The sequence below is a fragment of the Tardiphaga sp. 866_E4_N1_4 genome (genome assembly GCF_052076075.1).
In the GTDB taxonomy this organism is placed as follows: Bacteria; Pseudomonadota; Alphaproteobacteria; order Rhizobiales; family Xanthobacteraceae; genus Tardiphaga; species Tardiphaga robiniae.
This window is the reverse complement of sequence record NZ_CP197242.1, coordinates 4424768-4480710: the sequence shown is the minus strand read 5'-3', so window position 1 is coordinate 4480710 and position 55943 is coordinate 4424768. Positions and strand designations below refer to the sequence as shown.

Sequence of the window (55943 nt, the reverse complement as noted above, 5' to 3'; positions counted from 1 at the left end):
CGCACGTGGATTGGCGAAGGGTGAAACGGACGCGTAATCCGCGTCCGCCTCATTCAGTTTATGGATGAAGGATCACTTTGCCCATGGCCTGACGGCCTGCCAGTACCTTCAACGCATCGGCTGTCTTGGCCAACGGGAAAGTCCTGTCGACATGGGATGAGATCTTCCCTTCGGCGGCCCACTTCACCAGCTTTTCCAGATTGGCGCGGTTCTTCGCGGGATTCTGCCGTACCCAGGCGCCCCAGAATACGCCGCGAATGTCGCAGCCCTTCAGCAGCGCTAGATTAAGCGGCATCTTCGGAATGTCGCCGGCGGCGAAGCCAATCACCAGGAAGCGGCCTTCCCAGGCGATAGCCCGCAGCGAGGCTTCGGCATATTTGCCACCCACCGGATCGAAGATGATGTCGACACCCTTGCCGTCCGTCAGCTTCTTCAGACCTTCCTTCAGATCTTCGGTCGCGTAGTTCAGCCCAATATCCGCGCCGTGCTTCTTGGCGAATTCCAGCTTCTCGTCCGACGACGCGCAGGCGATGACCTTGAGGCCGAGCAGCTTGCCGAGTTCGCAGGCCGCGAGCCCAGTGCCGCCCGCAGCGCCGAGCACGGCCAGCGTCTCGCCGGGCTTCGGGCTGGCGCGGTCTTCCAGCGCATGCAGCGCCGTGCCGTAAGTGATGATCACGCCGGCAGCGCGATCGAAATCGAGATTGTCGGGAATCTTCACGGCGGATGCCGCAGGCACCGCGATCTTTTCACGGGCGCCATTGTGGCCCACAGATGCGACCACACGGTCACCAACCTTGAGGCCGGTCACGCCGCTGCCGATGCTCTCGATCACACCAGCGACTTCCGCAGCCGGCGAGAACGGGAACGGCGGCTTGATCTGGTATTTGCCCTGGATCATCAGGATGTCGAAGAAATTCAGCGCCGCCGCCTTGATGGCGATAACGACCTGACCGTCACCGGCAACGGGATCATCGATATCGGCGAGAACGAGATCATCGGGTTCGCAAAATTGCGAGCAGAGAATGGCTTTCATCTGATCATCTGACCTTCGGCTTGAGACAGTTGAAGGGAGTCATGCCGGATTTGACGGCGCGCTACAATCTGATTCGAGAAAAGGTAATTCCGCCACGCGGCCAACCGAGGAACCGTCCCATGTTCGAAACAACGCTGCTCGCCAACAAGCGCATTCTGGTCACCGGCGGCGGTTCCGGCCTCGGTGCGTCCATGAGTCGCCGCTTTGCGGAGCTGGGTGCCGAGCTCATCATCTGCGGTCGCCGACTTGAACAGCTCGAACAAACTGCAGCACAACTGCGTACCGATCTCAGCGCCAAGGTCAGCACCTTCACCTGCGATATTCGTGACGCAGCGGCGGTCGAGGCGATGATGGAGACAATCTGGCGCGACGGGCCACTCGACGTCCTCGTCAACAATGCCGCGGCCACCTTCATCGCACAGAGCGAGCACCTCTCTGCCCGCGCCGCCGATGCGATCCTCGCACCGACGCTGCACGGCGCCATGTATTGCACCCTTGAAGCCGGACGGCGCTGGATCGCAGGACACCACAAGGGCGTCGTGCTGAGCATCCTCTCGACATCCACGATCACCGGGCGCGCCTTCACGGTGCCATCGGCGATGGCCAAATCTGGAATCCTTGCAATGACGAAGTCGCTCGCGGTGGAGTGGGGACCCAGAGGCATCCGCACCGTCGCGATCGCGCCCGGCCCGTTCCCCACCACCGGCGCGATCGGGCAGCTGCGGCCCGAGGGACGCGACAGCGGCCCTGCGGCGCAGAACCCGCTCGGCCGCGTCGGCGAACACAGCGAGCTCGCAAATCTCGCAAGCTTCCTGATTTCCGATCAGGCCGGCTATATCAATGGCGAGATGGTGGTGCATGATGGGGGCGCACACCTGCGCGCATCTGGCGCAGAGGATCTGCTGCAGTGGAGCGATGCGCAGTGGGCAGCGCAGCGTGCGGCGCGTGCAAAAAACTGAGCAGAAAACTGAGGATGACTCCTGCGCCGTCAGCGCGCAGCAAGGCAAGGACTGCTATCCTTGCGGGAGTCGCGTCTGCCTTTTCAAGAAAGCGATTTGCGGATATGGCAGACATCGTGACGTCAGCGATTCCAGATCGTCTTGGTAAAGCCGTCTTGTTGCGAGCCATCTTCCAGTCACAATGATAGAGGATCGAGACTTGATGTCCGTGCGGCGATTCCTGACAGTTGTGTCGATGAGTATAGCGATGGTCGGTATCTCCGATCTTGCGCAGGCGCAGAGCGCTGCATCGAAAGGCAAGGCCGCCGCACCGAAGGCAGCGCCCACACCGGCAAAGCCAGCAGCCGCGGCGCCTGCTGCAGCGGGTGGCGCCGAGCCCACGCTGGTCGGACAGTTCGGCTCGTGGGGCGCCTACACCGCGACACCGAACGGCAAGAAAGTCTGCTTTGCTCTGGCCAAGCCGGCGTCGTCAAAGACCAATCCGGCGAACCGCCCGCGCGATCCCGCTTACGCCTTCGTCTCGACCCGCCCGGCCGAGAAGGTGACCAACGAAGTCTCGATCATGATCGGCTATCAGTTGAAGCCGGGCTCCGAGTCCACGCTGGAAGTCGGCGGCGCGCGCTATGCGATGTATACGCAGGGCGACGGGCTCTGGATCAAGAATGCCGCCGAAGAAGAGCGCATGGTGGAAGCCCTGCGCAAGGCGGCCGACGTGACCGTGAAGGGCGTCTCCGCCAAGGGCACCGAGACCACCGACACGTTTTCGCTGAAGGGCCTGGCCCAGGCGCTGGACCGGCTGGCGCAGGATTGCCGGCGGTAATTGCCGCCAAACACCGGCTAAATCCTTGTCGCCGTTAATATTGCCGCATTTCGCGCCTTTTCATTCGGGCGCGAAAAGCTTATTTGAGATCGGCCTGTTTAAGGCCTGATTTCCCGCGACATCATAGATCGAACGCCATGACCCCCGTTTCAGCCGAGGCCGGCTCCGCCATCGACGCTTCCCGCGCATTGCCCGCGGGCGAGATGCCGCTGGAGAAGATCGCCACCGAGACCTATGTGCCGCTGGCCAAGCCGTCCCTGATCGGCCTGTCGCGCACGGAAATCGCGGAAAAGCTCGGTTCCATCGGCGTGGCGCCGGCCCAGCGCAAGATGCGGACGCAGCAGATCTGGCACTGGATGTATGTCCGGGGCGTCCAGACCTTCGCCGAAATGTCCAGTATTTCCAAAGGCATGCGCGAAGACCTCGAGAAGCATTTCACGGTGGCACGGCCCGAGGTCGTGGTCGAGCAGATCTCCAATGACGGCACCCGGAAATGGCTGCTGCGGCTGCCTTCAGGTACCGCCGGCGAGAAGGCCCACGAGGTCGAGTGCGTCTATATCCCCGAAACCGACCGCGGCACGCTCTGCGTCTCGTCGCAGGTCGGCTGCACCCTGAACTGCTCGTTCTGCCACACCGGTACCCAGCGGCTGGTGCGCAACCTGACGGCCGGCGAAATCGTCGGCCAGATCATGGTTGCCCGCGACCGCCTCAACGACTGGGCCGACAGGGAAACGCCAGACGGCAACCGCCGCGTCACCAATATCGTGATGATGGGCATGGGCGAGCCGCTCTACAATTTCGATGCGGTGCGCGACGCGCTGCTGATCGTGTCGGACAATGAAGGCATCGGCATTTCGCGACGGCGTATCACTTTGTCGACCTCCGGCGTGGTGCCGAACATCAAGCGCACCGGCGACGAGATCGGCGTGATGCTGGCGATCTCGCTGCATGCAGTACGCGATGAGCTGCGCAACGAGCTGGTGCCGCTCAACAAGAAATATCCACTCGAACAGCTGATGCAGGCCTGCCGCGACTATCCCGGCGCGTCGAACGCGCGGCGCATCACCTTCGAATACGTGATGCTGAAAGGCGTTAACGACTCGCTCGAGGACGCCAAGCTGCTGGTCAAGATGCTCAAGGGCATCCATGCCAAGATCAATCTGATCCCGTTCAATCCGTGGCCCGGCACCCGCTACGAATGTTCCGACTGGGACCAGATCGAGAAGTTCTCCGAATATATCTTCAATGCCGGCTATTCCTCGCCGGTGCGCACGCCGCGCGGCCGCGACATTCTCGCCGCTTGCGGCCAGTTGAAGTCGGAGACCGAGAAACTGTCGGCGCGTGAGCGTCAGGCTTTGCGCGCGATGGCGATGACGGACTGACGATGGCGCTGATCGGCCGCCTGTTCGTTATCTTTCTCGGCTTCTGCGCAGCCTGTCTCGTTGGCGGCGCCATCGTGGTGTTCTCGATCCTGTTTCCGGAACTCAGCGCGCTCGATACCGGCGTCATCGACCCGAACACGATCAACATCCTGCTCGGCTTCGGCTTTATCTTCATCAGCGGCTTTGCGCTGATCCCGGCGATGCTCGTCGTCCTCATCACCGAGGCTTTCTATATTCGCAGCGTCATCGTCTATGCACTCGGCGGCGCGGCAGTCGGTCTCGCCTGCTATCTCGGTCTGATCCCCTACGACCCCGCCACCATGAGCTTCGACGGCATTGTGCGGCGGCACCTCGAAGTGATGACCGGCGCGGGTATCGTTGCCGGACTGATCTACTGGGTGATCGCGGGCCGCAATGCCGGCGCCTGGCGGCAGCCACGGCGCGCACCACCGTAGCCCGATGTCGCGGCCGGCCCCTAGTGCACTGCCTTTCCTTCAACTCCTGCCTCGGTTAAACCGCCCGCCATGAACCGGACCGGACTCCTCATCGCGCTTGGGCTGTTTGCCGCCATTGCCATTATCTTCGGAGTCTGGCCCGACCTCGACCTCAAGCTCGCGGCACTGTTCTACGATCCCGAGACCAGACGCTTCCCCACGACGTCGCTGCCCTACGCGCAGTTCGCCCGCGATGCGGCGATGTGGATCGCATGGGCCTTTGTCGCGCCCTCGATCCTCGCGCTGATCGTGAAGCTGATCTGGCCGAACCGGCCACTGCTGGTGAAGGGCCGCACCATGGCCTTCCTGATCCTCACCATGCTGATGTCGGCCGGGGTCCTGACCAATCTGACCTTCAAGACCTTCTGGGGCCGCCCGCGGCCGGTGATGGTCTCCGAATTCAATGGCCCCTGGCAATACAAGGCCTGGTGGGATCCGACCGGCCAATGCGGCCGCAACTGCTCGTTCTTCTCGGGTGAGGGCGCCACGGCGTTCTGGACCTATGCTCCGGCCGCGCTCGCGCCGCCCTCGGTGCGGCCCTACGCCTATGTGGCAGCGACGGTGTTCGGAATCGCCACCTCGGGCTGGCGGATGGCCTTCGGCGGCCATTTCTTTACCGACGTGACCATCGCCGGCCTCGTGTCGTTCCTGGTTATCTGGTTGATTCACGGATGGATTTACCGCTGGCCCTCGACCCGGATGACGGATGAGGACGTCGATCGCTGGCTGACCAGGATCGCCTGGCCCGGCTATCGCTGGCGGCTGCGCATGATCGGGCGGCAGCCAAAGCCGTCTTTCGTCAACCGGATCACCGAGCAGCACCACGATTGAGCGGCCTCAAGCGGATGCCGCGTTGACGCGCTTTGCCCGGCCGGGCTATCGCTGGCCGCAGAAACTGCCCCGATTGGACGTTCCATGACCACGATCTTGAAGAGCCTGCCCAAGGGCAAAAACGTCGGCATCGCTTTCTCCGGCGGCCTCGACACGTCAGCGGCGCTGCTCTGGATGAAGCAGAAGGGCGCCAAGGTCTTTGCCTACACCGCCAATCTCGGCCAGCCTGACGAAGCTGACTACGACGAGATTCCGCGCAAGGCGATGGAGTTCGGCGCCGAGAAGGCGCGCCTCGTCGATTGCCGCTCGCAACTCGTTCACGAAGGCATTGCCGCGATTCAATCCGGCGCGTTCCATGTCTCGACCGGCGGCATCGCCTATTTCAACACCACGCCGCTCGGGCGCGCCGTCACCGGCACGATGCTGGTCTCGGCCATGAAGGAAGACGGCGTCAATATCTGGGGCGACGGCTCGACCTATAAGGGCAACGATATCGAGCGGTTCTACCGCTACGGACTGCTGACCAATCCGGACCTGAAGATCTACAAGCCCTGGCTCGACGATCAATTCATCGACGAACTGGGCGGCCGCGCCGAAATGTCGGCCTTCATGACCACCCACGGCTTCGCCTACAAGATGTCAGCCGAAAAGGCGTATTCAACCGACAGCAATCTGCTCGGCGCGACGCATGAGGCCAAGGATCTCGAACAGCTCGACAGCGGCATCAAGATCGTCAACCCGATCATGGGCGTGCCGTTCTGGCGCGACGACTGCGCCGTCAAGGCCGAGAAGGTCGTGGTGCGGTTTGTGGATGGCCAGCCCGTTGCGCTAAACGAACAGACCTTCACCGATCCTGTCGCGCTGTTCCTCGAGGCCAATGTGATCGGTGGCCGCCATGGCCTCGGCATGAGTGACCAGATCGAGAACCGCATCATCGAGGCGAAGAGCCGCGGCATCTATGAAGCGCCCGGCATGGCGCTGCTCCACATCGCCTATGAGCGCCTCGTCACCGGTATCCACAACGAAGACACCATCGAGCAATACCGCATCAGCGGTATGCGGCTCGGCCGGCTGCTCTATCAGGGTCGCTGGTTCGATTCCCAGGCCTTGATGCTGCGCGAGACGGCGCAGCGCTGGGTCGCGCGTGCGATCACCGGCGAAGTGACGCTCGAACTGCGCCGCGGCAATGACTACTCGATCCTGAACACCCAGAGCCCCAACCTGACCTACGCGCCGGAGCGGCTGAGCATGGAGAAGGTCGAGGATGCGCCGTTTACCCCCGCAGACCGGATCGGCCAGCTCACCATGCGCAACCTCGACATCACCGATACTCGCGCCAAGCTGGATCTCTATGCGAAGACGGGCCTGCTGTCGGCCGGCGAGGGTTCGAACATTCCGAAGCTGGACAACGACAAGAGCTGAGGGCGCGGCGGAGACGCTCGAACTATAAGATCAAACGGCCGGATGTCGTCGTCACGTCATCCGGCCGTTATATTGGAAGGACATCGCCTCACGCAGGCTCTCGCTCGGGACGTCCACCATGAGAAACACGTCGTTGCTGGCCGCGTTTGCGGCTTTTTTCATGAGCGCGCCAATCTGCGCACAGACGATCTATCCGCTCGACCGCGCTGATATCCTTGCGGGCGCGAAATTCGACTTCAAGGTCGAGTTTCCCGAACTCATTCAGGCCGCCGATATCAAGGTGACGATCAACGGCACCGACCAGACTGCGGCGTTCGGCAAGACCGCGGACTACATCGCGAAGGAAGACGGCAAGGATCAGTCCGCGCTACTGCTGCGCGACGTAACGCTCGACAAAGCCGGGACTTACAAGATCGAAGTCAGCGACGGCGTGCGCAGCCGCGCGGTGATGTGGAACGTCTACGATACCGGCCCGCGCAAGGCGAAGAATGTGATCCTGTTCATCGGCGACGGCATGTCGCTGGCGCACCGCGTCGGCGCCAGAATTCTTTCGAAGGGCATCACCGAAGGCAAGAGCCGCGGCAAGCTCGCGATGGACAACATGCCGCATATGGCGATGGTGGCAACGGCGGGCTCCGACTCCATCATTACCGATTCCGCGAATTCAGCCAGCGCCTATGCCACCGGCCACAAGACCGCAACCAATGCGATGGGCGTCTATGCGGATCGCACCGCGAATGTGTTCGACGATCCGCAGGTCGAAACCATCACCAGCCTCGCGAAGCGCAAGCTCGATCTGGCGATCGGCATTGTCACCAATACCGAGGTCGAGGACGCGACACCCGCCGCGATGATCGCGCATACCCGCCGCCGCGCGGCCTATGACGAGATCGTCGCGCAGTTCTTTGCCGCCAGGCCGGACGTGTTGATGGGCGGCGGCGCAGCGAATTTCCTGCCGCAGGCGGCCGCGACATCGAAGCGCAAGGATGACGTCGACTATGTCGCACGCTTCCGCGATGCCGGTTATTCGGTGGCGACCACGGCGCCCGAACTGAACGGCCTCGCCAAGAAGCCGGAGACGCGCAAGCTGCTTGGACTTTTCACGCCTGGCAATATGGACGGCGTGCTGGACCGCAAGTTTCTCGGCGGCGGCGGCGTGAAGAAATTTCCGCAGCAGCCTGATTTGACCGAGCAGGTGCATGGCGCGCTCAAGATCCTGTCGCGCAACGACAACGGCTTCTTCCTGATGGTCGAGTCGGGCCTGATCGACAAATACGCCCATCTGCTCGACATGGACCGCGCCGTCTATGACGTCATCATGCTCGACAATGCCGTGAAGCTCGCCCGCGACTGGGCGGCCAAGCGCGGCGACGACACGCTCATCCTCGTCGTCTCCGACCACAGCCATCCCAACAGCCTCGTCGGCACCGTCAATGACGACATGAGCAAGGAGTCAAACCTGCCGCTGCGCGAACGGCTTGGCGTCTATGAGAAGGCCGGCTTCCCGAACTATCCCGCGCCGGATGCCGAAGGCTATCCATCGCGCATCGATGTCAGCCGGCGGCTCGCGATCATGTCGGCCAGCCTGCCCGACCACTATGAGACGCTGCGGCCGAAGCTCGACAACCCCAACGATCCGACCGAGAAGGGCGACGAGCCCGGTACCTTCAAGGCCAACGAGAAATACAAGAATGCGCCGGGCAGTATGCTGCGGCTCGGCAACCTGCCGGCAATGATGGGCGCCAGCGCGCATTCCGGCGAGGACGTAATCCTCACCGCCACCGGCCCCGGCAGCGACCGTGTGAAGGGTTCGATGGACAATACGGAAGTGTTTCGCGTGATGGCGGATGCGTTGGGATTGGCGGCGAAGTAGTAGCGTCTTTCCCTCCCTCAAGCGGCTCAGCCGCGCAATGGGGAGGGAAGCCATTGGCAGCAGCGTACTATCAAAACAAAAATGGCCGGGATCGCTCCCGGCCATTTTCTTTCATATCAAACCGCTCAGCGACGCGGCGGTGCCGTGCCCGGAGGCGGCGGGGGCAGCGAAGCCTGACCGCCGTTCAACAGCGGCGTGATGTTGCGAATCGTGACGCGGCGGTTCTGGCGCTCCGGACCGTCGGTCTGGATCTTCAGATACTGCTCGCCATAACCCTGCGACGTCAGGTTTTCCGCCGGCACCTGGAATTGCTGGGTGAGCAATTCTGCCGCCGACTGGGCGCGGCGATCCGACAGCGACAGATTGTCGACGTCGGAGCCGACCGCATCGGTGTGACCCTCGATCAGGAACACCGCTCGTGGATTGCGCGAGATCGCCCGGTTGAGACCATCTGCGATCACCTGCAGCTTCGAGGCCTGATCCGGCGGGATATCCCACGAGCCAAGTTCGAAGTTGATCGAGTCCAGATCGATCGACGGCATGCGCTGGCGCACCATCGGGCTGTAGCGGATTTCATCGAGCGTATAGCGGCGCTCGATGCGATCCACCGGAGGCGCGATCAGCGTATCGTAGACAAGATCGGGCGAGGCCTGATCGTAGTCGACGATGTAACGGTTCTGCGGAATCCGGATCATCGGCGGCGGCAAATCGACATAGAAGCCAAGTCCACCCGGACCGCCGGGGCCACGCGGACCGCGGAACGAGTTATCGATAATGATGATCTCGCGTCCCTCACGATCCCTGCGGATACGCCGTAGCAGCTGGCCGTCGCGGCCGACCACCGTGATGATCTGCGAACCGTCGGGACGGATCACGATGGTCCGGTCCTCACCGCCGACCCGATCCGTACGGATGTCACGCGCGCCGTAGCGGAAGCGATCGACCTCGTTGTGGCGGATGAACGACTGACCGCTCGGATCCTGCACGATGATGCGTCCAGGCTCGGTGATGATCGTGCGACCACCTTCCTGGCGCTCGCTGCGCTGGCCGCGGAAATCGCCCATGTTGCGCGGCCCCTGGGGGGCAGCGCCCGGTGCGATCGGCGTCAGCGCTGCTGCTGGCGGCGGCGCCTGAGGGATCGGTGCCGTCACGGTCGGTGCGGGCGGCTGCACGACCTTGATATTGCCGCCACCGGGGGCGACCACGAGAGGTGCAGCAGTGCTCGTGGGCGGCGCAGCGGCGGGCGCCGTAGCGTTCGGCGTGACACCGGGCGCAGCAGCGTTGGGCGGCGTACCGGGTGCACCGGGCGCGCCTGCGCCCGGACCACCAGGAGGACCACGGCGGCCATCCGAACCTCGTCCGTCAGGACCACGGCCATCAGGGCCACCGGGGCGACCAGACGGAGGCGCACCCGCAGCAGGCGGTGTGCCCGGCGCAGCCGGAGCTGCCGACGGCGCCGGTGCTGCTGCAGGAGGCGTTGCCGCAGGGGGAGTCGCAGCCGCTGGCGGCGTCGCCGGTGTTGGAGCCGGTGTCGGCGCAGCAGCGGGTGCCGGACGCGCGGCAGGCGGAGTTGCTGCAGGCGGTGTCGCCGGCGCCGCGGCTGGTGGCGTTGCAGGCGCGGGACGTGCGCCGGCCGGCGGCGTTGCACCGGGTTCACGGCGCTCAGGACGTCCTTCGCCGGGCTCGCGACGTTCGGGACGCGCAGCGGGCGGCGTTGGCGCTGACGGAGCTACAGGCGCAGCGGTGGGCGCTGGAGGTGCGGCGCGCGGGGCCGGAGGCGCGACGGGAGCCGGCGGCGGAGCTGGGCGCGGCGGCGGAGCGGCCGCAGGTGGTGGGGGTGGCGGCGGTGTCGGGCGCGGAGGTGCGGCCGCAGGCGGCGGCGCAGCAGGGGGTGCCGGAGGCGCGGGACGCGCAGCAGGGGGAGCCGGCGGCGGTGGCGGCGGCGCAGGGCGTGCGGCTGGCGGCGCAGCGGCGGGAGGCGCAGCAGCTGGCGGAGCCTTGGGTGGTGCCTTCGGGGGAGCCTTGGGCTCACCTTCAGGCGCAGCAGGTGCGGCCTGCGCGAGCACGATCGGCGCATCGACATTCGACGCATAAGCAGCGGTCGCTGCGATATGCGCAACGCCGAGCGTCGTCGTGGCCAGCAATACGAGACGAAGTTTTGTCATGATAGACCTTGGGCCCCCGGATAAGGATCTTCAACAAACTGATTTTTGTCGGCCGAACAAATCGGCATATTGATCAACTGATATGCATTGGGCCGGAATGTGGCGACAGGCAAATGCAAATTCGTTTTTATTTTCGACACGACAATGGCCCAAACGCGCTTTGTTCATTGCGCGTTCAGGCCATCGATCTGTAGTTCGCTACATCACTGCAGGCGGTTGCTGACCTGGATTGATATCAGGATTTGGCACCGGCATCTCATCTGGCACATCTCCAGGTAGCTCTTCGGGTCGCGACGGCTCACCGGGATCGCGCACCGGCGGCGGTACCTCGGGCCGCGGATTGCCCGGCGGGCTCTCCTGCGGCGGTTCGGAGGGTTGACCGGGCTTGATCGGCGGATCCTCGACGGCATCGATGCCGGGTGAATCGTCTTTAGGCATCTAGATTGCGACCTTACGGTTGGTGCCGATGTCCGGACGCGTACCAGTCACAGCCGCAGCGGCCATCTTCACATAGCTGATCACAGTGCCCGGCGAGTCCCAGAACTCGGCATCGTCAGGCGTGAACTTCAGCACACGAATATTCGGATCTTCCGCGCTGTCCCACCACGCCTTTGCGGAGGTGGTGAACAGCTCCTTGATCTTGGCGCGATCGTTCGAGACGGCAGCAGTGCCGCTCACCGAGACATACTTCTGATCGCTCGCATCTGCGAAAGAGAGATTCACGTTCGGATTGCGCTTGATCTCATCATCCTTGTGTCTGCGCGCATCGCTGAGGAAGTAGACCGCATCGGCTTCGCGATCCACATAGGCAGCCATCGGGCGCGCTCGCAGCTTGTCGCCATCATGCGTCACCAACATGGCGAAGCCGATCTTCTTCATCAATTCCCAGGCACGTTCGATATCACGGGTATTGTCATTGGCCATCATCTGTCTCCCTTGGGGCTGAACTAACAACGGCGCGATCGATGCGATGTTCCGCGACAACGAGCCGGATGAAGGCGGGTTTGACAGCGGAACAGGAACCGCCCATCAAGACGCAGTTTGGCCATACTATTTGACCTGGGGGATTTCGATGCCGTTCGCCTATTGGAGCATTCTGATTGCTGCACTGCTGCCGCTGATCATTATTGGTTATGCCAAAGCGGGATCGCGCGATAACAGCGCGCCGCGCGACAGCGCCGAGAACCTCTCAGGTGCCAAACGCCGCGCCTATGCTGCGCACCAGAATGCCTTCGAGAGCTTCCCGTTCTACGCAGTCTCGGTCGTCGCAGCGTTGAATTTTGGCGCATCGGCGACGACCGTAAGCGTGCTGGCCGCTCTCTATCTTGCGTTTCGGATTGCGCACGCGCTGCTGTACATCGCGGATAAATCGTCGCTGCGCTCAGCCGCCTATGCCGGCGGCCTCTTCGCCAATATCGCGATCTTCCTGTCGCCGGCGCTGAAGATCAACTTCTTCTAAGTTGAAACACGCAGCAAGCGCCTCATAGCGCCTGGTATCACGCCGCGCTCCTGGCCGGCTTGCGCTGGCGCAGGAAGCGGCCGAGCAGACGGCGCTTACCCTTGCGCGGGATGAGATCGATGTCGCTGACCAGCTTGGCGCCGCCCTTGCGGCGCTCCAGCACGATCTTGCGGCTGTGGAAGGCTTCAAGCTCGACGCGATGCGCGACAGATACCACTGTGGCGTTGGGCAGCTCCTTGGTGAGCAGCTCCATCATCTTGTCCTGGCTCTTCGCGTCCAGCGCCGAGGTCGCTTCGTCCAGCACAATGATATCAGGGCGGTGCAAAAAGAGCCGTGCGAAAGCGAGACGTTGCTTCTCGCCGCCGGACAGTGTCTGGTCCCACGGCGCATCCTCCTCGATCTTCTCTTTGAGATGGCCGAGCCCGACCTTGTCGAGGGCCTCGCCGATCTGCTCGACGGTCCAGTCTTCCGACGCCGCGGGATAGGCGGCTGCGCGGCGCAAGGTGCCTGACGGCACATAGGGCTTCTGTGGCAACATGAAGAGCCTCCGGTCCGGATGGAAATTGACGCTACCGCCGCCCCATGGCCACAGGCCCGCAATGGCACGCACCAGCGTGCTTTTGCCGGTGCCGGACTCGCCCGCGACAAGCAGACGTTCGCCAGGCTCGATCTTCACTTCGGCATCGCCGACGACGGCAGTGCCGTCGTCGAGCGTCACGGAGAGATCATGCAGGCTCAGCATCGTCTCATCCGTCGTTTCGCCGCGCTTGATACGACCGATACCGTCGCCGAGTTCAGCGCGTTCGAGGCCGTCCAGCGACATCATCAGCGAGGCGATCCGGCGCGCGCAGGCGTTCCAGTCGGCAAGGCGCGGATAGTTGTCGACCAGCCAGCCGAATGCGCTTTGCACGATGGTGAAGGCAGACGCCGCCTGCATGACCTGACCGAGTGACATGCTGCCGTCGAGAAACTTCGGCGCGCACAGCAACAGCGGTACGACGGGCGCGATCAGGCTCGAGCCCTGCGACACCAACGTGGTACGCATATGCTGTCCGGCGAGACGTGCCCATTGCCTGAGGACATTGCCGAAGGTCTTGTCGATGCCGTCGCGCTCTTCTTCCTCGCCACCGAGCAGTGCGATGCTCTCGCCGTTTTCGCGCACGCGGGTAAGCGCATAACGATACTCCGCCTCGGCCTGGTTTTTGTCCTCGGAAATCTGCACGAAACGCCGGCCGATCACCATGATCGAGCCGGACGCAATGGCCGCATAGATGATCGCGGCAATGACGAGGAAACCGGGAATGGTGATGAGACTGCCGCCCAAAGTCAGCGTCAGCGCGCCGCCGATGGTCCACAGCACGACGATGAAGGTGGTAGCGGAGAGAAATGCCGCGATGACGCCGGAGACGAAGTCGACGGGCGAGTCGGTCGCGATGCGCAGATCCTCGGCGATCCGATATTCGGGATTCTGGTGATCGCCGCCGACAAGATTGAGCTGATAATAGCGGCCGCTGGTGAGCCAGCGCGACACCACAGAATTGGTCAGCCATGCGCGCCAGCGACGCTGGATGCCCATGCGGCCATAGACCTGCGCGACGCCAAGGAGCACGCTGCCGATGGCGAGCGGAAAGAACACGCCGGTGAGATGAAACACGCTGGCCGCATCGCGTTTCTCGATGGCGTCGAAGATGGCGCGGTTCCAGACATTGATGCCGTATTGAAACGCCACATTGGCGACGATGAGCAGCAGCAGCCCGACCGAGAACACCCAGGCTAGTCTGTCGCCCGACTTGCCCCAGAAGCCACGCGCGCTGATCCAGAATCGCGTCAGCAGATAGTCCTTGCGTGCCTGCTCGGCCTCTTCCGGCGTCAGGTCCGGATCGGGCTCCACGACGACAGGCGGCGGCGGCTCGATATGCTTGCCGTCCTCGCCAACGACCCCGACAATCGGCCCCTTCACATCGGACGCGTCGGATGCGGGTGCGGGCTTGGCTTCGTTAACTGAATGTTTGCTCATGGCGCGATAACGCCAAGGAAATCAAAAGGTTCCTTGGAGTTCCCAGGCGGCTCAGACAGCCTCGCGCTGGGCCTTGCGCCAGGTGCCGGCCTTGCTGAGCACCCGCGACAATTGCTCGATGGAATAGGGCTTATGCAGCAGCTCGAACCCGAAGGTGCCGTTCTGCGCCAGCACATGACTGTAGCCGGAGGTCAGCACCACCGGCAGATCCGGATAGAGTTTTCGAATCTCCTGCGCCAGTTCGATGCCGGTCATTCCAGGCATCACGACATCGGAGAACACGACGTCATAGTGCGTGGCATGACGGGCGAGTTCGACGAGCGCTTCCTGAGCGTTCGGCCGCAACACCGTGGTGTAGCCAAGCTCGCTCAGCGCATCGGTCGCAAAAGTCCCGACGTCGCGATTGTCCTCCACCACCAGCACCGACATGCCGTGGCCATCGACGACGGGCGCTTCGCTCGCCGACAGCGCCGGCGCGATGCTGTCGCCGGAGACGCGCGGCAGATAAAGCGTGAAAGTGCTGCCCTTGCCGACTTCGCTGGCGACCACGACCTCACCGCCGGATTGTTTGGCAAAGCCGAACACCTGCGAAAGTCCGAGGCCTGTGCCCTGCCCGACTTCCTTGGTCGTATAGAATGGCTCGAAGATGTGCTCGAACTGATCGGCAGGAATACCGCTGCCGGTGTCGGATACTGAGATCGCCACATAGCCGTCAGACCTCAGGGCAAGCGCAACGGGGACTTGCTCTGCCGCGCTGACGGCGATCGTCAGCCGCCCCTCGCCCGCCATGGCATCGCGCGCGTTAACCGCGATGTTGATCAACGCGGTTTCGAACTGACCGATATCGGCATCTACGAACAACGCCTCATCGGGCACATGGGTCATAATTTCGATGGGCGCCCCCGTCAGCGTGCCGATGATCTCGCTCACCGAATGCACGCATTGGCCGACGTCGAATACTTCAGGTTTCAGCGTCTGGCGCCGCGCAAAAGCCAGCAATTGCGCCGTCAGCTTGGCGGCGCGATTCACGGTTTCGGAGATCGCTGCAATGTAGCGGGCACGACGATCCGGCGAGAGATCGGGTCGTTGCAGCAAATCGACTGACGAACGGATCACGGTGAGCAGATTGTTGAAGTCATGCGCAACGCCGCCAGTCAACTGGCCGAGTGCTTCGAGCCGCTGGCCATGTTTCAGCGCTTCTTCGGCCTCACGCCGTTTCATCGCTTCGAAATTGAGCCGGCGGGTGCGACGGATCGCGAATGCCAGCAACAGGAACAGCAATGCCGTCGCAGGAACGCCGAAGATCAGATGATAGCTGATGGTGCGCAGCCAGCGCGCACGGATCGCTGACGTCTCAAGACCTGCCGCGACATAGACCGGATAGCCGGCGAGCTGCTGATAGCCGATACGGCGCTCGACATTGTCGCCGGGCGAGACAAGCGTGACCAGTCCTCCAGCAGGATGGGCCGACAAGGTGCGGCCCACGGGCCCCTTGGGATCGAGACGCACCTCACGATCGAGCTGCGGATAACGTGCCAGGATCGAACCATCGGTGAGACCAAGCGCAAAGAAGCTCCCGGCATCGTGGCCGATACGCGCATAGAAACGATCGAAATATTCCGGAAAGACAGAGGCCTGCACCACGCCGGTGAAGCTGCCATCGGCCGAGACCCGCCTGCGACTCACGCCAAAGAACGGAGCGCCTTGATAGGGCGGGCGCGGCAACAATGATTGACCGATAAACGTGCCGGCATTACCTGCGATATGGACCCTGTAGTAATCGCGATCAGAGAAATCGAGATCCGGCAGCGTCAGATCCAGACTGTTGACCAGCGCCCGGCCTTTATTGTCGAACACCCAGACCGACTTCAGTTGCGGCAGCGCATCGGTGAGCTGCTTCAGCCGGCCCGCCATCCGGTCCGATTGCGCACGCAGCTCGTCGTCGGATTTACCGCGTACGATCTCGTTCATTTCCGACAGGCTGCGGTCGATCGTCTCGAACACCTTTAAAGCGTGTTCATGCGCCACATCGAGCGCGCGCTCGATCTCGCGGTCGGCGATCTCGCGCGTCGACACCCACGACGTCGCCGCCGCGAACAGAAACAGTGCAAGCGGAAGGGCCAGCGATGCAGCCATCATCCATTGCAGCGTTCTCAACGAATTTTGGTGTTCGGTCTTCACAGCACCTGCCCGACTCCCTGCAGTCTAGCGCAAGGGCGGTGTCTCACCAACCGCTCCGCGGGCGGGAACCCGCCGTGGGCGGAGGAGGTCCTGTGGCGTTAGCCGGCCGCGCTCATTTGCGACCGGAAGGCCCATTTGGTGAAATGCTGCTCGATCCCCGCGAAGACCGCGTACATGAGCACGCCTTCAAAGGCGAGCAGCAGCAAGGCGGCGTAGACATTCGCCATACGGAAGCTGGCGCCCTCCAGCGCGATCAGGTAGCCGAGCCCGGCATTGGCGCCGAGCGTCTCCGACACAACAGTGCCGACGAATGCCAGGGTGATAGCAATCTTCAGCGAGCCAAAGAAATATGGCAGCGCACGCGGAATGCCGACCTTGAGCATAATGTCGAGCTTGCCAGCGCCGAGGGCCCGCAACACGTCCTCGAGTTCCGGCTCGGTTGTCGCCAGACCCGTGGCGATATTGACCACGATCGGAAAGAACGAAATCAGGAAGGCGGTGACGATTGCCGGCACTTCGCCGATGCCGAACCACAGGATCAGCAGCGGGACAATGGCGACCTTCGGGATCGTGTTGAAGCCGATCATCACGGGATAGAGCCCGCGATAGATCGCCCGCGACCACCCCACGACGAGACCGAGAATGATGCCGAAGCCGACGGCCAGAGCAAATCCGACCATGGTCACCCAGAGCGTGACCCAGGAATGGTAGAGAAACACGCGCCAAAGTTTGAACATCGCTGCAAAGGCGGCCGATGGCGGCTGCAGCACCGACGTGTTGACCTTGAAGACGATGCAGGCCAGCTCCCAGACCAGGAAGATGGCAATGGTGAAGAGCCAGGGCGAAAGCTTTTCGAGTGTCCGCGGGTTCATGACTGGCGCACCTGTGCGATCTTCATGCGCAGCTCCATCACAATATCGCCGAACTCCTTTTCGTAGGTCACCTGCAGATCGCGCGGGCGGGGGAAATCCACCGATTTGATCTGGACGATGTGACCGGGGCGCGCGCTCATGACATAGATGTTATCGGCGAGGAACGCCGCTTCGCGCAGATCGTGCGTCACCAGAATCACCGTGAAGCCCAGCCGTTGCCACAGATCGCGCAGCACGCACCACAGTTCCTCGCGCGTGAATGCGTCGAGGGCGGCGAAGGGCTCGTCGAGCATCAGCAGCGCCGGCTCGTGGATCAGCGAACGACACAGGGAGACACGCTGCTGCATGCCGCCGGACAATTCCCAGGGATAGCGGTCGCCGAAGCCGGCGAGACCCACGGTGGCCAGAAGCTGCTCGGCCTTAGTGCGGAACTCCGCTTTCTTCGAGCGGAACTGCGAGCGATGCGGTTCGACGATTTCCAGCGGCAGCAGGACGTTGTCGATCACCTTGCGCCACGGCAGCATGTTGGCGTTCTGGAACGCCATGCCGGCCATTTTGACCGGGCCTGTCACCTGTTTACCGTCGATGGCGATAGTGCCGGCCGTTGGCTTGTGCAGGCCCGTGACGAGCCGCATCAAGGTGGACTTGCCGCAGCCGGAGGGGCCGACCACCGCGGCGAATTCGCCGCGCTGGACTTTGAGCGTCGCATCCTGAAGCGCGACAATGTCACCCGAGGCGCCACGGTATTTCAGCGTGACGCCGTCGATATCTACGAACGCTTCCATGCGCGACGACCTGGCCTTCTGTCGTGACGCTTAGAACTTGCGTGCGTCGGCCGGGGGCAGATACTCCGACGTGAACAGATCCCCCGCCTTCGGCTTCGGATTCTTGAACTCGTAGGTCACAGCGATCTGCTCGATGGCATCCGTCATGCGCTTCTCATCGATGCCGCCGACGCCATTGGCCTTCACCCACGGTGTCACGAAGTTGTCCTTCAGCGACATCTTGAGACGGGCGAGTTCGATCTTCTCGTCGGCGGTCTCGTTACGCTTCATCACCGACTTGATGGCCGTGTCGGGGTCCTTGATGGTGTCGATGATGCCTTTGACAGTTGCACGCACGAAGCCAGCGACGAGTTTCGGATTGGCCTTTGCGAATTCGGGGTTCACCATGATGGCGTTGCCATAAAGCACGATGCCGTAGTCCGACATCAGCATCACCTTGATGTCCTTTTCGGCGATGCCCTTGGACATCAGGTTGAAGTAGGACGAGAACGAGAAGCCGGTGATCGCATCGACCTTGCCGTCGGCGAGCATAGGCTCACGCACCGGAAAGCCGACATTCTCGATCTTCACCTTGCTGTCGTCGATCTTGTTCTCTTTGACGAAGGCCTTCCACTGCGCGAAGGCACCGTCCGGCGCCGGTGCGCCGAGGATCTTGCCTTCGAGGTCCTTCGGCGCATTGATGCCGGACTTCGCTATGCTGACAATCGAGAAGGGCGGCTTGTCATAGACCATGAGGACGCCCTTGACGTCCTTGTCCGGATTCTGGTCGCGGAAGCGCGCCAGCGAATTGATGTCGAAGAAGCCGATCGGATAGGTGCCCGCCGCGACCCGCGCGATGCCGGCGACCGAACCTGGACCGGAGTCGATGGTCACGTTGAGGCCTTCGGCCTTGTAGTAGTCCTTGTCGAGCGCAACGAAATACGGCGCGGACGGACCTTCGAATTTCCAGTCGAGCGCGAATTTGACATCGGTGTCGGCGCTCGCGGATAGCGCAGACGCCAACAGCGCTGCACCCGCCATGACGCTCAAACCCAGCTGACGAAACATGAAAAACTCCCCCTGATCAATTATCAGGCACAGGCTAGCACAGCCCGTGCCAACCTTGGCGAGTCCCCTTTTCAACGAGAAATAGCGCCGCGGCTCCGAGGGATCGGGTTCGAAGAGGCAGTATGCTTAAATCGTGAGCAAAAAGAACACCGGCCTGCTTGCGCAGACCGGTGTCCTGATCGGCAAACCCGGATCCTTAAAACGTCAGACCTGACGCTCGACCATCTTCATCTTCAGCTCGGCGATGGCTTCAGAGGGGTTGAGACCCTTCGGGCACGCCTTGGCGCAGTTCATGATGGTGTGGCAGCGATAGAGCCGGAACGGATCTTCGAGATTGTCGAGGCGCTCGCCGGTGGCTTCGTCGCGCGAATCCTTGACCCAGCGGGTGGCCTGAAGGAGGGCAGCCGGACCGAGGAAGCGGTCGCTGTTCCACCAATAGCTTGGGCACGAGGTCGAGCAGCAGGCGCACAGGATGCATTCGTAGAGGCCGTCGAGCTTCTCGCGGTCCGAATGGCTCTGCTTCCATTCCTTCTGCGGGGTCGGCGTGGTGGTCTTCAGCCACGGCTCGATCGACGCATACTGGGCGTAGAAGTTGGTGAGATCCGGCACCAGGTCCTTCACGACGGGCTGATGCGGCAGCGGATTGACCTTGATGGCGCCGTCGTCGACTTCGTCCATCGCACGGGTGCAGGCCAAGGTGTTCTGGCCATCGATGTTCATGGCGCAGGAGCCGCAGACGCCTTCGCGGCAAGAGCGGCGGAAGGTCAGCGTCGGATCGATGTTATTCTTGATCCAGATCAGACCATCGAGAACCATCGGACCGCAGTCGCTGGTATCGATGTGATAGGTGTCGACCGACGGGTTCTTGCCGTCATCCGGATTCCAGCGATAGACGCGGAATTCGCGCGTCTGCGTGGCACCGGCCGGCTTCGGCCATTCCTTGCCGCCGGTGATCTTGGAATTCTTCGGAAGTGCGAACTCAGCCATTCTCTCAAGCCTTCGCTGTCATCATTAGTACACGCGCGCTTTGGGCACGATGTACTGAACGTCGTTGGTCATCGTGTAGTCGTGCACCGGGCGATAATCGATGGTGGTCTTGCCGCCCTGATCGATCCACGCCAGCGTGTGTTTCATCCAATTCTTGTCGTCGCGATCCGCGAAGTCCTCACGCGCATGCGCGCCGCGGCTCTCGGTGCGGTTCGCAGCCGAGTCCATGGTGACGATGGCCTGAGTGATCAGGTTGTCGAATTCGAGGGTCTCGATGAGATCCGAATTCCACACCAGCGACCGGTCAGACACGGCGATATCGCCGATACCGCCATACACCTTGTGGATCAACTCCTTGCCTTCGTTCAGCACTTCACCAGTGCGGAACACGGCGCAGTTGGTCTGCATCACATGCTGCATGTTCTCGCGGATCTTCGCGGTCGAAGTGCCACCCTTCGCATAGCGGTAGTGATCGAGACGACCAAGCGCGCGGTCGGCCGAGTCCTTCGGCAGGTCGGGCTGCTTGGCATTCGGCGTCAGCTTCTCGGCGCAGCGCAGCGCGGCCGCACGGCCGAACACCACGAGATCGATCAGCGAGTTGGAGCCGAGACGGTTGGCGCCGTGCACCGACACGCAGGCAGCTTCGCCCACGGCCATCAGGCCCTGCACCACCGCATTGTCGTCGCCGTCCTTCTTGGTGACGACTTCGCCGTGATAGTTGGTCGGGATGCCGCCCATGTTGTAGTGCACCGTCGGAACGATCGGAATCGGCTCCTTGGTGACATCGACGCCGGCGAAAATGCGCGCCGAGTCGGAGATGCCCGGCAGACGTTCGGCCAGCACCTTCGGATCGAGATGGTCGAGATGAAGGAAGATGTGATCCTTCTTCTTGCCGACGCCGCGACCTTCGCGGATTTCAATGGTCATGGCGCGCGAAACCACGTCGCGCGAAGCGAGATCCTTGGCGGACGGTGCGTAACGCTCCATGAAGCGCTCGCCTTCGGCATTGACGAGATAACCGCCTTCGCCGCGCGCGCCTTCAGTGACGAGACAGCCCGAACCGTAGATGCCGGTCGGATGGAACTGAACGAATTCCATGTCCTGCAGCGGCAAACCAGCCCGCAGCGCCATACCGCCGCCGTCACCGGTGCAGGTATGCGCCGAAGTGCAGGAGGCGTAAGCGCGGCCATAGCCGCCGGTGGCGAGAATGACGGTCTGCGCCTTGAAGCGATGCAGCGTGCCATCGTCGAGCTTGAGCGCAATGACGCCGCGGCAGACGTTCTGATCGTCCATGATCAGATCGATGGCGAAGTATTCGATGAAGAACTCGGCCGAGTGGCGCAGGGCCTGGCCGTACATCGTGTGCAGCATGGCGTGACCGGTACGGTCGGCGGCCGCGCAGGTGCGCTGGGCCTGGCCCTTGCCGTAATCCATGGTCATGCCGCCGAACGGGCGCTGATAGATCTTGCCATCTTCGGTGCGCGAGAACGGCACGCCCCAGTGTTCGAGCTCGTAAACGGCGTCGGGCGCGTTGCGCACCATATATTCGATCGAGTCCTGATCGCCGAGCCAGTCCGACCCCTTCACGGTGTCGTACATATGCCAGCGCCAGTTATCCTCGTGCATGTTGCCGAGCGAGGCGGAGATGCCGCCCTGTGCTGCAACCGTATGCGAACGGGTCGGGAACACCTTGGTGATACAGGCGGTGCGCAGGCCAGCTTCGCCGCAGCCGACGGTCGCGCGCAGGCCGGCGCCGCCGGCGCCAACGACAACGACGTCATAGGTGTGATCTTCGATGGGATAGGCGTGGCCGTTGGTGGCGGGGCCGCCAACGCCGTTCGCGCCAGTGCCGTTGACGGCCATGCGCTACACTCCGGATGAAAGTTTAAGGATGGCGTAGATCGATGCCAGCGCCACGGCGGCAGAGAAGAAATTGTTGCCGATGATCGAGATCAGCTTGATCTTCTCGTCATGGACATAGTCTTCGATCACGACCTGCATGCCGATCTTCATGTGCCAGATGCTGGCAACGATGAAGAGCAACATGACGATGGCGACAATAGGCGAACCAAGGACCTGCGCGACGCCGGCCTGATTGCTTCTGAAAACCGACATCACGATGAAGATCACAGGGATCAGCAGAAGTAGCATTGCCACTGCAGTCAGGCGCTGCCGCCAGAAGTCTGATGTGCCCGAATGCGAGGAACCGAGACCGCGGACGCGGCCGAGCGGCGTGCGCACCGACTTCGGAGAGTTGGAACCGCTCATCGTCCGCCTCCGATCGCGTAGGCAATGATCCAGAGCAGGATGGTGATGCCGATGCCGCCGATCAATGCGGCCCAGGTGAGCCATTCACGCTCGGATGGCTTGAAACCGTAACCGAGATCCCAGACCAGATGGCGGATGCCGCTCATGGCATGATGGATCAGCGCCCACGTGTAGCCGAATGCGATCAGGCGACCGATGATGCTGCCGGTGAAGGCCTGCACGTGTGCATAGGCCGCGGGGCCAGACGCAGCGGCGATCAGCCACCAGACAAGAAGCAGAGTGCCGAAATACAGGGCGACGCCGGTAGCGCGATGCACGATGGACAACGCCATCGTCAGGGTCCAGCGGTACACTTGCAGATGCGGCGAAAGGGGTCGTTCGATCCGAGCGGTCATTTAGCAACTTTGACAGGTTAATGGGCAGACGGTGCCCGATTGGGGATCGCGTAGAGCAATTCTATTTACGAACTCAAAACAACCAGTGCAATCGCGAAATGACATACTCCGAACAATCGTTCAGAGCTTCAAATGAGCCTTGCATTTGCGGGTATTGACAGTTGCCGGGCTTGTTGCTGACAGCCTTGGTGAAGCGCGATTCATGAGAACTTCATGATGCGATAGCAAATGGCAATCGGGGCGGGAATGGCTGGGCTCAATGTAACCGAGATTGTCGAACTGGCGGCGCTTCTTATTGCCGTCGGCGCACTGGCCGGTTTCCTGGCGGGTGTCTTCGGGATAGGCGGGGGCGCCATCCTGGTCCCCGTATTTTACGAGTGTTTCCGCATCGCCGGAGTGCCTCTGGAAGTACGGATGCCGCTCTGTATCGGCACCTCGCTGGCCATTATCATCCCGACCTCGATCCGGTCCTTCCGTGCCCATATGGCCCGCGGCGCCGTAGATATGGAGATCCTGCGGAAGTGGTGGTGGCCGATCCTGATCGGCGTCGTCATCGGCAGCGTGACAGCGCGTTATGCCCCGGAGCGGCTGTTCAAGATCGTTTTCGTTGCCGTTGCCTGGTCCGCGGCGGCAAGGCTGCTGCTCGCGCGCGACGGCTGGAAACTCGGTAACGACCTGCCCGACGGCCCGCTGATGAAGATCTACGGCTTCTTCGTCGGTCTGCTCTCCACACTGATGGGCATTGGTGGCGGATTGTTCTCGAACCTGCTGATGACCTTTTATGGCCGGCCTATCCATCAGGCGGTGGCGACATCCTCAGCACTCGCCGTGCTGATCTCGATCCCCGGCGCCATCGGCTACATCTATGCCGGCTGGCCGGCCGCTGCGCGCTTTCCCGATGTCGCAGCGCTGCAGCTGCCGTTCGCCATCGGTTATGTCTCGCTGATCGGCGCGCTGCTGGTGATGCCGACCAGCCTGCTGGTGGCGCCGCTCGGCGTGAAGGCGGCGCATGCGATGTCGAAGCGCGCGCTGGAAATGGCGTTTGGAATTTATCTATTCATCGTCGGCAGCCGGTTTGTCATCGCTCTAATATGACCCCGTAAATCAGAGCGGCCGACGCACAACAGCTACCGTAATAGTATCCGGATCATAACTTGCTATGGATGCCGTCAGACCACGCGACGGAACACCGATGGCGCACTCGCATCACGATCATGACGACCACGGTCACACACACGACCATGCCGGCCACGACCACGCGCAAGGCGATCACGCCGGTCATTCCCACGGTCCCGGCGGACATGTGCATGCGCCCGCTAATTTCGGCATGGCTTTTGCCGTCGGCATCAGCCTCAATACCGTCTTCGTCGTCATCGAGGCGATCTATGGCTATGCCAGCGGCTCGATGGCGCTGGTGGCCGATGCCGGGCACAATCTCTCGGATGTGCTCGGGCTGATCGCGGCATGGACCGCAGCTGTGCTGTCGAAGCGCGCGCCAACGCCGCGCTTCACCTATGGTTTGCGCGGGTCCTCAATTCTCGCAGCGCTCTTCAACGCCGTGTTCCTGCTGGTTGCTGTCGGTGCCATCGCCTGGGAGGCCGTGCTAAGACTGTTCAATCCCGAACCGGTAGCCGAGGTCACCGTGATGATCGTCGCCACCATCGGCATCGTCATCAACGGCGTGACCGCGTGGCTGTTTGCCTCGGGCCGCAACAGCGACCTCAACATTCGTGGCGCCTATCTGCATATGGTCGCCGACGCTGCCGTCTCGGTTGGCGTGGTCATTGCCGCGATCGCCATCATGTTTACCGGCTGGCTGTGGATCGACGCCCTGACCAGCCTCGTCATCTGTGTGCTGATCGTCTGGGGCACCTGGAGCCTCTTGCGCGACTCCACTGCGATGTCGCTCGCCGCCGTTCCGCGCGGCATCGACCCCGTTGCCGTGCGCAGCTACCTCGAACAATGCCCCGGCGTCGCGCAGGTGCACGACCTGCATATCTGGCCCATGAGCACCACCGAAGTGGCACTGACCTGTCACATGGTGATCCCGTCAGGCGCGCCTGGCGATGCCTATCTGATGGAAGTCGCCGCACGCCTGAAGCGCGACTTCGGCATCGAGCACGCGACGATCCAGATCGAGATGGACCCGAATTCGGCCTGCGCGCTCGCGCCGGAGCATGTGATCTAGGGTATGGCCACACATAGCATCTCATAGTTCGAGACGGCGCTGCGCGCCTCCTCACCATGAGGGACCGTGCAGGGGCTTACTTCGCGTAGATATCCTTGTAGCTATCGCGCAGCACGTTCTTCTGCACCTTGCCCATGGTGTTGCGCGGTAAATCGTCGACGAAGATCACGCGCTTCGGCATCTTGAACTTGGCGATCTGGCCATCCAGCGCCTTGAGCACGGAGGCCTCGTCGATCGCGGTCTTCTTGTCGCTCACGACCACGGCGGTGACGCCCTCACCAAAATCTGCATGCGGTACGCCGATCACGGCGCTTTCGATCACGCCCGGCATGGCGTCGATCTCGCTCTCGATTTCCTTCGGATAGACATTGAAGCCGCCCGAGATCACCAGATCCTTGCCGCGGCCGAGAATGTGGACATAGCCCCTGGCGTCGATCTTGCCGAGGTCGCCGGTGATGAAGAACCCGTCGTCGCGGAACTCCGCCTTGGTCTTCTCCGGCATCCGCCAATAGCCCTGGAACACATTCGGCCCTTTCACCTCGATCATGCCGATGGTGTCGCGCGCGAGTTCTTTGGCCGTCTCCGGATCGGTGACGCGCACGGAGACGCCGGGCAGCGGGAAACCGACCGCACCGGGCACGCGCTCGCCGTCATAAGGGTTAGACGTGTTCATGTTGGTTTCGGTCATGCCGTAGCGCTCCAGCACGGCGTGGCCGGTGCGCGCGAACCATTCGCGATGCGTATCGGCCAGCAGCGGCGCGGAGCCGGAGATGAACAGCCGCATGTGGCTGCAAGTCTCTTTCGTCAGGTTCGGCGACTGCAGGATACGCGTGTAGAAAGTCGGCACGCCCATCAGCACGGTGGCGCGGGCCATCAGCTTGATGATGAGTTCCGGATCGAGCTTGGGCAGGAAGATCATCGACGCGCGCGCAAACAGCGTCACATTGCTCGCCACGAACAGACCATGCGTGTGATAGATTGGCAGGGCGTGGATCAGCACGTCGTCCTTGGTGAAACGCCAGTATTCAACGAGGCTCAGCGAGTTCGACGCCAGATTGTCGTGGCTCAGCATCGCGCCCTTGGAGCGGCCGGTGGTACCCGACGTATAGAGGATCGCGGCGAGATCTTCGTTCTTGCGCTCGACCGTGCTGAAGTTCGGCTTCTCTTTCGCTGCCGCATCGGTCAGCGAACCCTTGCCGTCGGCGCCCAGCGTCTCGACCTTCGCACCGACCTTGGCCGCAATGGCGGCGAAGCCTTCAGCCTTGGAGGGATCGCACACCACCAGCGACGGTTCGGCGTCGGTAATGAAGTAATCGAGCTCGTTCAGCGTATAGGCGGTGTTGAGCGGCAGATAGACCGCGCCGGCGCGCACGGTCGCCAGATACAGCACCAGACCGGGCACCGACTTCTCGGTCTGCGCCGCGACGCGGTCACCCGGCTTGACGCCGCGAGCCACCAGCACATTGGCCATCTGGCCCGCCAGCGCGATCAGATCGCCGTAGCTGATGTGCTTACCCTCCGGCGTCTCGATCGCGAGACGCGAGGCATCGTCGAGTTTGTCGAACAGGCGAGAAAACAGATTGGCGTTCATGGCAAGGTCACGCGGTGCAGGAGTGCGGGAGCGACCGGTGCAGCTAGCCCAACGATCGCGTCAATTTGTCCCGTTCCTTAGCAAGAATGGCCATATCTAGGCAACGCATCCTGCAGGCGGATGGACCGCCATATCTGGTGGATCAGCCCGTCGGGTCGCGTCATCTCGTCGCGACTTCCGCTCATGATTGTATCAAACGCGATGCATCGCACTCGTCATTGATTGCCTCGCGCGAACGAAATGCACCCGCAAAAGTTTCAGCGGCACCGAAAAATATAGCCTGAAACTGGTCCCGAGACCTCGCGTAACTCGGGCATCGACGGCGCAATCTGGCCTCCAAGGGATTGCCGCGGTCGATACCCAATCATCGCACCAGCGAGATCGCTGGTCACTCACATCACTCGGGAGACGATCCATGTCCAAGCGCATTGCACTTCTGTCGGCCGTCGCATTCAGCACCCTCGCCATCACTGGCGCCGTGCTTGCCCCCGCGCAGGCCGAAGACAAGAAGATGATGAAGAGCGAAATGTCGGGCGAGAAGACGGTGATGGTCGGCGGCGCGCCGATGTATCCGTCGAAGAACATCGTCGAGAACGCCGTCAACTCGAAGGATCACACCACGCTGGTCGCCGCCGTAAAGGCCGCCGGCCTTGTCGATACCCTCTCCGGCAAGGGCCCGTTCACGGTGTTCGCACCGACCAACGCCGCCTTCGGCAAACTGCCGGCCGGTACCGTCGACACGCTGGTGAAGCCTGAGAGCAAGGCGACCCTGACCAAGATCCTGACCTACCATGTGGTCCCCGGCAAACTGAACGCCGCCGACCTCAAGGACGGCCAGAAGCTGAAGACCGTGGAAGGCGAAGAGCTGACCGTGAAGGCTTCGGGCGGCAAGGTGATGATCGTCGACGCCAAAGGCGGCTCCTCAACCGTGACCATCGCCGACGTCAACCAGTCGAACGGCGTGATTCACGTCATCGATACTGTCCTGATGCCGAAAGCCTGATCTCCGGCTTCTGTGCAACAAGTTCGCGCATCCTGACTTGTCCCCACTGGATGCGCGCGCGTCACCGAAGGATACCGAGGGGCGCAAAAGGAGCGAGCCGGGGCAGCCCGGCTCGCTTTTTTGTGATCGATATGAGCCGGCCCGACCGGGGTTGTTACAGGAGCCGCCGTAACGAACGACCGGTTATGCCGTATAGCTGGTAATAACTCGCGTCACCGAGCACCAATCGAACCGCTGCTCAGCCCAGGATATGCCTATGTCGAGCATCACAGCCGCCGGCGACCGCGCCGCAACCAAGGTTACGAATACCAAAGTCATCCAGCCCGCCTGGGTGCGCATCGTGCACTGGATCAACGCCGTCGCGATCGTGCTGATGATCATGTCGGGCTGGCAGATCTACAACGCCTCGCCGCTGTTCAATTTCACATTCTCATCATCCATTACGCTGGGTGGTTGGCTCGGCGGCGGCATCATGTGGCACCTCGCCGCCATGTGGCTGCTGGTGATCAACGGCCTCGTCTATCTCACTCTTGGCATGGTCACCGGACGCTTCCGCAAGAAGCTGCTGCCGATCTCGGCGAAGGGTGTACTCGACGACACCAAGGCTGCGCTGACCGGCAAGCTCTCGCACGCTGACCTCTCAACCTACAATCAGGTGCAGAGGCTGCTCTATACCGGGATCATTGTGGTCGGCATTCTGATCGTGCTGTCGGGTCTCGCGATCTGGAAGCCCGTCCAGCTGCAATATCTTACTGCGCTGTTCGGCGGCTATGACACTGCCCGCTATGTGCATTTCTTCATGATGGCCGCTATTGTCGGCTTCCTCGTGATCCACGTGGCTTTGGCCTTGATCGTGCCCAAGAGCCTGCGCGCGATGATCATCGGACGCTGAGGACACGACTATGATCAGAAAAATTCGCTCCCTCATCATTCCTGGCGTCGACAAGGACCTCCTCGTCAAGGATGCCACCAAACTGATGCCCGACCTGTCGCGCCGCCGTTTCATCGCGTCGGGCGCAAGCTTCGGTGCGTTAACGCTGCTCACCGGCTGCGATGTGAGCGACAGTCTCTCGGCTGAAAACCTGCTGACGCATATGTCCAAGTTCAACGACATGGTTCAGGCCCGAATCTTCAATCCGAACACGCTGGCGCCGACCTATTCCGAGAAAGACATCAAGCGTCCGTTCCCGTTCAACGCCTTCTACGCCGAGGACGACGCACCGAATGTGGACGGCAAGGAGTGGAAGCTCGAAGTCTCCGGTCTGGTGCAGGACAAGAGGTCCTGGACGCTGGATGAACTACACAAGCTGCCGGAAGTATCGCAGATCACCCGCCATATCTGCGTGGAAGGCTGGAGCGCCATCGGCTCCTGGCAGGGCACGCCGCTGCGCGACTTCCTGAAACTGGTCGGCGCGGACACCAATGCGAAGTGGGTTCATTTCCGCTGCGCCGAGGACTATACGAGCTCACTCGATATGCCCACGGCCATGCATGCGCAAACGCAGATGACCTTCAAGTTCGACAATCAGCTTCTGCCGCGGGCCTATGGTTTCCCGATGAAGATCCGCGTACCGACCAAACTCGGCTTCAAGAATCCGAAATACGTCGTCGCGATGGAAGTCACCAACGACTACAAAGGCGGCTATTGGGAAGATCAGGGCTATAACGATTTCAGCGGGAGCTGATCGGTTTCTGGAACATCGCCAGCACCGCACCGAACACCAGCGTCGCTGCTGAGACCACAAGAGCGGATGTGAGACTGCCGGTCGCGTCCGAAATGGCACCCACCGCGATCGGACCCAGAGTCTGGCCGATGCCGAACACGATCGTCACCGCCGCGATGGCCTTCGACCATGCCGCGCGAGGATAGTTGAAGCGCACGAAGGCCGTGGTTGCCGCAACCACCGCGAAGAATGCAACGCCGAAAATGGCGGCGGAGATGCCGAGCACCACAGGCGAATGCCCGAGAAGCGGCATCGCTGCGCCTACCGCATTGGTGCCGAGAATGATTGCCATGGCGCGGCCGCTCTGGCCACGCGCCAGCACGTTACGCCACAGCCAGGGCGACGCGAACGAACTGACGCCAATAAGGCACCAGAACGCACTCTGCGCCACGGCGCTTCCGCCACCATCACGCACATAGGCGATCATGAAGGTCATGTAGGCGATGTAGCCCGCGCCAAATAGGAAATAGGCAATGAGGTAGATCCACATCGGGCGGATCGCGAGCGGCACCTTGTCGTCCGTTGACGTGTCATCGGACGCATCGACGCGCGGACGCAACAGCGGCAGGCCGATCACGACCGAGACAAGACCGAGGACCAACCACACGATCCACCAGGAGCCCGGACCAAAGCCCTGCAGCACGAACGGCGCGATCAGACCGGACAGGAGGATACCCATACCTGGCCCGGCATAAAACAGACTGAGCAGATAGGACGACCGTTCGGGATAAGCGAGGCCGATGGTGGCGGCGAGCGCGCCGCCGGCCACGAACGAAACCGCCGCGCCAAAACCGGTGACCAGCCGCGCGATGCTGAGCAGCGTAAAATCCACGGTGACGCCGCAAACGATGAGCGACAGGATGCAAGCAAGCGTACCGCCCTGAATCACCGCGATCAGACCGAAGCGCCTGCCGAGCCCGGCCGCAACCAGTGCGCCGGCGAGATAGCCCGCGGCGTTGACGGTATTCATGAAGCCGGCCGCCGAATAAGACCATTGCAGGCTGTCGCGCATATCGGGCAACACCAGCGAATAGGCAAAGCGGCCGATGCCGAGCCCGATGGCCGGCGCGAGCGACAGGACGAGTATCAGCCACGCCGGGTTAGGGCGCGCCGGGGAAGGCACAGATGACGTCACGGGGATCTCCGCTGCGTCAGCAATGTCGCAGGTTTCACGGCACCCGCAATCACCCCTTCGGCAACACTGTCTTGCCATTCCCGCAATGACGTCTTAGCACTCGCGGCAATCAGTAACGGATTGCAAGGGCACTTGAATATGGCAACGCACAAATTGCTGCTTCTCCCCGGCGACGGCATCGGCCCTGAAGTGATGGCCGAGGTGAAGCGCCTGATCGACTGGATCGATGCCCAGGGCATCGCCAAATTCACGATCGAGAACGGCCTGGTTGGCGGCGCCGCCTATGATGCCGACAAGCTCCCTATCACCGATGCCACAATGGCCAAGGCGGATGCAGCCGACGCCATCATCTTCGGCGCCGTCGGCGGTCCGAAGTGGGACAACGTGCCTTATGAGCATCGACCCGAGGCCGGCCTGCTGCGCCTGCGCAAGGATCTCGGCCTGTTCGCCAATCTGCGTCCAGCCGTGTGCTATCCCGCGCTGGCGGAATCATCGAGCCTGAAGCGTGAGGTCGTCGAGGGCCTCGACATCATGATCGTGCGCGAGCTCACAGGCGGCGTCTATTTCGGCGAACCGAAGACCATCACCGATCTCGGCAACGGCCAGAAGCGTGCCGTCGATACGCAGGTTTACGACACCTATGAAATCGAGCGCATCGCCCGCGTCGCGTTCGATCTGGCCCGCAAGCGCCAGAACAAGGTGACGTCGATGGAGAAGCGCAACGTCATGAAGTCGGGCGTGCTCTGGAACGAAGTCGTCACGCAGGTCCACGGCCGCGAATACAAGGACGTCACGCTCGAGCATCAGCTCGCCGATTCCGGCGGCATGAATCTCGTGAAATGGCCAAAGCAGTTCGACGTCATCGTCACCGACAACCTGTTCGGCGACATGCTCTCCGATATCGCAGCGATGCTGACCGGCTCATTGGGCATGCTGCCCTCGGCCTCGCTCGGCGAAGTCGATGCCAAGACCAAAAAGCGCAAGGCAATGTATGAGCCGGTGCATGGTTCGGCGCCGGACATTGCCGGCAAGGGCATGGCCAATCCGCTGGCGATGATCGCCTCGTTCGGCATGGCGCTGCGTTATTCGCTGGAGATGGGCGAGTTGGCCGACAAGGTCGACCAGGCCATCGCCGCGGTTCTGGCAAAGGGTCTGCGGACGGCGGACATCAAGTCGGAAGGCGCAACAGTGGTGAGCACATCCGGCATGGGCGAAGCACTGCTGAAGGAATTGCAGACGCTGCACGCTTAAGCGCGCTCGAACCTCTCCCACAAACAAAAAATGCCCGGCTGAGCCGGGCATTTTCGTATTTGGATGTCGCCGCGCTCAGTAGAGCGGGAAGCGCTCGGGATAACCGCCGAGATCCCACTGCGAGTTGAGCGGCTGGCGGTCCAGCGGACGGTTGTTGTTGTCGCGGGCGAAGGAGTAACCGGGCGGATAGGCATAATCAGTGAACTTGCGGTCACCCGGGAGCACTTCGACGCCAGCATCGAGCCAAGAGCGACGCGTCACGTAAACGCGGGTGCGGCCCTGCTGATAGGACACGTTCGGGCCGCGCGCGCCATAAACAGCGTCACGGTCAGAAACACGAACCTTCTTCTTGGTGGCGGCATCAGCCGGCGAGACGGCAACGGCGGTCGCGATGACGGCAACCGTCGCGAACAACATGGCGAGAGTTTTCGCGGCGGGGAATTTCAAGGTCATCAGGTCCTCATTGCAGTCAGAAGATCGGCATTCAAAAGCCGAGTCGGCAAATCCGATTTGCGGTCAATTTAGCTGGCCGGGGTATCCGGCCACAAGGTCTATCCGGCCACAGTCGTCGATATAATGCGCGGTGTGGCCGAATGTTGCATGTAATCCAAGGTCTTGGTCCAACCCATCACGAAGAGGTCACAAGCTGCCGCGCAGCAGCGGGTTCTGGGCACCCGTGACCCAATCGGCCGAGGCCGCTGACAGCGCCGCGCCGCTGATGCAGCCGGCCCGCTTCAAATCTGCCTGAGCAAAGGCCTCCTGCAGTCGGGGTTCATTGCCGGCGGTGAGCAGCACCAGCCGGTTTAGCGTGCAGGCAATGGCCGCCCGCCGCGCCGGCAGGCCGTCGCCCTGGCACGACCAGCCGGAAATCCTGAGATTGGCCACCTCCAGCGTCTTCATGAAGCCGAGGCAGCGCTTGTTGTCCTTCAGCCGGTCGGAAAAGCCCATCAGGGCGACCGGCCCGAACTTGCTGTCGATAATGCCTTCGCCCACCACTTCGCGAACGCCGCCGGGGTCCATGCGGCCCGCAATGTCCGCTGCGGGCGGACCTGCCCGCTCAGCCTCGGCACCAGGACGATACAATTCCAGCTCGGCCACCGGAGGTTCTCCGGGCGACGTCCAGCGCAGGATGTCCTTCCGCCCCCCGTCGGGATGCCTCATGATCTCGTAAGACGCTGTTTTACCTGACGAATCGAACTGACTGACGGCAAAAGCGGGATAGGAGCGGCTGGCGACACTCCAGCCAGCCTTGGCGGCCGGTTCGCTGCTGAGGTCGAATTCCAGTCCGTCGAAAACCGTAACCGCGGCCATGACAACCAGTGCCAGCGCCCCCATATAGGCGAGCAGACGCACGGCGATGGCACCGCACTCGTCGGCAAAGCTCTGCAGGGCCGGATGGACACCTGCCGACTTTGGGTGGTGCGAAACCAAAATTGAACGCATCAACACACGCAAACACGCTTAGGACGTTGTCTTTGCGACGTTTCTCGCATAGAAGCGCGGCTCTTCCCTTTCCACGGTATGTGGGGGTGAAGCATTTTTCTTCGGAGAGTGAACGATGGGTTACAAAGTCGCGCTGGTCGGAGCGACCGGCAATGTCGGGCGTGAAATGCTCAGCATTCTAGATGAACGTAAATTCCCAGCTGACGAGGTCGTGGCGCTCGCGTCGCGCCGCAGCATGGGCGTTGAGGTTTCCTTCGGCGACAGAACCCTGAAATGCAAAGACCTCGCGACCTATGACTTCAGCGACGTCGACATCTGCCTGATGTCAGCCGGCGGAGCCGTGTCGAAGGAATGGTCGCCGAAGATCGGCGCAGCCGGTGCCGTCGTGATCGATAACTCGTCGACCTGGCGCATGGACCCGGACGTGCCGTTGATCGTGCCGGAAGTGAATGCCTCGGCCGTTGATGGCTTCACCAAGAAGAATATCATCGCAAACCCGAACTGTTCGACTGCGCAGCTCGTGGTGGCGCTGAAGCCTCTGCACGACAAGGCGACGATCAAGCGCGTCGTCGTCTCGACCTATCAGTCGGTGTCGGGTGCAGGCAAGGATGCGATGGACGAGTTGTTCTCGCAGACCAAGGCCGTCTACACCAACAGCGAGCTGGTCAATAACAAATTCCCGAAGCGTATCGCCTTCAACGTCATCCCGCAGATCGACGTGTTCATGGAGGACGGCTACACGAAGGAAGAGTGGAAGATGATGATGGAGACCAAGAAGATTCTTGATCCCAAAATCAAAATGTCCGCGACCTGCGTGCGCGTGCCGGTGTTCGTCGGCCACTCGGAAGCGGTCAACATCGAATTCGAGAACCCGATCTCGGAAGATGAAGCCCGCGACATCCTGCGCAATGCGCCAGGCTGCCTCGTGATCGACAAGCGCGAGCCGGGTGGCTACGTCACGCCCTATGAGGCCGCCGGCGAAGACGCCACCTATATCAGCCGCATCCGCACGGATTCGACGGTCGATAACGGTCTGGTTCTTTGGTGCGTGTCGGACAACCTGCGCAAGGGCGCGGCGCTCAACGCCGTACAGATCGCGGAATGCCTGATCAACCGCAAGCTGATCACGGCGAAGAAGAAGGCCGCGTAAGCGGACCTTCGATCTCCAACAATCAAAAGCCGGATGCTCAGCATCCGGCTTTTTTGTTTTACGCCACCGGCCGAAACTCTTTCGCGGCCTGATCGAGCACGGACAGCGAGCCGACAGCGACACCGAAGTAAGCGCCGTGCAATTCCAGCTCGCCGCTCTCGACCTTGCTGCTCACGAACGGGAACGTCATCAGGTTTTCCAGACTGCGGAACACGGCGGCCTTCTCGATACGGGTGACGAAATCCTGAAACGCCTCGTGCTCGCGAATCTCGACCTTCTCGTCGGGCTTGATGAACATCGACATCCAACGGCCGATGAAGTCACCCGGCGACAGCGGCGCCGCATTGTCGACGAAAGCACGGATGCCGCCGCATTGCGCGTGGCCGAGGATCACGATGTGCTTCACCTTCAGCACCTGCACCGCATATTCCAGCGCCGCCGAGACGCCGTGAGCGCCGCCATCGGGCTGATAGACCGGCACCAGGTTGGCGATGTTGCGCACCACGAACAATTCGCCGGGCGAGGCATCGAAGATGACCTCCGGCGACACGCGCGAGTCGCAGCAGCCGATCACCATGACTTCCGGCGACTGGCCCTTTTCCGATAATTCGCGGAAGCGCGACTGCTCGGTCGGCAATCGCTCCGACGTAAAGGTCTGGTAGCCGGCAATGAGCTGCTTCGGAAATGATGTCATGGTCTGCCTCGTTCGGAGCATGATCCCGAAAAGTGGATACCGGTTTTCGCCGACAAACGGGGTCGTTTGTCGAGAGATCACGCTCAAACATACGGTCCCCACGGATAACCATAGGACGCCAGCGCGAACAAGCCTTCCGGGCGGCGGGCTGAAATGTTATCGCGGATGCCTGAATAACGAACAGGCCATAATCACAGGGAAATGACGCCATGATCCGTCCGCGCCGCAGCCATTTGTTCATGCCCGGCTCGAACCCGCGCGCGCTGGAAAAGGCCCGTACCGTGGCCGCTGACGGCATCATCCTGGACCTCGAAGACGCCGTAGCGCCGGATGCCAAGGGAACAGCGCGCGACGCCATCGGGCAAACGCTGGCTGCCGGCGGCTTCGGCAAGCGCGAGGTCATCATCCGCATTAACGCGCTGGATTCGCCGTGGTGGATCGACGACGTCACCATGGCCGGCAAGGCCAAGCCCGACGGCATCCTGGTGCCGAAGATTTCCAGCGTCGAGGATCTCGCGGCAGTGGCCGATCGCCTCAGCGACATCGGTGCCGACATGTCGATCAAGGTCTGGGCCATGATCGAGACCTCGCGCGCGATCCTCCATGCGGAAGAACTCGCGGCCGCCTCGCGCGATTCCGAAAATCGCCTGGCCGGCTTCGTGTTCGGCCCCAACGATATCGCCCGCGAGACCCGCATCCGCATGATGCCCGGTCGCGCGGCAATGCTGCCGATGATTACTCATTGCGTGCTGGCGACGCGGTTGCATGGTCTCGAAATTCTCGATGGTCCCTACAGCAATTTCAGCGATACCGAGGGTTTCATCGCCGAAGCCGAACAGGGCCGCGACATCGGCTTCGACGGCAAGACGCTGATCCATCCGAGCCAGATCGAGGCCTGCAACAAGGTTTTCACGCCGCCGGACGACGAAGTTGCCCAGGCCCGCCGCATCATCGCCGCCTTCGAGCAGCCCGAGAATGCCAAGCGCGGCGCGATCCAGCTCGACGGCAAGATGGTCGAGCGCCTGCATGCGGACATGGCCAAGCGCACGATCGCGATTTCGGACGCGATCGCAGCGATGGGGGGCTAGTACCAGTCAGCAACGACGCGCTTTCTTCACCCTCCCCCTTGCGGGGAGGGTGGCGCGTTGCGAGCGCAGCGAGCAGCGCGACGGGTGGGGGTGCCACAGGCGATGCTCTCACGTGTGGCACCCCCACCCCGGCCTCCACCTGAACGATGCTTCGCATCGTCAGGTTCGGCCGACCCTCCCCGCAAGGGGGAGGGATACCGCGGGCCGTTGCGCGAAACTTATAGATTCAAAGGCTGATACTAACGTGCGCCGACCCGCTCCGTCGCCCACGCGTAAAAGCTTCCCGGTACCGGCGCCTCTTTACCACGCCCCTTTGGCGATATGTGAAAGCCGAGAATATCCGGATCGCCTATCAGCCCTGCAAAGTTCGACGGCTCGAAGAACAGCTTCGGCTCGGCGTGAACCGCATAATACGACTTCCGCGGCAGCGCGTGATGCTGGGAGCCATGGCGCTTCGCAAGCGCCGTCAACGATGCCGGGCCAAAGATCGCGACGCGGACATCACTGGCGCGCTTCGTGCTGTCGCGCCATTTGCGCCATGCGAAAGCGAGGCGATGGCGCAATGACATCCAGTCTGGCGTCAACTCGTCCTGCCTGATCAGCGCCTCGAAGGCCGCAACGATCGGATCGTCAGGCGGCAGATACAGCACCGAATTGCCGAGCTGACGTCGCTTCTCCCACGCGAAATAGGGCTTTGCCGGATCGATCTCGATCGGCTTCAGCAACAGCACATCCGCGTCGAGCCAGAGGCCGAGACCTTCGGCCATCAGCCGGATGCGAAAGAAATCGCTGAACTGCAGCGGGGTCCAGCCAACCCACGCGCCATTGGGAGCTGATGGGCGCAGCCGCTCGGCAAAGGCGCGCGGCAACACGGCTTCCGCATCGGCATTGCTCACACCATCTGGCAGATCGGTGATCGGTGCAAAACTGTAGAGCGTGACACGGTGGCCGGCTTCGACCTGCGAGCGCAGGCACAGCCTGCGCAGCGCATCGAGCGGGCCCTCCCAAAAGGTGACGACGTCAGGAATCACGCGTCACCTTCCGAAGTGAGATCAGGCCCAGGCGCGTGCGGTCTTGAGCTTCTCTTCGTAGCTGTCGATGGAGGCCTTCTTCTCCATTGTCAGGCCGATATCGTCGAGACCGTTGAGCAGGCAGTGCTTGCGGAACGGATCGATCTCGAATTTCACCGTGCCGCCATCAGGGCCGCGGATTTCCTGGTTCGGCAGGTCGATGGTGATCGTCGCATTGGCGCCGCGCTCGGCATCGTCGAACAACGCGTCGAGATCCTTCTGCGAGACGCGGATCGGCAGCACGCCGTTCTTGAAGCAATTGTTGTAGAAGATGTCGCCGAACGAGGTCGAAATCACGCAGCGGATGCCGAAATCCAGCAGCGCCCAGGGCGCGTGTTCGCGCGACGAGCCGCAGCCGAAATTATCGCCGGCCACCATGATCTTGGCGTTGCGATAGGCCGGCTTGTTGAGCACGAAATCCGGGTTCTCGCTGCCGTCATCCAGGTAGCGCGCTTCCGAGAACAGGCCCTTGCCGAGACCGGTACGCTTGATGGTCTTCAGATACTGCTTCGGGATGATCATGTCGGTATCGACATTGATGATCTTCAGCGGCGCCGCGACGCCTTCCAGCGTGGTGAACTTGTCCATGAACGTATCCTCGGATTGAGCGGGCGTTTTAGCCCGATCAGGCGGCCCGTCCAAGGGTGATTTATGCAGGGCTAATCGGCGACGCCAGCCTCGATGGCCTCCATATCGGCGTCCGAGAGGCCGAAATGGTGCCCTATCTCGTGGATCAGCACATGGCGGACGATATGGCCGAGGGTTTCGTCGTGTTCGGCCCAGTAATCCAGGATCGGCCGGCGATACAGCCAGATCATGTTGGGCAACTGCCCCGTATTGTCCTGGCTCTGAAATGGCAGGCCGACACCCTGGAACAGGCCGAGCAGGTCGAATTCGGTCTCGGCCTGCATCTCCTCCAACACCTCATCCGTCGGGAAATCATCGACCCGGATGATCACGCCCGCGCAGAGCTTGCGGAACCCCTCCGGCAGGAGGGCGAGCATCGCATGGGCCATGTCCTCCATTTCGGCGAGATCGGGTGCTTTTGCCTGGTGCCACATGTTTCCCTGTCTAGCCAATTCCCGTGACATGGCAATGCGCCGGTGTAGTGCGTTCACGGGCGGTTGACGGGCGGGCGTCAATCGGAGACTTTGCGGCATTCTTTTGAAGCATGATCTCTCGGCAAACGAACCCGTTTGTCGGCGAAAACCGGCATCCGCTTTTCGGGATCATGCCTATGGCGGTGTGGGGCGTTAAGATGCGGATCATGATGGCGGCACTGGGGTTGGCGGTTGCGCTCGGCGCGTTGCCGATGGTTGGCGTCGCACAGGCACAGACGGCCGCGCAGGTCGCCCAATCCGACGACAGCGTTCAACCCCGCCGTGCCCGTCCGCGCGTTCGCATCTATCGCACGCCGGACGAACGCGGTGTCTATCCCAGCTACAATCCCGGCCCGAATGCCGTGCGCGATTGCACCGCCAATCTGGTGCAGGAATATCGCCCGAGCGGCACGGTGATCGTGCCGCGCATGAACTGCTACTGGCGCCGCGGCTGAGCCGACACTTCATACTTTAATTTTGAATGACGTCAGGCCGAGACTTTGCAACTGCGGAGATGGCGTTCGCATGCGCTGACTTTCGTTCCAGCGATGCGTCACAAAACCCTGCGACATATCGCACCGAGCATATTCACATCGCGTTCACCTCCTGCGCCCTAGCGTCATGCACATGGGCGATGATCCATTCGTGAAGCTGCATCTCGACATGAACGCAGCAGACTCAGGAGAGAACACGTGAACGTGAAGAAATTTTTCGGCCTCGCCGCCATCGCAGGATTGCTGTTCGTCGCAGCGCCGACGCAGCAGGCAAATGCAGTCTCGCTGAACAGCCCGGGCATCGCATCGTCCGTACAAGGCGGTGAGAAGCTGACGACTGAGGTGCAGTATCGTCATCACCACAATCGCGGCTATCGCGGGCATCACGGCATGCGGCGTCACCACGGCTGGCATCGTCCGCATCACATCCGCCGCCATCATGGCTGGCACCGGCCGCACCACGTGCGTCGTCACGGCTGGCGCTACTGAGACCCTCTCTAAAGTTCAAACAGGCGTGCGCAAGCGCGCCTGTTTTCTTTGACGAGATGTTGACCGCGTCGGTCTGTCGCGGGAAATCATTGTAACTATATGCGTTATGGGGTGAAGGCGACGAAAGACGATCGATGGAAAGCGATCGAGGCAAGGAAAAATCATGAAGAACTGGGTAGGCGCAGCCATGCTGGCTGCAACACTTCCACTCGGTGGCGCATTGACCAGCGCCCCCGCAATGGCTGACGCACAGACGCCTCAAAAGGCTGCGGCAGACAACAAGGCAAAGGCGACGGACTTCAGCGCGCAGCGGCGCCATCGTCACTTTCACCACCGCCATCATCACTTCGGCCACCGGCACTACGGGTATCGCAGCTATTACGGCCCGCGTTATGGCTACGGATACGGCTATCGCCCGTACCGCTCATATTACGGCCCCGCCTATTACGGACGTCCCTATGCCTATCGCCCTGCTTACTACGGCGGATACGGCTACCGGCCCTACGGCTATTATGGCGGCTATCGTCCCTATGGCGCCTATGGTTATGGCCCGGGCGTCGGCTTCGGCGGCGGCCCGCTCAGCGTCGGCTTCAGCTTCGGCCGCTGGTAAATTCCAGTAGTACGAGACGACATCGACAGGCGCCCTTTGCGGCGCCTGTTTTTTTGTGCGCGCCGCGCGGCTTCCGCCTGCGTCATTCATGACGCGTTCAGATCGACATCCTTAATTTTCGGTCAAGGCGCGACAACTCACATGACATGACCATGCGCAAACGCACCGTTCGCGCAAGCGAGGACCTGCACTGTCAGGTTTGCGCGATCGATGTCCCATGCGCCGATCGAGGGAGGATGTTTCCGATGAGAGATGTTCAGAATCGACAACCTGTCTTGAATGCCGATCGAGGTTTTGCGATCAGACAATTCATGACGCGCTCACTCGGCGTGGCTGCCGCCGCAACGATGATGATATCGCTGACGCCATCGGCACGGGCAGTCTCGCTGATCAATCCCGGCGCGGCACCCGCAGCCAAGCAGGCGAGCGACGCGCTGCTCCAGGTCCAGCATCGCGGTGGACGCGGCGGCGGTGGCGGAGGAGGTTTCCGCGGCGGTGGCGGCGGCGGTCACGCCTTTCATGGCGGAGGCGGCGGCGGATTTCGTGGCGGCGGCATGCCGGCGTTTCGTGGTGGAGGTGGCGGCGGAGGCTTCCGAGCCGCAGCGCCGGCATTCCGTGGCGGAGGCGGTTTCCGTCCGGGCCCGGCCTTTGTCGGCGGCGGTTTCCGGCGTGGCCCCGTATTCCATGGCGGCGGCTATCGATACGCGGCGCCATTGATCGCCCGGCGCCCCTATTATGCGCCGACACGCTACTACGGCGCGCGCCATTACGGCTATCGCCGCCATTTCCGGCCGCATTATTACGGCTATGCACCGAGCTACTATTACGGCCCGCGCTACTACCAGCCGCGACGCTTCTGCCGCGTCGTCTGGACCTATTACGGCCCACGCAAGATCTGCCGCTATCGCCCCTGGCATCACCGCCACTGGCACTACCGGCGGCATCACCATCGCTTCAATATTTATTGGTGAGATGGGTCGGGTTGACTGAAGCGACTCTCCACACACTCCGTCATGGCCGGGCATAGCGCGAAGCGCGGCTTCGCTGGATGTCCCGGCCATCCACGTCTTTGCTTGTTGCCAAGACGTGGATCCGCGGGTCAAGCCCGCGGATGACGACGGAGCGTAGTGCACGCGCCGGAGCTCACTCCCCGAGCTGAAACGCCTCGAACCGCCCGAGCTCTTCCTCGATGCGGCGCTTCCATTCCTTGCGCGGTGTTTTCGGCTTGGTGCCCTCACCGACCCAGCTCCATTGCTGCATCAGCAATTTGCGCTTCTGCCGATCGGTCTTGAGATCGACCGCTGCAACGATCTGATCATCCACCAGCACCGGCAGTGCGAAGTAGCCGAGCTGGCGTTTTTCTTTCGGCACATAGGCCTCGAAGCGATGGTCATGCCCGAAGAACAAATTGGTCCGCTTGCGCTGGATCACCAGGGGATCGAATGGCGACAGCACATGCACGAGCCCCGCCTCGCCCGGGCTGGTGTCCTCGATCGCCGCGGGCGTCGTCCAGTGCTCCTGCTTGCCGGCGCCATCAAGCGTAACGGCCACTAATTCGCCTTTACGCATACGTGCCTCGATCAGCTTGCGTATGCCGACCTTGCTCGGTGCATCCAGATGGCAGATCGAGTCCAGACTGACGATGCCCTGCGACCGCAGCGCGCGGTTCAGCAGATAGGCGAATTTCTCCGTAGCGCTCGCCGCTTTCGGCAGCGTCTCCCAACCGAAATGCCGCAGCAGAAGATCATAGGTCTTCAGCATGCCCTGCCGTTCGGAGATCGTGAGATGCCCCTCATAAAACGCGAGCTGCAGCGCCCGCTTTGACGGCTTGCGGCTGGCCCATTCGTGATCCTTCTCGCGTAGCACATCGTCATCGATATCGCGAATCGACAACGGGCCGGCCTTGGCCAACCGCATGACCTTGCGCTTGTCCGCCGGCGTCACCGAAGCGAACCAGCTATGGCCCTCACGGCGATAATATTTCATGTCCGGCACGAAGAAGCCGATGTCGTCGGTCGGCACATAGGCCAGCGCATGGGTCCAGTATTCGAACACGCTCTTGTCGTGCGTCTGCGCCTGCCTGAGATCCGCGCGTTTGTAGTTCGGGATCCGTGAAAACAGGATGTGATGGTGACTGCGCTCGATCACATTGATGGTGTCGATCTGCACATAGCCGAGATGTTGGACAGCGGCTTTCACCGCCTCCGCGCCATTACCGAACGGCGCCCGCGCATCGAGCCGCTGCGCGCGCAACCAGATGCGGCGGGCCGTCGTGTCGGTCAGTGCGATCGGTTTGACGGGTGCGCGAGGCATGCGTGACAAATTGCGAAGCTCATAGAAAGACGACCTGCATCAGCAGGCCGTCGATCTTACCGAGGATGCGTCGCCCCGTGCAGCTAAATTAGTGCCACTCGCGGATATCGACGAAGTGCCCCGCGATCGCAGCCGCAGCCGCCATCGCCGGCGACACCAGATGGGTGCGGCCCTTGTGGCCCTGACGGCCCTCGAAGTTGCGGTTCGAGGTGGCAGCGCAGCGTTCTTCCGGCGCCAGCTTGTCGGGATTCATCGCCAGGCACATGGAGCAACCCGGCTCACGCCATTCGAAACCGGCCTTCAGGAAGATCTTGTCGAGGCCTTCAGCTTCCGCCTGCTCCTTCACCAGACCCGAGCCCGGCACGATCATCGCCGAGACATGGCCGTTGACGGTCTTGCCGTCGACAACCTTGGCCGCGGCGCGCAGATCCTCGATACGACCATTGGTGCAGGAACCGATGAAGACGCGGTCGAGCTTGATATCAGTGATCTTGGTACCCGCGGTCAAACCCATATAGGCCAGCGCACGCTCCTTGGAGAGGCGCTTGGCCTCATCGGCGATGTCAGCGGGATTCGGCACCTTGCCGGAGATCGAGATAACGTCTTCGGGCGACGTGCCCCAGGTGACGATCGGCGGCAGCTTCGCCGCATCGAGACGGATCTCGTGATCAAAATGCGCGCCTTCGTCGGAGCGCAGTGTTTCCCAGTAGCGCACGGCCTGTTCCCACATCTCGCCTTTCGGCGACATCGGGCGACCTTTCAGGAATTCATAGGCCTTCTCGTCAGGTGCGATCAGGCCGGCACGGGCGCCGCCCTCGATGGACATGTTGCAGACCGTCATGCGGCCTTCCATCGACAGAGCGCGGATCGCCTCGCCGGCATATTCCAGCACATAGCCGGTGCCGCCGGCGGTACCGATTTCGCCGATGATGGCCAGGATGATGTCCTTGCCGGTGACGCCGTCGGGCAATTTGCCGTCGACGGTAGCGCGCATGTTCTTCGCCTTCTTCTGGATCAGCGTCTGCGTCGCCAGCACGTGCTCGACTTCCGACGTGCCAATGCCATGCGCCAGCGCGCCGAATGCGCCGTGCGTCGAGGTGTGGCTGTCGCCGCAAACGATCGTCGTTCCCGGCAGCGTAAAGCCCTGCTCGGGGCCGATGACGTGAACGATGCCCTGACGCTTGTCGAACTCGTTGTAATATTCGATGCCGAATTCACGCACGTTCTCGGCCAAAGTCGCGATCTGCTCGGTGCTTTCCGGATCGGGATTGGGCTTGGTGCGATCGGTGGTCGGCACGTTGTGATCGACGACGGCGAGCGTCTTCTCTGGCGCATGCACACGGCGGCCGGCGGCACGCAGGCCTTCGAACGCCTGCGGGCTCGTCACTTCGTGCACCAGATGGCGATCGATATAGAGCAGGCAGGTGCCGTCAGCGGCTTCCTCGACCAAATGGTCGTTCCAGATCTTGTCGTACAGGGTGGTCGGCTTTGCAGAGTCAGTCATGAGATCAGGCCTCAAAAGAAAACGTGGGCCAGTTGCGTGCTGCTAAATGATTCGCCGCATCGACGGCGCAAAGCGCGCAACTGAGAAACGGGAAAAGAAACGCGTGAGATTGCTCACGCGCTTCTAAGCGCGCCCACGATCGACGTGGTGAAGCGACCGAAGAAGCGACCGGGCAGCCGACTATGATCGTCGATGACGATGCGCAAAGCGTGCTGGTGCAGGTCTAGAAACATTCCAGTCCTATAGCACTCAGCGATCACGACGCCAATGCGACGGAGGTATGCAGTCTTCACGTAACAAAAAAGCGCGGCTTGCGCCGCGCTTTTCGCCTCGCACATTCGATGGTGCGGAAAATTACTTGGCAGCAGCCGCAGCAGCGACCTTGGCCGGACGCTCGGTCTTCTTCTCGACGATGCGGGCCGACTTGCCGCGCAGATCGCGCAGGTAATACAACTTGGCGCGACGCACCTTGCCGCGACGCACAACCTTGATCGAGTCGATCATCGGGGAGAGCAGCGGGAACACGCGCTCGACACCCTCGCCGTAGGAAATCTTGCGAACGGTGAAGCTCTCATTGATGCCACCGCCATTACGGCCGATGCAGACGCCTTCATAGGCCTGCACGCGGGAGCGCTCGCCTTCGACAACCTTCACGTTGACGATGAGGGTGTCGCCGGGACCGAATTCCGGGATCAACTTGGTGGCGGAAAGGCGGTCGAACTGCTCTTTTTCAAGCGTCTGAATCAGGTTCATCGAAAATCTCCATCGGCGGCGCGCCCAGACGTTGCGCGGGCTGCGCTCGAAACTCTTACCCTGCCATTGCACGGATTTGGCGCTGCTATACGGGAAAGCGAAGCCGTTGTCACCGTCTCTGTCACTCGCCCGTCGTGATTTTTGGCGGTTTTCGCTTTCTGCCCGATTCCGGGGCTTTCGGGCGAGCCGCCCATAAATCGGGCCGGCGCTCCTGGGTAAGCGCCTCCGCCTCGGCCAGCCGCCATTTGGCAACCTTCGCATGGTCGCCCGAAATCAGGACATCCGGGATTTGACGCCCCTCGAAGGTCTGCGGGCGGGTGTATTGCGGGTATTCCAGTAGCCCATCAGAGAAACTCTCGTCGGTTCCAGACGCCAACTTACCCATGACCCCCGGCAGAAGCCGGACGCAGGCGTCAATCAGCGTCATGGCGGCGATTTCGCCGCCGGACAGCACGTAGTCGCCAATAGAGACTTCCTCGAGCCCTCGGGCGTCGATGACGCGCTGATCGATGCCTTCAAAGCGGCCACAGACGATCAGCGGCCCCGGCCCGGCCGCCAGCTCCGCCACCCGCGCCTGGGTCAATGGCCGACCGCGCGGGCTCATGACGAGCCTGGGGCGATCCTGCGCATCCGCCGCATCGATCGCCGCCGCCAGCACGTCAGCCCGCAGCACCATGCCCGGTCCGCCGCCGGCAGGCGTATCATCGACACTGCGATGCTTGTCTGTGGCCGAGGCGCGGATATCCCGTGCCTCCAGCGCCCACAGGCCGGAAGCCAGCGCTTTGCCGGCAAGGCTGATGCCGAGCGGGCCCGGAAACATCTCGGGAAACAGCGTCAGCACCGTCGCGCGCCATGGCGCGGATGAAGGATCGGAAGTCATGGCCTTCCATCGCGCGTCCGGCGCGAGGCGTCAAACCCCGGCGATCGCCGCGTCAGGCCGCCGACATCTGCTCGCTGGTGTCACCGGCATCGAAGGCGGCGCGAGCGGCCTTGATCTCCGCGAAGCTGCGCTCAGCCCAGTCGATCAGGCCGGCCAGCGGCCCGAGGGCCGATTGTCCCAGCGGCGACAGCCGATATTCGACCGAAAGCAGAGCGACAAAACAGTCCCATACGTTCGTCTGCCGGAAGCCGAATTCAAGGCCATCATGCTCAATGCCGGGCCTTCCGGAAGAACTCGCGGATCTGATCGCGACATCAAACACGGCGGCAGCCGACGGCGCGCTGTTCGACGACAGCCACACACTCGGCAAGCTGATTGGCCGGCCGACCACGCCGTTTGCAACAACGATTGCAGAAGCGTTGAAAGCGTAAGCCTTACGCCGCGGTGGGGTCGTCGCCGATAATCTCACCCGGCAATTCGATCACGACATGGCCAGCCGCGAGGTCAACGGTCGGCACCACCGCATTGGTGAACGGCAACAGCAGGGTCGCGCCCTCTAGCGGCGCGATCTCGATGATATCGCCGGCGCCGAAATTATGGATGCCGACCACACGGCCGATCGCATCGCCCGCAGCATTGACCGCAGCGAGACCGATCAGATCGGCGTGGTAATATTCATCGTCTTCGGTGTCGGGCAGCGCATCGCGCGCCACAAAGAGCTCGACGCCATTGAGGCGCTCGGCGTCTTCGCGGGACGCGACGCCTTTCAGCGTCGCGACCAGATGGCCCTTGGCCTCGCGGACATCATCGACCTCAAAGCTCCGCTTGCCGTCCTTGGTGGCAAGCGGACCGTAATCGAGCACGGCGAATGGATCTTCGGTGAAGGTCCACAGCCGGACCTGACCGCGCACACCATGCGGCGCGCCGATGCGCGCGACGCAGATTTGCGCGGTTGGCATTCCGCCTTACTTCTTAGCGGCGGCTTCAGCGTTGGCCTTGCGCTCCTTGCGCGGCACGGCCTTCTCGGGATTGTTGCGGGCTTCGCGCTTCTGAACGCCAGCAGCATCGAGGAAGCGAGCGACGCGATCCGACGGCTGTGCGCCCTTGGCGATCCAGGCCTTGGTCTTGTCGAGGTCGAGCTTCAGGCGCAGCTCGTTGTCCTTGGCGAGCAGCGGATTGAAGTAACCGAGACGCTCGATGAAGCGGCCATCGCGGGGAAAACGCGAGTCGGCGACGACGACGTGATAGACGGGGCGCTTCTTGGTGCCTGCACGGGCGAGGCGGATAACGACGGACATGGGATTCTCCTAAGTGTGTTCGATTTGAATGTGAGTTGAATGGGTCGCGTTATTTCTTTTTCCCGAGACCGGGAAAGCCGCCGAGTCCCGGCAGCGTCGGTTTGCCCAGGCCCGACAGGCCCGGGAAATCTTTCGGCAATGACGGCATGCCCTGCGGCAGCCCGCCCGGCATCTTCTCGGCCATTGCCTTCATCTGTTCGGGTGACGGCATGCCGCCGCCACCGAAGCCCATGGCTTGCGCGATGCCGGCCATCGGGCCGCGCTTGCCGGAGCCCATGGCCTTCATCATGTCGGCCATGTTCCGGTGCATCTTCAGCACCTTGTTGACTTCCTCGACCTTGAGGCCGGCGCCGGCAGCGATACGCTTCTTGCGGCTGGCCTTGAGGATGTCGGGATTCTTGCGCTCCTGACGCGTCATTGAATCAATAACCGCGATCTGGCGCTTCACCACGCGGTCATCGAGACCGGCAGAGGCGATCTGGTTCTTCATCTTGGCGATGCCGGGCATCATGCCCATCAGGCCGGAGAGACCGCCCATATTGGTCATCTGGATCAGTTGCTCACGCATGTCGGTCAGATCGAACTGACCCTTGCGCATGCGCTCGGCGGTGCGTGCAGCTTTCTCGGCGTCGATATTCGCAGCAGCGCGCTCGACCAGCGACACCACGTCGCCCATGCCGAGAATGCGGCCGGCGATACGGCTCGGATGGAAGTCTTCCAGCGCGTCGGTCTTTTCGCCGGTACCGATCAGCTTGATCGGCTTGCCGGTGACGGCGCGCATCGACAGCGCAGCACCACCGCGGCCATCGCCGTCGACGCGCGTGAGCGCGATGCCGGTAAGGCCGACGCGTTCGTTGAAGGAGCGCGCGAGATTGACGGCGTCCTGACCGGTCAATGCATCCGCGACCAGCAGCACTTCATGCGGATTGGCGATCGCTTTGATCTCGATCGCTTCCGACATCATTTCTTCGTCGAGCGTGGTGCGGCCGGCGGTGTCGAGCAGAACCACGTCGTAGCCGCCGAGCTTCGCAGCGGACAGCGCGCGCTTGGCGATCTCAGCGGGCTTCTGGCCTTCGACGATCGGCAGCGTCTGGATGTCGAGATCGCGGCCGAGCACCGCGAGCTGCTCCATGGCAGCCGGACGATAGACGTCGAGCGAGGCCATTAGCACCTTGCGCTTGTCGCGCTGGGTGAGACGGCGGGCGAGCTTTGCAATGGTGGTGGTTTTACCGGAACCCTGCAGACCGACCATCATGATGGCGACGGGTGGCACGGCTTGCAGATCGATGCCGCCTTCACCGTCGGCGCCGAGCGTGGCGACCAGCTCGTCATGGACGATCTTGACGACCATCTGGCCGGGGGTGACCGACTTGACGACGGTGGCGCCGATGGCCTGTTCACGGACACGATCGATGAAGCTGCGGACCACGTCGAGCGAGACGTCGGCCTCGAGGAGCGCCCGGCGGACTTCGCGCATGGCGGCATCGACATCAGCCTCCGACAGCGCACCGCGCCCGGTGAGCCGATCGAGAATTCCGCCAAGCCGTTCCGACAGACTGTCGAACATCGATTGTCGCTTCCGCTCGTGCCATCCCATGATGGCAATAACCAAACACTTTTGCGCCCGAGGGCGCATCGCGCTGTCGGGCGTTGACCTCCGGTCTCCAGGACCGGTCGGCGGGTCGAAAAGAGAACTTTTCGAGAAGTGGCGGGATTTACAGTGCTGGAGCCCGATAAGTCAAGGTTTGCAGGGCGATCGCCTGGTCAGGCGGCCGCGCTCCGGGTTCCGCCGGCATCATAGTGCTGCTGTGCCTCAAGCACCTGGCCCATATGGTTTTCAGCCCAGACCCGCAGCGCATCGACGGTATCCGACAGGGTTCGTCCGAGCGGTGTGATCGCATATTCGACCGTGACCGGCACGGTGGGGATCGCCTTGCGGCTCACCAGGCCATCGCGCTCCAGGCTTTTCAGGGTCTGCGACAGCATTTTCTGCGAGATTCCCTCGATCTGCCGCCGCAGCTGGTTGAAGCGAACGGGGCCGTCCGTGAGCAGGCCCAGCACCAGAACCGCCCATTTATCGGCGATCCGGTCCAGAACCAGCCGAGTTGGGCAGCTGCTCGCATAGACGTTGCCGGCTTTCCAGCGCTGGGCGGCGCTTTCGATATCGGTCTGCATGGCGGCGGTCTCCTCGGGGTAACCAGCTAACGCAAAAGTGCCTTCTTCACAGCTACTGCCGAAATGAATAGCAAGTTTCTATTGGTTACCACATGGAGATATCAAATGAAAATCGCCCTGATCGGCGCCACCGGCCGCGCCGGCTCGCAAATTGTCGCTGAACTGTCCCGCCGCGGTCATACCGTCACCGCCATCGCCCGCAACCCGGAGAAAGCCCCTGTTCTGGCCGGGGTGACGCCACTGAAGGCCGACGCCAACGATGTTGCCGGTCTCACTGCCGCCCTGAAGGGCCACGACGTCGCCGTCAGCGCGATCCATTTCCTCGTCAGCGACCCGCACAAGCTGATCGCGGCCGTGAAGGCCGCGGGCGTTCCGCGCTATCTGGTGGTCGGCGGCGCCGGCAGCCTCGAAGTCGCTCCCGGCCTGAAGCTGATCGAGACCCCGGGATTTCCGGCGGAATACCGGGCCGAGGCCGCGGTGGGCGGCCTGTTCCTCGACATCCTGCGCCACGACAAGGAGCTCAACTGGACCTTCCTGTCGCCCTCGGCCCTGTTCATCCCGGGCGAGCGCACCGGGACATTCCGGCTTGGCGGCGATCAACTGCTCGCCAACGACAAGGGCAGCAGCATTTCCTTTGAGGATTATGCCATCGCCATGGCCGACGAGATCGAGACGCCTGCGCACGCGCGCAAGCGGTTCACCGTCGGCTACTGAGCGAACAAAGGATCGGCGCGGGTTGCGGAATCCACTGACAAATTCCATGTGATGCGAGCTGCGCCTCGTTGGGCGCAGCTCGTCGTCCCACCGGATTTGATCCAGCTCCATGATTCTCACCCGCCGCCGCCTTCTGACGTCGCTGGGCGGTCTCGCCGCAGCCGCTGGGCTGTCGGCCTTCTGGGCTTCCCGCATGACCAATTATGACGGCCCCGTCTCCGATCACTTCGACGGCAAGATCTTCTTCGATCCCGACGGCGTGCCGCCCAAGTCACTCGGCGAAGTGCTGCGGTGGCAATTCGGCGGCGGCCGTACGCGCGAGGTCTGGCCCGACTGGGTCGAGAACGAATTTGCCGATACGCCGCCGGCCAAGATCGAGGGCACGGGCGTTCGTTTTAGTTACGTGGGTCACGCGAGCTGGCTGATCCAGACTGCCGGCATCAACATCCTGTTCGATCCGGTGTGGTCTGACCGCGTCTCGCCGTTCTCGTTTGCCGGGCCGAAGCGCCACACCGCACCGGGCATCGCGTTCGACAAGCTGCCGAAAATAGACATCGTGCTGGTGTCGCACGGTCATTACGACCATCTCGATCTTCCGACGCTCTCAAAGCTCGCCGCAAAATTTGCGCCGCGCGTGATCACGCCGCTTGGCAATGACATCACCATGAAGAGCGCCGACAGCGCGATCAAAGCCGAGGCCTATGACTGGACAGATCGCGTCGAGCTTGGCAACGGCCTTGCCGTCACGCTGGTGCCGACGCGGCACTGGACGGCGCGCGGCCTGTTCGACCGCAACAAGTCGCTCTGGGCGAGCTTCGTGCTGGAGACGCCGGCAGGCAAGATCTACATCGTCGGCGACAGCGGCTATGGCGACGGCCTGCACTTCCGCCGCGTGCGCGAAGCCCATGGTGCTATCAGGCTCGCGATCCTGCCGATCGGCGCCTATGAGCCACGCTGGTTCATGAAGGACCAGCACATGAATCCGGAAGACGCCGTGAAGGCCCTGAGCGATTGCGGCGCGCAGCAGGCGCTGGCCAGCCATCACAGCACATTCCAGCTCACCGATGAGGCGATTGACGGACCGGTGAAAGGATTGGCTGCCGCATGCAGCGCGGCGGAATTACCCAGTGAGAAGTTTATGGCGCTTAAGCCGGGACAGGTGGTGGAGATTTAAGGAAAGCACGAACTCTCAGTCGTCATGCCCGACCAGCGCGAAGCGAGCTTCGCTAGATGTGCCGGGCATCCAGGTCTTTAGCGAAGACTGAAGACTAAGGCATGGATGGCCGGGACATCTGGCGAAGCCGCGCTTCGCGCTTTGCCCGGCCATGACCGAGTTTGTAGTTACTGCGCCGGCTTGATTTCCCAGCTCACGCTGACATTCACGCGCAGCACTTCCTCGCCTTGCGCCACCGGAGCCGATGCCACGTCGGCGGCCATCTTGCGCAACATCATTGGCGCTGGCGCGCTGCCGGAGTCCTCGGAGATGCTGATCGGCGCGCCGAGCTTGACGCCGGCAGCCTTGGCGTAAATCTCTGCCTTGCGCCGCGCATCCGCAATCGCGTCGCTGCGCGCATCGTCGAGAAGTTGCGACGCCTTGGTCACCATGAAATTGATGCCGCCAACCTCATTGGCGCCCGACGACACCAGCGCGTCGATCGTGCCGGCCACCTTGGTCACGTCGCGTACGCGGATGGTGACGCGGTTACTGGCGCGATAGCCCGAGATAACGTTGGGGCCAGGATTGGGATTGGGACGGGTCTGCTGCGCATATTGCGGAAACAGCGACAGCCGCGACGTCTGCATGTCCTTCTCGGCGATACCCGCGCTTTTCAGGGCCGCCAGCACCTTGGCCATCGCGGTATTGTTGGCCTCGGCGGCCTCGCGTGCCGTCTTGGCATCAGTCGTGACACCGCCATCGACGACAGCAAGATCCGGCGGCACCGAGACGGTGCCTTCGCCGGAGACGGAAATCACCGGCGGTGGATTGACCTGCGCGAGCGCAGGAGTGGCGATGAGCGCAATGGCCAGCGAAGCGAGAGCGAAATGATTTGTCATGCCCATTCTCTCGCGACCGTCCAAGGCTTCTTTATGACCAGAGGCTATGACAGAGCTACGGCTCGGCTACTTGAGCGGCACATAGACATTGATGACCAGCTTGTCTTCCGCCGTCTTCAAGGGATCGGTCATGTATTCCTCGATGAACGTGTCTTTCGCCTCTAACTTCTTGTCATCGAGGTGATTGGTGATCGCCTCATAGGTGTTGTCCATATTGTCGTAGGAGCCGCGATGGACGAACTTCAGCGCCTTACCATCCGGCGACAGGCCCATCTTCATCGCTTTCGGCAGGTTCTTCACCTCCTGATCGACCGGGATTTCCGCGAGGAAGGTGAAGCCAGTGTCATCGGTGGTCGTATAGACGATCATCGGATTGCCGGATGATTTGACACCCTGTTTGTCGAGCACGGTGGTGATCTGCTTGAACGCATCCATCAGCGTATCGAAGGCCGAATCCCAATTGGCCTTGCCGACGAAAGTCACCATCTGCTTCGGCGACAGCGTGATTTCCTCGCCGAATGGATCGGCAACCTGGACCTGAGGCGCGGGTGGCGTTGCAGGGGCCTGCGCTGCGGCGGGCGGCGTTGCCGGCGCGGCGGGGGCCGGCGTCTCCGGTGTGGCGGGAGCGGGTGTGGCGGGAGCCGTTGCCGCCGGAGCTGGTGTCGCCGGCGCGGGCGGGGTGGCGGGGGAGCTTGCCGCTGGCGGCGTGGCAGGCGGAGATTGTGCCCAAGCCGCGGCGTTCAGCGTCAACGCGGCTGCCGGGATCAGCGCCGCAGTGGCGAGGCGGGACAGGCGAGAACGGGTCATTCGAAGGGTCTCCAGTGACATCCTGCAGCGCAGCGTCCGGCAACATGCGCGATACGGCATCATGGTAACACGCAGCCGCGGCTTTCGTCCCCTCCCCAAATTGCGCAGGGCCATTCAAAACAGCCGACACAGAATCGCCGCACTGGCCAATCTGCCCGGGCTCGCCATATAAGGCTGAGATCAACGGGACCGAGCATGAGCGCACTGGCCAACCATTCCTTCGCCAAGATGAACGGCATCGGCAACGAGATCGTCGTGATCGACCTGCGCGATACGGCATCCGGTATCACGCCTGCCGACGCCCGCGCCGTGGCCACCCCCGAAGGCGTGCCCTATGACCAGTTGATGGTGCTGCAGAAGCCCCGGCTGGCCGGCACTGACGCGTTCGTCTCGATCTACAACAATGACGGCTCCGAGGCGGGCGCTTGCGGCAACGGCATGCGTTGCGTGGCGCGGCAGACCTTTGCCGGCGGCGACAAGACGGCACTCACATTCGAGACCAAGGCCGGCCTGATCAATTGCTGGCAAGGCCCGACGCCGGATCTCTACACGGTGGACATGGGCACGCCGAAGTTCGGCTGGCAGGACATTCCGCTGGCCGAGGAATTCCGTGACACCCGCGGCATCGAGTTGCAGATCGGCCCGATCGACGCGCCCATCCTGCACACCCCGTCAGTGGTCTCGATGGGCAACCCGCATGCGATCTTCTGGGTCGACGACATCCAGGCCTATGACCTCGAAAAGTTCGGACCGCTGCTGGAAAACCACCCGATCTTCCCGGACCGCGCCAATATCACGCTGGCCCATATCGTCGATCGCGATCACATCGTGATGCGCACCTGGGAGCGCGGCGCCGGCCTCACCAAGGCCTGCGGCTCCGCGGCTTGCGCAACCGCTGTTGCCGCCGCTCGCCTGCGCCGGACCAATCGCACTGTGCATATGACGCTGCCCGGCGGTGTACTCACCATCGAATGGCGCGAGAGCGACGACCACGTGCTGATGACGGGGCCGGCCGCGTTTGAATATGAGGGCACGTTCGATCCGAAGCTGTTCGCTTCGGTCGCGTAAGCCCTACTCCCCGTTCCAGCCACACGCCCGCAGCCGCTCATGCAGATGCGGCGGGGCCGGTGCGACGACACGAATCGGGTCCTTGTTGCGCGAAATCGGAATCACGATCTCGCGGGCATGCAGATGCAGTGTCGGCTCGCCGAAGCGTGGCCCGTTGCCGTAGATATTGTCGCCGACGATCGGAAAACCTGACGATGCCGAGTGCACGCGGAGCTGATGCGTGCGACCCGTCACCGGCTCCAGCGCCAGCCAGCTCATGCCACCGCCGCGGCCGAGCACGGTGAAGTTCGAGACGGCCTTGAGCCCCTCGGGATCCGGCTTCATCCACCAGCCCCGGTCGGCATTGAGCCGCCCGAGCGGCATGTCGATCACGCCCGAATCTTCGACAGGCCCGCCCTCGACCACCGCCCAATAGGTCTTCCGGATACGGCTGTGCTTGAACAGCAGGCCCAGCGACGCTGTCGCCTTGCGGTGCCGGCCGAGCACCAGGCAGCCCGAGGTGTCGCGATCCAGCCGATGTGCCAGAACGGGTGCACGCGGCAGGCCATAGCGCAGGAATTCGAACGATGTTTCCAGATTGGCGCCGCCCTTGGGGCCGCGATGCACCGGCAGGCCGGCTGGCTTGTCGATCACCAGCATCAGGCCGTCACGGTGCAGCACCCGCGCCAGAATCTCGGCCTCGGTCAGCTCCACCGCATCGGTGCGGGGTTCCAGCCGGGGCTCGGCCTCCAAGCTTACGTCTTCGTCACTTTCACTGGTCATACTTTGAATCATGGCGCGAAACGGCTAACACACCCCCGACATGAGCGACACTCCCGAAACGCCAAAACTGAGCTGGTGGCGACGGCTCTCCGGCGGGCTGAAGCGCACCTCGAGCGCCCTCGGCACCGCGGTCGCCGACCTCGTGACCAAGCGCAAGCTCGACCGCGCCATGCTCGAGGACATCGAGGACGTGCTGTTGCGCGCCGATCTGGGTACCGAAGTGGCGGCGCGGATTTCCGCCGCCGTCGGCCATGGCCGCTATGACAAGGCGATCTCCGCCGACGAGGTCAAAACCGTTGTGGCCACCGAAGTCGAGAAAGTGCTCTCGGCGGTCGCCAAGCCGTTGGTGATCGATACTTCGCACAAGCCGTTCGTGATCCTCGTGGTCGGTGTCAACGGTTCCGGCAAGACCACCACCATCGGCAAGCTCGCCTCCACCTTCTCCGCCGAAGGCCGCAAGGTGATGCTCGCCGCCGGCGATACGTTTCGCGCGGCAGCCATCGAGCAGCTCAAGGTCTGGGGCGAACGCAACAAGGTGCCGGTCATCGCCGGCGCGCAGGGTTCGGATTCCGCGAGCCTCGCCTTCACCGCCGTCACAGCGGCCCGCGACGACAAACGCGACGTGCTGCTGATCGACACCGCCGGCCGCCTGCAGAACAAGACCGAACTCATGGTCGAACTCGAGAAGGTCGTGCGCGTCATCAAGAAGGTCGATGCCACAGCGCCGCATGCGGTGCTGCTGGTCCTCGATGCCACGGTGGGACAAAACGCGCTGTCGCAAGTCGAGGCGTTTCATCGTACGGCTGGCGTCACCGGCCTCGTGATGACCAAGCTCGACGGCACCGCGCGCGGCGGCATCCTCGTGGCGCTGTCGGAGAAATACAAATTGCCGGTGCATTTCATCGGCGTCGGCGAAGGCATCGACGATCTCGCGCCGTTCACCGCCAGGGATTTCGCGCAGGCGATTGCAGGAATTGAAAGCTGACATGACTGACGTGATCGACAAGAAGCAGCCGCATCCGCTATTCAAGCTCGCCACCGAGCTCGGCCCGCTGATCGTGTTTTTCGTCGCCAATGCCAAATTCAACCTGTTCGTCGCCACCGGCGCCTTCATGGTGGCCATCGTTGCGGCGATGATCGCGTCCTATGTCGTAGTCAGGCATGTGCCGATTATGGCGCTTGTCACCGCCGTCATCGTGCTGGTGTTCGGCACGCTGACGCTGGTGCTGCATGACGAGACCTTCATCAAGGTCAAGCCGACCATCATCTATGGCCTGTTCGCAGCGATCCTCGGCGGCGGCCTGTTGTTCGGCCGATCCTTCATCGCCATCATGTTCGACCAGATGTTCAATCTCACACACGAAGGCTGGCGCGCGCTGACGAAGCGCTGGGCGCTGTTCTTCTTCGCCATGGCGCTTCTGAACGAAGCGATCTGGCGCACCCAGAGCACGGATTTCTGGGTGGCCTTCAAGGCATTCGGCGTGATCCCGCTGACCATGGTCTTCGCGGTGGCGCAGATGCCGCTGATCAAGCGCTACGGCATCGAGCCGGCCACGCTCGCGGAGAGCGCGGCGGACGAAGGTGATCTGAGGAA

59 protein-coding genes (2 of these 59 running past the window's edge) are annotated in these 55943 nt (G+C 62.3%); 26 read left to right on the top strand and 33 right to left on the bottom strand.

Translation table 11 applies throughout. The features are described from left to right. On the top strand, window positions 1–37 hold the 3' end of the coding sequence (locus AB8B20_RS21710) for a YkvA family protein (protein ID WP_120287796.1). It extends 347 nt beyond the left edge of the window; only the last 37 of its 384 coding nucleotides appear in the window; the start codon falls outside the window, past its left edge; its stop codon occupies window positions 35–37. Between the two features lie 21 nt (window positions 38–58). Here the strand turns inward: AB8B20_RS21710 and AB8B20_RS21705 are convergent, their stop codons facing one another. Continuing rightward, window positions 59–1033, bottom strand: a complete 975-nt coding sequence (locus AB8B20_RS21705; protein WP_439073649.1) for an NADPH:quinone oxidoreductase family protein — start codon at window positions 1031–1033, stop codon at window positions 59–61. Between the two features lie 119 nt (window positions 1034–1152). Here AB8B20_RS21705 and AB8B20_RS21700 point away from each other — a divergent pair, with 119 nt between their 5' ends. From AB8B20_RS21700 to AB8B20_RS21670, 7 genes are all read left to right on the top strand, one after another. Further along, entirely contained in the window at window positions 1153–1992 is an 840-nt protein-coding gene (locus tag AB8B20_RS21700) for an SDR family oxidoreductase (protein ID WP_439073651.1), read from the top strand. A 202-nt stretch (window positions 1993–2194) separates the two neighbouring features. Then, entirely contained in the window at window positions 2195–2812 is a 618-nt protein-coding gene (locus tag AB8B20_RS21695) for an invasion associated locus B family protein (RefSeq protein ID WP_176454685.1), read from the top strand. Window positions 2813–3015: 203 nt separating this feature from the next. Next, window positions 3016–4194 carry a 23S rRNA (adenine(2503)-C(2))-methyltransferase RlmN gene (gene rlmN / locus AB8B20_RS21690; protein ID WP_089266898.1) on the top strand — a complete coding sequence of 393 codons (1179 nt, stop codon included), beginning with the start codon at window positions 3016–3018 and terminating at the stop codon, window positions 4192–4194. A 2-nt stretch (window positions 4195–4196) separates the two neighbouring features. After that, on the top strand, window positions 4197–4649 hold the full coding sequence (locus AB8B20_RS21685) for a hypothetical protein (protein WP_439073652.1): 453 nt from the start codon (window positions 4197–4199) through the stop codon (window positions 4647–4649). A gap of 69 nt (window positions 4650–4718) precedes the next feature. Then, window positions 4719–5519: a phosphatase PAP2 family protein gene (locus AB8B20_RS21680; RefSeq protein ID WP_439073653.1), complete on the top strand. Its 801-nt coding sequence runs from the start codon at window positions 4719–4721 to the stop codon at window positions 5517–5519. Between the two features lie 84 nt (window positions 5520–5603). Beyond that, entirely contained in the window at window positions 5604–6941 is a 1338-nt protein-coding gene (gene argG / locus AB8B20_RS21675; RefSeq protein WP_439073654.1) for an argininosuccinate synthase, read from the top strand. A 118-nt stretch (window positions 6942–7059) separates the two neighbouring features. Beyond that, window positions 7060–8814 (top strand): alkaline phosphatase, encoded by a 1755-nt coding sequence (locus AB8B20_RS21670; protein WP_439073655.1) that lies wholly within the window; start codon window positions 7060–7062, stop codon window positions 8812–8814. A 125-nt stretch (window positions 8815–8939) separates the two neighbouring features. On the opposite strand, the gene AB8B20_RS21665 is transcribed toward AB8B20_RS21670, so the two are convergent. The 3 genes from AB8B20_RS21665 to AB8B20_RS21655 all read right to left on the bottom strand — a co-directional run bounded on the left by AB8B20_RS21665 (window position 8940) and on the right by AB8B20_RS21655 (window position 11903). After that, window positions 8940–10979, bottom strand: coding sequence for an OmpA family protein (locus AB8B20_RS21665; protein ID WP_441253332.1), 2040 nt, complete (start codon window positions 10977–10979; stop codon window positions 8940–8942). Between the two features lie 198 nt (window positions 10980–11177). Further along, a complete protein-coding gene (locus AB8B20_RS21660; RefSeq protein WP_439073657.1) occupies window positions 11178–11417 on the bottom strand; it encodes a hypothetical protein in 240 nt (79 codons plus the stop codon). Then, window positions 11418–11903 (bottom strand): pyridoxamine 5'-phosphate oxidase family protein, encoded by a 486-nt coding sequence (locus tag AB8B20_RS21655; protein WP_089266897.1) that lies wholly within the window; start codon window positions 11901–11903, stop codon window positions 11418–11420. It lies immediately after the preceding gene. Between the two features lie 148 nt (window positions 11904–12051). On the opposite strand from AB8B20_RS21655, the gene AB8B20_RS21650 reads away from it, so the two are divergent. Then, complete coding sequence (locus AB8B20_RS21650; protein WP_089266507.1) at window positions 12052–12438, top strand: MAPEG family protein; 387 nt, start codon at window positions 12052–12054, stop codon at window positions 12436–12438. Between the two features lie 37 nt (window positions 12439–12475). On the opposite strand, the gene AB8B20_RS21645 is transcribed toward AB8B20_RS21650, so the two are convergent. The 9 genes from AB8B20_RS21645 to sdhC all read right to left on the bottom strand — a co-directional run bounded on the left by AB8B20_RS21645 (window position 12476) and on the right by sdhC (window position 22990). Next, complete coding sequence (locus AB8B20_RS21645) at window positions 12476–14455, bottom strand: ABC transporter ATP-binding protein/permease (protein ID WP_439073658.1); 1980 nt, start codon at window positions 14453–14455, stop codon at window positions 12476–12478. 51 nt (window positions 14456–14506) lie between these two features. Then, the gene (locus AB8B20_RS21640) at window positions 14507–16636 is read right to left on the bottom strand and encodes an ATP-binding protein (protein WP_439073659.1); all 2130 of its coding nucleotides are present in this window, start codon (window positions 16634–16636) and stop codon (window positions 14507–14509) included. A gap of 98 nt (window positions 16637–16734) precedes the next feature. Further along, complete coding sequence (locus tag AB8B20_RS21635; protein ID WP_093757930.1) at window positions 16735–17508, bottom strand: ABC transporter permease; 774 nt, start codon at window positions 17506–17508, stop codon at window positions 16735–16737. Further along, window positions 17505–18293, bottom strand: a complete 789-nt coding sequence (locus tag AB8B20_RS21630) for an ABC transporter ATP-binding protein (protein ID WP_439073660.1) — start codon at window positions 18291–18293, stop codon at window positions 17505–17507. Before AB8B20_RS21630 ends, AB8B20_RS21635 begins: the two co-directional genes overlap by 4 nt. A gap of 30 nt (window positions 18294–18323) precedes the next feature. Further along, window positions 18324–19340 carry an ABC transporter substrate-binding protein gene (locus AB8B20_RS21625; protein WP_439073661.1) on the bottom strand — a complete coding sequence of 339 codons (1017 nt, stop codon included), beginning with the start codon at window positions 19338–19340 and terminating at the stop codon, window positions 18324–18326. A gap of 204 nt (window positions 19341–19544) precedes the next feature. Further along, the gene (locus AB8B20_RS21620; protein WP_439073662.1) at window positions 19545–20327 is read right to left on the bottom strand and encodes a succinate dehydrogenase iron-sulfur subunit; all 783 of its coding nucleotides are present in this window, start codon (window positions 20325–20327) and stop codon (window positions 19545–19547) included. Window positions 20328–20351: 24 nt separating this feature from the next. Further along, window positions 20352–22190 (bottom strand): succinate dehydrogenase flavoprotein subunit, encoded by a 1839-nt coding sequence (sdhA, locus tag AB8B20_RS21615; RefSeq protein WP_439073663.1) that lies wholly within the window; start codon window positions 22188–22190, stop codon window positions 20352–20354. A gap of 3 nt (window positions 22191–22193) precedes the next feature. After that, entirely contained in the window at window positions 22194–22595 is a 402-nt protein-coding gene (sdhD, locus tag AB8B20_RS21610; protein ID WP_089266497.1) for a succinate dehydrogenase, hydrophobic membrane anchor protein, read from the bottom strand. After that, a complete protein-coding gene (gene sdhC / locus AB8B20_RS21605) occupies window positions 22592–22990 on the bottom strand; it encodes a succinate dehydrogenase, cytochrome b556 subunit (protein ID WP_068737900.1) in 399 nt (132 codons plus the stop codon). The genes sdhD and sdhC overlap by 4 nt, the downstream gene beginning before the upstream one ends. 246 nt (window positions 22991–23236) lie before the next feature. Here sdhC and AB8B20_RS21600 point away from each other — a divergent pair, with 246 nt between their 5' ends. Together AB8B20_RS21600 and AB8B20_RS21595 are read left to right on the top strand one after the other, a co-directional pair. Continuing rightward, on the top strand, window positions 23237–24085 hold the full coding sequence (locus AB8B20_RS21600) for a sulfite exporter TauE/SafE family protein (RefSeq protein ID WP_439073664.1): 849 nt from the start codon (window positions 23237–23239) through the stop codon (window positions 24083–24085). Between the two features lie 97 nt (window positions 24086–24182). Beyond that, complete coding sequence (locus tag AB8B20_RS21595; RefSeq protein WP_439073665.1) at window positions 24183–25178, top strand: cation diffusion facilitator family transporter; 996 nt, start codon at window positions 24183–24185, stop codon at window positions 25176–25178. Window positions 25179–25254: 76 nt separating this feature from the next. Here the strand turns inward: AB8B20_RS21595 and AB8B20_RS21590 are convergent, their stop codons facing one another. Next, a complete protein-coding gene (locus AB8B20_RS21590) occupies window positions 25255–26769 on the bottom strand; it encodes a malonate--CoA ligase (protein WP_439073666.1) in 1515 nt (504 codons plus the stop codon). Window positions 26770–27184: 415 nt separating this feature from the next. Here AB8B20_RS21590 and AB8B20_RS21585 point away from each other — a divergent pair, with 415 nt between their 5' ends. From AB8B20_RS21585 to AB8B20_RS21575, 3 genes are all read left to right on the top strand, one after another. Beyond that, window positions 27185–27772 (top strand): fasciclin domain-containing protein, encoded by a 588-nt coding sequence (locus tag AB8B20_RS21585; RefSeq protein WP_315840053.1) that lies wholly within the window; start codon window positions 27185–27187, stop codon window positions 27770–27772. Between the two features lie 256 nt (window positions 27773–28028). Next, window positions 28029–28664: a cytochrome b/b6 domain-containing protein gene (locus AB8B20_RS21580; protein ID WP_439073667.1), complete on the top strand. Its 636-nt coding sequence runs from the start codon at window positions 28029–28031 to the stop codon at window positions 28662–28664. 10 nt (window positions 28665–28674) lie between these two features. Beyond that, on the top strand, window positions 28675–29457 hold the full coding sequence (locus tag AB8B20_RS21575) for a molybdopterin-dependent oxidoreductase (RefSeq protein WP_439073668.1): 783 nt from the start codon (window positions 28675–28677) through the stop codon (window positions 29455–29457). On the opposite strand, the gene AB8B20_RS21570 is transcribed toward AB8B20_RS21575, so the two are convergent. After that, window positions 29444–30637 carry a YbfB/YjiJ family MFS transporter gene (locus AB8B20_RS21570; protein WP_244528184.1) on the bottom strand — a complete coding sequence of 398 codons (1194 nt, stop codon included), beginning with the start codon at window positions 30635–30637 and terminating at the stop codon, window positions 29444–29446. The two genes, AB8B20_RS21575 and AB8B20_RS21570, sit on opposite strands and share 14 nt — an antisense overlap. A 132-nt stretch (window positions 30638–30769) precedes the next feature. Here AB8B20_RS21570 and leuB point away from each other — a divergent pair, with 132 nt between their 5' ends. Then, on the top strand, window positions 30770–31882 hold the full coding sequence (gene leuB, locus AB8B20_RS21565; RefSeq protein ID WP_093757923.1) for a 3-isopropylmalate dehydrogenase: 1113 nt from the start codon (window positions 30770–30772) through the stop codon (window positions 31880–31882). Window positions 31883–31957: 75 nt separating this feature from the next. Here the strand turns inward: leuB and AB8B20_RS21560 are convergent, their stop codons facing one another. Together AB8B20_RS21560 and AB8B20_RS21555 are read right to left on the bottom strand one after the other, a co-directional pair. Further along, a complete protein-coding gene (locus AB8B20_RS21560) occupies window positions 31958–32335 on the bottom strand; it encodes a hypothetical protein (RefSeq protein ID WP_089266485.1) in 378 nt (125 codons plus the stop codon). A gap of 186 nt (window positions 32336–32521) precedes the next feature. After that, window positions 32522–33325 (bottom strand): hypothetical protein, encoded by an 804-nt coding sequence (locus AB8B20_RS21555; protein ID WP_439073669.1) that lies wholly within the window; start codon window positions 33323–33325, stop codon window positions 32522–32524. Window positions 33326–33440: 115 nt separating this feature from the next. On the opposite strand from AB8B20_RS21555, the gene AB8B20_RS21550 reads away from it, so the two are divergent. Then, window positions 33441–34475 carry an aspartate-semialdehyde dehydrogenase gene (locus tag AB8B20_RS21550; RefSeq protein WP_068737914.1) on the top strand — a complete coding sequence of 345 codons (1035 nt, stop codon included), beginning with the start codon at window positions 33441–33443 and terminating at the stop codon, window positions 34473–34475. A gap of 58 nt (window positions 34476–34533) precedes the next feature. Here AB8B20_RS21550 and AB8B20_RS21545 read toward each other — a convergent pair whose 3' ends face one another. Further along, window positions 34534–35169: a carbonic anhydrase gene (locus tag AB8B20_RS21545; protein WP_068737916.1), complete on the bottom strand. Its 636-nt coding sequence runs from the start codon at window positions 35167–35169 to the stop codon at window positions 34534–34536. 209 nt (window positions 35170–35378) lie between these two features. Between AB8B20_RS21545 and AB8B20_RS21540 the strand changes: the two genes are divergently transcribed. Further along, a complete protein-coding gene (locus AB8B20_RS21540; protein ID WP_439073671.1) occupies window positions 35379–36257 on the top strand; it encodes an HpcH/HpaI aldolase/citrate lyase family protein in 879 nt (292 codons plus the stop codon). Window positions 36258–36496: 239 nt separating this feature from the next. On the opposite strand, the gene AB8B20_RS21535 is transcribed toward AB8B20_RS21540, so the two are convergent. The 3 genes from AB8B20_RS21535 to AB8B20_RS21525 form a co-directional block, all read right to left on the bottom strand. Then, on the bottom strand, window positions 36497–37288 hold the full coding sequence (locus tag AB8B20_RS21535; protein ID WP_439073673.1) for a hypothetical protein: 792 nt from the start codon (window positions 37286–37288) through the stop codon (window positions 36497–36499). 21 nt (window positions 37289–37309) lie between these two features. Then, the gene (gene leuD, locus AB8B20_RS21530) at window positions 37310–37915 is read right to left on the bottom strand and encodes a 3-isopropylmalate dehydratase small subunit (RefSeq protein WP_089266479.1); all 606 of its coding nucleotides are present in this window, start codon (window positions 37913–37915) and stop codon (window positions 37310–37312) included. Window positions 37916–37986: 71 nt separating this feature from the next. Next, window positions 37987–38388 (bottom strand): metallopeptidase family protein, encoded by a 402-nt coding sequence (locus AB8B20_RS21525; RefSeq protein ID WP_439073674.1) that lies wholly within the window; start codon window positions 38386–38388, stop codon window positions 37987–37989. A 206-nt stretch (window positions 38389–38594) separates the two neighbouring features. Here AB8B20_RS21525 and AB8B20_RS21520 point away from each other — a divergent pair, with 206 nt between their 5' ends. From AB8B20_RS21520 to AB8B20_RS21505, 4 genes are all read left to right on the top strand, one after another. Then, complete coding sequence (locus tag AB8B20_RS21520) at window positions 38595–38882, top strand: hypothetical protein (RefSeq protein ID WP_439073675.1); 288 nt, start codon at window positions 38595–38597, stop codon at window positions 38880–38882. Window positions 38883–39119: 237 nt separating this feature from the next. Next, complete coding sequence (locus AB8B20_RS21515; protein WP_120287769.1) at window positions 39120–39410, top strand: hypothetical protein; 291 nt, start codon at window positions 39120–39122, stop codon at window positions 39408–39410. A 163-nt stretch (window positions 39411–39573) separates the two neighbouring features. Beyond that, a complete protein-coding gene (locus AB8B20_RS21510; RefSeq protein WP_439073677.1) occupies window positions 39574–40020 on the top strand; it encodes a hypothetical protein in 447 nt (148 codons plus the stop codon). 311 nt (window positions 40021–40331) lie between these two features. Further along, window positions 40332–40991: a hypothetical protein gene (locus AB8B20_RS21505; protein WP_439073678.1), complete on the top strand. Its 660-nt coding sequence runs from the start codon at window positions 40332–40334 to the stop codon at window positions 40989–40991. Between the two features lie 172 nt (window positions 40992–41163). Here AB8B20_RS21505 and AB8B20_RS21500 read toward each other — a convergent pair whose 3' ends face one another. The 9 genes from AB8B20_RS21500 to AB8B20_RS21460 form a co-directional block, all read right to left on the bottom strand. Next, complete coding sequence (locus tag AB8B20_RS21500; protein ID WP_439073679.1) at window positions 41164–42333, bottom strand: winged helix-turn-helix domain-containing protein; 1170 nt, start codon at window positions 42331–42333, stop codon at window positions 41164–41166. 88 nt (window positions 42334–42421) lie between these two features. Beyond that, window positions 42422–43837, bottom strand: a complete 1416-nt coding sequence (leuC, locus tag AB8B20_RS21495; RefSeq protein WP_093757912.1) for a 3-isopropylmalate dehydratase large subunit — start codon at window positions 43835–43837, stop codon at window positions 42422–42424. 354 nt (window positions 43838–44191) lie between these two features. After that, entirely contained in the window at window positions 44192–44590 is a 399-nt protein-coding gene (gene rplS / locus AB8B20_RS21490) for a 50S ribosomal protein L19 (RefSeq protein WP_439073680.1), read from the bottom strand. Window positions 44591–44711: 121 nt separating this feature from the next. Continuing rightward, window positions 44712–45470 (bottom strand): tRNA (guanosine(37)-N1)-methyltransferase TrmD, encoded by a 759-nt coding sequence (gene trmD, locus AB8B20_RS21485; protein ID WP_439073681.1) that lies wholly within the window; start codon window positions 45468–45470, stop codon window positions 44712–44714. 52 nt (window positions 45471–45522) lie between these two features. Continuing rightward, window positions 45523–45831: a hypothetical protein gene (locus tag AB8B20_RS21480; protein WP_439074056.1), complete on the bottom strand. Its 309-nt coding sequence runs from the start codon at window positions 45829–45831 to the stop codon at window positions 45523–45525. Window positions 45832–45904: 73 nt separating this feature from the next. After that, window positions 45905–46429 carry a ribosome maturation factor RimM gene (gene rimM / locus AB8B20_RS21475; RefSeq protein ID WP_439073683.1) on the bottom strand — a complete coding sequence of 175 codons (525 nt, stop codon included), beginning with the start codon at window positions 46427–46429 and terminating at the stop codon, window positions 45905–45907. 6 nt (window positions 46430–46435) lie between these two features. Next, window positions 46436–46768, bottom strand: coding sequence for a 30S ribosomal protein S16 (rpsP, locus tag AB8B20_RS21470; protein WP_089266465.1), 333 nt, complete (start codon window positions 46766–46768; stop codon window positions 46436–46438). A gap of 49 nt (window positions 46769–46817) precedes the next feature. Next, the gene (gene ffh, locus AB8B20_RS21465) at window positions 46818–48335 is read right to left on the bottom strand and encodes a signal recognition particle protein (RefSeq protein ID WP_439073684.1); all 1518 of its coding nucleotides are present in this window, start codon (window positions 48333–48335) and stop codon (window positions 46818–46820) included. A gap of 197 nt (window positions 48336–48532) precedes the next feature. After that, window positions 48533–48943, bottom strand: a complete 411-nt coding sequence (locus tag AB8B20_RS21460) for a winged helix-turn-helix transcriptional regulator (protein ID WP_089266461.1) — start codon at window positions 48941–48943, stop codon at window positions 48533–48535. 105 nt (window positions 48944–49048) lie between these two features. Here AB8B20_RS21460 and AB8B20_RS21455 point away from each other — a divergent pair, with 105 nt between their 5' ends. Next, entirely contained in the window at window positions 49049–49657 is a 609-nt protein-coding gene (locus AB8B20_RS21455) for an NAD(P)-dependent oxidoreductase (RefSeq protein WP_184512636.1), read from the top strand. A 109-nt stretch (window positions 49658–49766) separates the two neighbouring features. Continuing rightward, window positions 49767–50831 (top strand): MBL fold metallo-hydrolase, encoded by a 1065-nt coding sequence (locus AB8B20_RS21450; RefSeq protein ID WP_439073685.1) that lies wholly within the window; start codon window positions 49767–49769, stop codon window positions 50829–50831. Between the two features lie 167 nt (window positions 50832–50998). On the opposite strand, the gene AB8B20_RS21445 is transcribed toward AB8B20_RS21450, so the two are convergent. Then, complete coding sequence (locus tag AB8B20_RS21445) at window positions 50999–51712, bottom strand: SIMPL domain-containing protein (protein WP_439073687.1); 714 nt, start codon at window positions 51710–51712, stop codon at window positions 50999–51001. A gap of 66 nt (window positions 51713–51778) precedes the next feature. After that, window positions 51779–52519: a GyrI-like domain-containing protein gene (locus AB8B20_RS21440; protein ID WP_089266456.1), complete on the bottom strand. Its 741-nt coding sequence runs from the start codon at window positions 52517–52519 to the stop codon at window positions 51779–51781. A gap of 195 nt (window positions 52520–52714) precedes the next feature. Here AB8B20_RS21440 and dapF point away from each other — a divergent pair, with 195 nt between their 5' ends. Next, window positions 52715–53587, top strand: coding sequence for a diaminopimelate epimerase (dapF, locus tag AB8B20_RS21435; protein WP_439073689.1), 873 nt, complete (start codon window positions 52715–52717; stop codon window positions 53585–53587). 3 nt (window positions 53588–53590) lie between these two features. On the opposite strand, the gene AB8B20_RS21430 is transcribed toward dapF, so the two are convergent. Beyond that, window positions 53591–54226, bottom strand: a complete 636-nt coding sequence (locus AB8B20_RS21430) for an RluA family pseudouridine synthase (protein WP_439074057.1) — start codon at window positions 54224–54226, stop codon at window positions 53591–53593. 163 nt (window positions 54227–54389) lie between these two features. Here AB8B20_RS21430 and ftsY point away from each other — a divergent pair, with 163 nt between their 5' ends. Both ftsY and AB8B20_RS21420 read left to right on the top strand, forming a co-directional pair. Beyond that, window positions 54390–55334: a signal recognition particle-docking protein FtsY gene (ftsY, locus tag AB8B20_RS21425; protein ID WP_231078564.1), complete on the top strand. Its 945-nt coding sequence runs from the start codon at window positions 54390–54392 to the stop codon at window positions 55332–55334. Window positions 55335–55347: 13 nt separating this feature from the next. Next, window positions 55348–55943: the 5' portion of a septation protein A gene (locus AB8B20_RS21420; protein WP_120288098.1), read on the top strand. The gene runs 4 nt beyond the window's last position; 596 of the gene's 600 nt are visible here — the first part of the coding sequence; it begins with the start codon at window positions 55348–55350; its stop codon lies off the right edge, out of view.

Coding starts and splice junctions, on each gene's coding strand:
- AB8B20_RS21705 (WP_439073649.1), bottom strand. CDS start 1,033: ATGAAAGCCATTCTCTGCTCGCAATTTTGCGAACCCGATGATCTCGTT.
- AB8B20_RS21700 (WP_439073651.1), top strand. CDS start 1,153: ATGTTCGAAACAACGCTGCTCGCCAACAAGCGCATTCTGGTCACCGGC.
- AB8B20_RS21695 (WP_176454685.1), top strand. CDS start 2,195: ATGTCCGTGCGGCGATTCCTGACAGTTGTGTCGATGAGTATAGCGATG.
- rlmN (WP_089266898.1), top strand. CDS start 3,016: ATGCCGCTGGAGAAGATCGCCACCGAGACCTATGTGCCGCTGGCCAAG.
- AB8B20_RS21685 (WP_439073652.1), top strand. CDS start 4,197: ATGGCGCTGATCGGCCGCCTGTTCGTTATCTTTCTCGGCTTCTGCGCA.
- AB8B20_RS21680 (WP_439073653.1), top strand. CDS start 4,719: ATGAACCGGACCGGACTCCTCATCGCGCTTGGGCTGTTTGCCGCCATT.
- argG (WP_439073654.1), top strand. CDS start 5,604: ATGACCACGATCTTGAAGAGCCTGCCCAAGGGCAAAAACGTCGGCATC.
- AB8B20_RS21670 (WP_439073655.1), top strand. CDS start 7,060: ATGAGAAACACGTCGTTGCTGGCCGCGTTTGCGGCTTTTTTCATGAGC.
- AB8B20_RS21665 (WP_441253332.1), bottom strand. CDS start 10,979: ATGACAAAACTTCGTCTCGTATTGCTGGCCACGACGACGCTCGGCGTT.
- AB8B20_RS21660 (WP_439073657.1), bottom strand. CDS start 11,417: ATGCCTAAAGACGATTCACCCGGCATCGATGCCGTCGAGGATCCGCCG.
- AB8B20_RS21655 (WP_089266897.1), bottom strand. CDS start 11,903: ATGGCCAATGACAATACCCGTGATATCGAACGTGCCTGGGAATTGATG.
- AB8B20_RS21650 (WP_089266507.1), top strand. CDS start 12,052: ATGCCGTTCGCCTATTGGAGCATTCTGATTGCTGCACTGCTGCCGCTG.
- AB8B20_RS21645 (WP_439073658.1), bottom strand. CDS start 14,455: ATGAGCAAACATTCAGTTAACGAAGCCAAGCCCGCACCCGCATCCGAC.
- AB8B20_RS21635 (WP_093757930.1), bottom strand. CDS start 17,508: ATGAACCCGCGGACACTCGAAAAGCTTTCGCCCTGGCTCTTCACCATT.
- AB8B20_RS21630 (WP_439073660.1), bottom strand. CDS start 18,293: ATGGAAGCGTTCGTAGATATCGACGGCGTCACGCTGAAATACCGTGGC.
- AB8B20_RS21625 (WP_439073661.1), bottom strand. CDS start 19,340: ATGTTTCGTCAGCTGGGTTTGAGCGTCATGGCGGGTGCAGCGCTGTTG.
- AB8B20_RS21620 (WP_439073662.1), bottom strand. CDS start 20,327: ATGGCTGAGTTCGCACTTCCGAAGAATTCCAAGATCACCGGCGGCAAG.
- sdhA (WP_439073663.1), bottom strand. CDS start 22,190: ATGGCCGTCAACGGCACTGGCGCGAACGGCGTTGGCGGCCCCGCCACC.
- sdhD (WP_089266497.1), bottom strand. CDS start 22,595: ATGAGCGGTTCCAACTCTCCGAAGTCGGTGCGCACGCCGCTCGGCCGC.
- sdhC (WP_068737900.1), bottom strand. CDS start 22,990: ATGACCGCTCGGATCGAACGACCCCTTTCGCCGCATCTGCAAGTGTAC.
- AB8B20_RS21600 (WP_439073664.1), top strand. CDS start 23,237: ATGGCTGGGCTCAATGTAACCGAGATTGTCGAACTGGCGGCGCTTCTT.
- AB8B20_RS21595 (WP_439073665.1), top strand. CDS start 24,183: ATGGCGCACTCGCATCACGATCATGACGACCACGGTCACACACACGAC.
- AB8B20_RS21590 (WP_439073666.1), bottom strand. CDS start 26,769: ATGAACGCCAATCTGTTTTCTCGCCTGTTCGACAAACTCGACGATGCC.
- AB8B20_RS21585 (WP_315840053.1), top strand. CDS start 27,185: ATGTCCAAGCGCATTGCACTTCTGTCGGCCGTCGCATTCAGCACCCTC.
- AB8B20_RS21580 (WP_439073667.1), top strand. CDS start 28,029: ATGTCGAGCATCACAGCCGCCGGCGACCGCGCCGCAACCAAGGTTACG.
- AB8B20_RS21575 (WP_439073668.1), top strand. CDS start 28,675: ATGATCAGAAAAATTCGCTCCCTCATCATTCCTGGCGTCGACAAGGAC.
- leuB (WP_093757923.1), top strand. CDS start 30,770: ATGGCAACGCACAAATTGCTGCTTCTCCCCGGCGACGGCATCGGCCCT.
- AB8B20_RS21560 (WP_089266485.1), bottom strand. CDS start 32,335: ATGACCTTGAAATTCCCCGCCGCGAAAACTCTCGCCATGTTGTTCGCG.
- AB8B20_RS21555 (WP_439073669.1), bottom strand. CDS start 33,325: ATGCGTTCAATTTTGGTTTCGCACCACCCAAAGTCGGCAGGTGTCCAT.
- AB8B20_RS21550 (WP_068737914.1), top strand. CDS start 33,441: ATGGGTTACAAAGTCGCGCTGGTCGGAGCGACCGGCAATGTCGGGCGT.
- AB8B20_RS21545 (WP_068737916.1), bottom strand. CDS start 35,169: ATGACATCATTTCCGAAGCAGCTCATTGCCGGCTACCAGACCTTTACG.
- AB8B20_RS21540 (WP_439073671.1), top strand. CDS start 35,379: ATGATCCGTCCGCGCCGCAGCCATTTGTTCATGCCCGGCTCGAACCCG.
- leuD (WP_089266479.1), bottom strand. CDS start 37,915: ATGGACAAGTTCACCACGCTGGAAGGCGTCGCGGCGCCGCTGAAGATC.
- AB8B20_RS21525 (WP_439073674.1), bottom strand. CDS start 38,388: ATGTGGCACCAGGCAAAAGCACCCGATCTCGCCGAAATGGAGGACATG.
- AB8B20_RS21520 (WP_439073675.1), top strand. CDS start 38,595: ATGATGGCGGCACTGGGGTTGGCGGTTGCGCTCGGCGCGTTGCCGATG.
- AB8B20_RS21510 (WP_439073677.1), top strand. CDS start 39,574: ATGAAGAACTGGGTAGGCGCAGCCATGCTGGCTGCAACACTTCCACTC.
- AB8B20_RS21505 (WP_439073678.1), top strand. CDS start 40,332: ATGACGCGCTCACTCGGCGTGGCTGCCGCCGCAACGATGATGATATCG.
- AB8B20_RS21500 (WP_439073679.1), bottom strand. CDS start 42,333: ATGCCTCGCGCACCCGTCAAACCGATCGCACTGACCGACACGACGGCC.
- leuC (WP_093757912.1), bottom strand. CDS start 43,837: ATGACTGACTCTGCAAAGCCGACCACCCTGTACGACAAGATCTGGAAC.
- rplS (WP_439073680.1), bottom strand. CDS start 44,590: ATGAACCTGATTCAGACGCTTGAAAAAGAGCAGTTCGACCGCCTTTCC.
- trmD (WP_439073681.1), bottom strand. CDS start 45,470: ATGACTTCCGATCCTTCATCCGCGCCATGGCGCGCGACGGTGCTGACG.
- rimM (WP_439073683.1), bottom strand. CDS start 46,429: ATGCCAACCGCGCAAATCTGCGTCGCGCGCATCGGCGCGCCGCATGGT.
- rpsP (WP_089266465.1), bottom strand. CDS start 46,768: ATGTCCGTCGTTATCCGCCTCGCCCGTGCAGGCACCAAGAAGCGCCCC.
- ffh (WP_439073684.1), bottom strand. CDS start 48,335: ATGTTCGACAGTCTGTCGGAACGGCTTGGCGGAATTCTCGATCGGCTC.
- AB8B20_RS21460 (WP_089266461.1), bottom strand. CDS start 48,943: ATGCAGACCGATATCGAAAGCGCCGCCCAGCGCTGGAAAGCCGGCAAC.
- AB8B20_RS21455 (WP_184512636.1), top strand. CDS start 49,049: ATGAAAATCGCCCTGATCGGCGCCACCGGCCGCGCCGGCTCGCAAATT.
- AB8B20_RS21450 (WP_439073685.1), top strand. CDS start 49,767: ATGATTCTCACCCGCCGCCGCCTTCTGACGTCGCTGGGCGGTCTCGCC.
- AB8B20_RS21445 (WP_439073687.1), bottom strand. CDS start 51,712: ATGACAAATCATTTCGCTCTCGCTTCGCTGGCCATTGCGCTCATCGCC.
- AB8B20_RS21440 (WP_089266456.1), bottom strand. CDS start 52,519: ATGACCCGTTCTCGCCTGTCCCGCCTCGCCACTGCGGCGCTGATCCCG.
- dapF (WP_439073689.1), top strand. CDS start 52,715: ATGAGCGCACTGGCCAACCATTCCTTCGCCAAGATGAACGGCATCGGC.
- AB8B20_RS21430 (WP_439074057.1), bottom strand. CDS start 54,226: ATGCTGGTGATCGACAAGCCAGCCGGCCTGCCGGTGCATCGCGGCCCC.
- ftsY (WP_231078564.1), top strand. CDS start 54,390: ATGAGCGACACTCCCGAAACGCCAAAACTGAGCTGGTGGCGACGGCTC.